Consider the following 56,207-nt stretch of genomic DNA (forward strand, 5'->3'; position numbering starts at 1 on the left):
CGCATTGCGGCGGGTAGGAGCATGGGCTATCGTAGCCGCGGCCTGGACGGGCCGCCCGTTTCCGCTCTGTAAGGAGGCGCCATGGGAGTAGGCACCATCGTGGTTCTGGCACTCGTCGCCGCGGCAGCCGTGTGGGCGATCCTGATGTACAACAATCTCGTCACGCTCAAGCACAACGTCTCGAAAGCGTGGTCGAACATCGACGTGCTGCTCAAACAGCGGCACGACGAGCTGCCGAAGCTCGTCGAGACCTGCAAGCAGTACCGGCAGTTCGAGCAGGAGACCCTGCAGCGCGTCACCGAGGCGCGGGCGCGGGTGCAGGAAGCGCGCATGAAGCACGACATCGCGGCCCTGGGACAGGCGGAGACCGCGCTGCGCGCCGGGCTGGGCAGCATCTTCGCCACGGTGGAAGCCTATCCCGAACTGAGGACGGCGGAGACCTTCCAGCACCTGCTCGCGCGCATCAGCGCGCTGGAGAACGCGATCGCCGACCGCCGCGAGTTCTACAACGAGAGCGTCAACATCAACAATGTGCGCATCGAGCAGTTCCCGGACTCCCTCGTCGCCGCGCTGTTCCGCTTCGGTCCTTTCGAGCTGCTGCAGTTCGCGAGCGCGGAGAAGAAGGACGTGGATGTGAAGAAACTGTTCGCGTCCTGAACGTCGAGGCGGGAGCACCGCGAGGGTGCGGCCTGCACCAAAGGATCCGACCATGAGTGACGGAAGGCAGTCCGCTGTCCGTCATCCCGGTCGGCTTCTCGTCAGCCCGTGCTTTGCAGTCCGTCTTGTTTCAGTCCGCACTGCCGACTGAAAACAGATGTCCGGCTTGCTTCGCCTGCGCCTCGTCGAACCGCTGCTGCTCGGCGGGTACTTCCTGCTGCTGGCCATTGGCGCCCGGCTCGAGTCGCGGGAAGGATGGATGGGAACCCTGGGCGTCATCGCGGTGCTGGCGTTCCTGGCCTGGACGCTGAGTTTCAAGCGCATGCTCGCCATCACCGACACGCCGACCTCCAGGATCGCCTCGGCGGCGCAGGGTTACGTGGAGCTGACGGGCCGCGGCTTCAACCACCCGAGCGCGCCGGTCCTGAGCAAGCTCACCGGGCTGCCCTGCCTGTGGTACCGCTACAAGGTCGAGCGACGCACGAGCAACAACAAGTGGGAGCACGTCGCAAGCGGCGTGAGCACCGAGAGCTTTCTGCTGGATGACGGCACGGCACGCTGCCTGGTCGACCCGGAGTTCGCGGAGGTCGTCCCCAGAAACAAGGACACCTGGATCAAGGACGGTTACCGCTACACCGAGTGGCTGATCCTGCCGCAGGAAAAGATCTACGCGATCGGGCAGTTCTCCACGGTCGGTGGAGCCAACAGCAGTCTGGACTTCAATCGGGATGTCTCGGAGCTGCTCGCGCACTGGAAGCAGGACAAGGCAGCCTTGGTCAGGCGCTTCGACCTGAACCGCGACGGCGTCATCGGCGAGGAGGAATGGATGCTGGCGCGGCAGCAGGCACGCAGAGAAGTGCGCAAACGGCACCGGCAGATCCTGAGCGAGTCGGGCACCCATGTACTGCACAAGCCGGCCGACGGCCGACCGTTCTTGATCTCGAATCTGGACCCCGCAAGGCTGGCGCGCCGCTATCGCGTGTGGACGGGCGTTCATCTGGCCGCCTTCGTGGGAGCGGCGGGCGCGGCGTCGTGGCTGATCCTGGGCTAGCTGGGCGCAGCCAACCCGGGTAACGGCTGCCGCGTTTCAAGGGCCGGGAACGGACGCATCGGCACTCGGTGTACTTTTCTCACTGGGAAGCTGCTCTTGCGCTCAGCATCGCCGCGATCTCAGCATGGCCCGCTTCCGCGGCGATCTGGGCGGCGGTCTTTCCGCGGTTGTCCTTCAGCGCGGGGTCCGCGCCGCGCGCGAGCAGCAGTCGCACCGCGTCCTTCTGGCCCTGCCCGGCCGCCCACATCAGCGCGGTGAGATCGTTGTGATAGCGCTTGTTGGCCTCGATACCCAGGTCGAGAAGCGCCTCCACGATGGCCGTGTGCCCGCCACCCGCAGCGTAGATCATGGCCGTCTTGAAGACCTGGTCCTCGACCGCCGGATCGGCACCCGCCGCGAGCAGCGCGCGCAGCATCGCCAGATTGCCGTTATAGGCGGCGGCCATGAGCGGAGTGACCTTGTCGAGGTTGGCCTGGTTCACATCGGCGCCCCTGGCGATCAGAAATTCGACCATCGCCAGGTTGTTGCGCTTCGCGAACATCATGAGAACCGTGTCGCCGGCACGATTGCGCGCGTTGATCGCCGCGCCATGATCCAGCGCCTGGCGCACGGCGCCTTCGTCTGCCTTGCGCGCCGCAGCAAGGAGCTGGGCGTTCAGGCCCAGATGAGCGGCGTCCTGGCTTCTGGCCGGAACCATGAGAACCAGGAGCGCCAGCGCGGCGACCGTCGGACGGACCTTCCTCATTTTCCTGCAACCCGCAAGCCGTTTTCACCTTGTGAACCGGGAAATTGTCATCTATAGTCCCGCCGTCCGCAAATCGCCGTGCCGCCCGAAGCACCGACGGTCACGGCAAGATCGGGGACGTCAAGAACAATCTTTCGGGGGATATCTCTATGAAGCTCCATACCAGACTGAAGCTGCTGTGTGCAGCCCTGCTGTTCGCGGGCGGCACCAGCCTCGGACTCGCGGCCGAAGTCACGGGCGGCGCGACGACGGTCGCCAAACCGATGTCGGCCAAGCTCGGCGCCGTGACGCAGGCGAGACTGAACAAGGCGCACGCCGACAGGCAGAATTGGCTGCACGTCAACGGCGGTTACGCCCAGACCCGCTACTACCCCGGTACGCAGATCAATACCGGCAACGTGGCCAAGCTGCGGCCCGCGTTCGTGTTCCAGACCGCGGTGCTGGAGTCGATGGAAACCGCGCCGCTGGTGGTCGACGGCGTGATGTTCCTCACCACCTCCTACAACCACGTATACGCGATCGACGCGGTGACCGGCGAGGAGTACTGGCACTACAAGCACGACATGGGTCCGATCACCGTCTACTGCTGCGGTCCGAACAACCGCGGCGTGGCGGCGCTCGACGGCATGGTTTACATGGGCACGCTGGACGCACGCCTGGTCGCGCTCGACGCCAAGACCGGCAAGAAGGTCTGGGACGTGCAGATCGCCGATCCCGAGAAGGGCTACTCGGAAACCATGGCTCCGATCGCGGTGGACGGCAAGGTGATCATCGGGACGAACGGCGGCGAGTACGGCATCCGCGGTTTCGTGAAGGCGTTCGACGCCAAGACCGGCAAGCTGCTGTGGACCTTCTACACGATTCCCGAAAAGGGCCATGAGGGCGTATGGGCCACGCACGACGCGACCGGTCGCAACATGCATCGCGACATCGCGGCCGAGAAGCGCATGCTGCAGGAGCGCGGCGGCGACTTCTACCAGACGCTCGGTGGCGGCGTGTGGATGACCCCGGCGATCGACCTCGAAACCCGCACGGTGTTCTTCGTGGTCGGCAATCCCTCGCCGGACCTCTACGGCGACATCCGGCCGGGAGACAACCTCTACACCAACTCCATGGTGGCGGTGGACCTGGACAAGGGCACTTACAAGTGGCACTTCCAGTACATCGCGCACGACGTGTGGGACCTGGACGCGGTGAGCCCGGTCATTCTGACCGAAGCCAAGGGCAAGGACGGCAAGATGCGCAAGGTCGCCATCCACGGCGGCAAGACCGGCTACATCTATGTCCATGACCGCGAGACCGGCGAGCTGATCCGCTTCTCCGAGCCGATGGTTCCCCAGGACGGCCGCTGGACGCTGCCGACGCCGGAAGGCGCACGCATGCTGCCCGGGGCCAACGGAGGCGTGGAATGGAACCCCAAGGCGATCAATCCGAAACTGCGCCTGGTCTATGCCGCGAACCTGCACCAGCCGATGACCTACCATGTCGAGCCGGCCGAGTATCCCGGTGGCGACAAGCTGTGGCTGGGCGGCGCATTCAAGGTCATCCCCGGCGAAAAGCAGTGGGGCCGTCTGGCGGCGGTCAACATCGATACCGGCAAGATGGTCTGGAAAGCCGACACCGAGCAGCCGCTCATGGGCGGCGTGCTGGCCACCGCAGGCGACCTCGTGTTCACCGGTGAAGGCAATGGCTGGTTCAACGCCTACGACGCCAAGAGCGGCAAGAAGCTCTGGTCGTTCAACTGCGGCGCCGGGGTAAACGCCCCGCCCGTGGCCTATGAAGTCAACGGCAAGCAGTACATTGCGGTCGCGGCGGGCGGCAACACCCAGCTCGACTTCAAGCGCGGCAACAGCGTGTTCGTGTTCTCGCTGCCGTAAACTTTTTCGGCGGACGGCCGTTCTATAGACAGTACCGGGGCCGCCTTCGGGCGGCCCTTGTTTTGTAAGCCTCCTTGAACGGCGCGGGGAAAACGATGTCCCGCGCCTTCCACGGAGAGGCGGATGGATTTCTTCCCTCGTCTGCGGCAGGGGCGAAGACGAGGGTGAATGACTCCCACTGGATGAGAAGAGACATGACCAAATTCATCGTATGCGCGGGGCTGCTCCTCGCCATGCCTTTCGGGGCTGCGGCTCAGGACGCCGTTGCCGGTCAACAGAAGGCTCAGGTCTGCGCCGCCTGCCACGGCGCGGACGGCAACTCCACGATCCCGCAGAACCCGATCCTCGCGGGACAGACCGCGCGCTATCTGTATCTGCAGATCCGTGATTTCAAGGAAGGGCGGCGCAAGGATCCCGCGATGTCTGCGGTGGTCGCGAACCTTTCACGCGAGGACATGCTGGACATCGCGGCCTACTACGCCGCGCAGAAGCCCAACGGACAGAACAGCAAAGGCCCCCAGGCACTGGCGGCCAAAGGCAAGCAGGTGGCCGATGCCGCGTTGTGCACGATGTGCCACCTCGGCGGTTTTTCGGGGCAGAACGAAGTGCCGCGCGCCGCCGGCCAGCACTACGAATACATCAGGAAGCAGCTGCTCGACTTCAAAAACCGGAACCGCACCAACGACGCCGGCAACATGACGGCGGTGATGCGCACCATCTCCGATGAGGAAATCGACGCCCTGGCGGCGTATATCGCATCCTTGCGCTGAGGCCGTGACTGCCGCGACCGCCGCACGGCAGTGCCCCGTCTGTGCGTCGTCGCGATAATCACGCCGTCACCTCATGCGCGAACACACCCTTGCCTGCCTCGGTCCCCACGGATTCCACCGTCTGCACTACTACGAATGGGGCGAACCGGCCAACGCGCGCGTGCTGATCTGCGTGCACGGGCTCACCCGCAACGGGCGCGATTTCGACGCGCTCGCCAAAGTCTTGTCGAAGGACTACCGAGTGCTGTGCCCCGATATGCCGGGTCGCGGCAAGAGCGAGTGGCTGACGCACAAGGAGGATTACGCCTATCCGGTGTACTGCGCGGACATGGCAGCGCTCATCGCGCGCAGCGGCGCCGCAACGGTGGACTGGGTGGGCACCTCGATGGGTGGCATCGTCGGCATGTTGCTCGCGGCGCAGGCCGGCAGCCCGATCCGCAAACTGGTAATGAACGACGTCGGCGCGCGCATTCCGGCCACCGCGCTCGGCCGGCTCAAGACCTACGTCGGGAAGGACCCGACATTCGGCAGCCTGGAGGAAGCCGAGGCCTACCTTCGTTTCGTCTCGGCCCCTTTCGGTTCGCTCACCGACGCGCAATGGCGGCATCTGTCCGAGATGTCGTTCCGTCTGCGCGATGACGGGACATGGGGTCTGGTCTACGATCCGGCCATCGCCAACGCCTTTGCCGGCCCGCCGGCCGACGTGGATCTGTGGACGTTCTGGGACCTGGTTCGCTGTCCCACGCTGGTTCTGCGCGGCGCGGAGTCGGACCTGCTGCCGCACGAGACCGCGCTGGAGATGATGCGCCGCGGGCCGAAGGCGAAGCTCGTCGAGTTTCCGGGCATCGGCCATGCTCCGATGCTCATGGCCGAAGATCAGATCGCCGTCGTGCGGGATTTTCTGCTCACTGATTGAGCCGTCGCATCGACCGACGCCGTGGTTGAAGTTTTCCTTTCGGAGGAATGAATGGAGCTGCGCAATTTCAAACGACCGGATGCGAAGCTGGTCGAGCAGTACCGGGAGGTCGCGAAGTGCTACAGCGCTTCGTGCGTGTTCGCCGACGTGCAGCGGCGCGGCGGCGTCATGCATTCCTCGATCAAGCCGATCTTCAAGGGCAAGTGCGTCGGACCGGCGCTGACCGTCAAGCTCTCCCCCGGCGATCTGCAGGACCCGCTGGCGGCGCTGCACGTGGCCCAGGCGGGAGACGTCGTCGTCGTGGATGCCGGCGCGGAAACGGAGACTTCGGTGTTCGGCGGCCTGATGGGCAGCCTGTTCAAGAACCGCGGCGTGCAGGGTGCGATCATCGACGGGGCGTGCCGCGACATCGATGAACTGACGGACCTGAAGTTCATCCTGTTTTCGCGCGCGGTGACCGCCCGCGGCACGCACACGATGTTCTCCGGACGCAAGGATGGCGTCGAGCTGAACGTGCCGATCGTGTGTGGCGGGGTGGTGGTGAATCCCGGCGACATGATCGTCGCCGACGAGATCGGCGTGACGGTGGTGCCGGCTGCGGGACTGACCGAGGTCCTGGAGGCTGCGCGCGAGCAGGCGCGGCGCGAAGAAGCCACGCGCAAGCGCATCGCGGAGGGAAGGACGTTCGAGGAACTGCTGGCGGAATTCGGAAGAATCTGACGTCTCGAATGCTGGCCGTTGACTGGGGCACTTCCTCCCTGCGTTGCTACCGGCTCGACGGTGCCGGCAGGATCCTGGAGCAGCGCTCTTCCGCGAAAGGGATCCTTGCCGTGGAAGGCGGGCGCTTCGCGCAGGCGCTGGAGTCGGAAGCCGGAGACTGGATCGCCGCCGGGGAAGCGCCCATCGTGATGAGCGGGATGATCGGCAGCCGGCAAGGATGGCTGGAAGCGCCTTACGCCGAGTGCCCTGCGGGCCTGGCCGAAATCGCCGGCGCGCTCGAGGAAGTGCGCTGGAAGACTCACCGCGCCTGGATCGCACCGGGACTGACCTGTCGCGACGAGTCCGGCGTGCGCGACGTCATGCGAGGCGAAGAAACGCAGATCCTCGGCGTAATCGACGAACTGGGCGCCGGCGAGCACCGCATCTGCCTGCCGGGCACGCACAGCAAGTGGGCGCTGGTGCGCGACGGGCGCATCGAGCGCTTCGCAACGCACATGACCGGCGAGGTGTTCGCGGTACTGAAAGCGCACAGCATTCTCGGGCGCATGATGAGCGGAGAGCGGTCCGACGAAGCGGCTTTTCTGGAGGGTGTGGCGCGGGCGGGCACACCGGGCGGCCTGCTGCATCACCTGTTCGGCGTCCGGGCACGCGGCCTGTTCGGCGAGATTGGCGACGAAAGCTCGGCATCGTATCTCTCCGGCATATTGATCGGCCATGAGCTGCGCAGCGCTGTCCGCGAGGCAAGCCGGTTCTACCTGCTGTGCGCGCCGCAGCTTGCCGCGCTCTACAGGACGGCCGCGCGCACGATCGGGGCCGAGGCGCTGGCGCTGGATCCGGATGCGGTGGTGAAGGGATTGTTCAAACTGGCGAGGATGAAGGGTGAACGATAAACGACGGCGGATTCAGCGCTCGGCAGGTAGCGGGTCCGCTCTGCCTCCGTGTATTCTGCTGCGTTGAGTGTTCGATGCCGTTCTTGACCGGCTTTCTGATCCCTCGGCCCTCACTTGGTCGCCAAACCCTTCTCCGCCTGGCTCGAGCGCTTCCCGCTGGTGGCGATCCTGCGCGGGATCCGGCCGGTGGAGGTGCTCGAGGTGGGCGAGGCGCTGGCCGACGCCGGCTTCTGCATCATCGAGGTCCCGCTCAACTCGCCGGAACCCTACGCCAGCATCGTCAAGCTCTCGAAGCGGTTCGGCGCACGCCTGCTGGTCGGCGCGGGCACCGTCACCGACTGGACACAGGTTTCGCGGGTGGCGGACGCCGGCGGCGCGATCGTGGTCATGCCACATGCCGACGAGCGCATCGTCGAGGCGGCCAAGCGGCGCGGCCTCTTCGCGCTGCCGGGCTTCGCCACCCCGACCGAGGCGTTTCGCATGATCGACGCGGGTGCCGATGCCCTGAAGCTGTTTCCCGCCGAGGCGAATCCGCCCAGGGTCCTGAAGGCGCTGCGCGCGGTCCTGCCGCGCGAGGTTCCGGTGCTGCCCGTGGGCGGGATCACGCCGGCCAGCCTGCGCGAATACCGGGACGCCGGCGCGGACGGATTCGGCCTGGGCTCGGCACTGTACAAGGCGGGCGCGAGCCTTGCCGAGGTTGCGCAGGCGGCGGAGGCGTTTCGGCGAGCATGGGAGGCATTGCCGAAGAAGTCGTGACGGACAAACCGCGACGATCGCGACTGCGTGGGAGCCGCGACGCGGCGAGCTCGGGCTTCCCGACGACAGTCAGGTCGTCACGGCCGCTCGTAGACGATCTTGATGTGCAGATGGTGACTCGGATCGAGATTGTCCTCGTCCAGCGGTCTCGCCACGGTGATGGGCTTGAGCGGCCTGGCGAGGATCTCGCGCACGAAGTTCGGCAGCGCGAACACGCCCCGATGGGTGGCGCCGTTGTAGAACTGCAGGTCGCGCAACCCCCGCTCGCGGATTCGCCGCTCGACCTCCTCCTCTGACAGCGCGAGCGGGTCGGTCTCGTCGGAAGCCGCCGCCATTCCCCACCATGTGCCGTAGAGCGGGACGTACACCAGGTAGGGCCGCACGATCCTGAACGCCTCACGCAGCGAGCTGATGACCCGGTGATAGACGTTGGGGCGCGTCACGGGCGAGCCCAGGTGCATCGAGAACACGCCCCGCGGGCCGAGGATGCGGCGGCACTCGCGCAGGAACTCCACGCGATACAGCGGTTCGGCCGGCCCGAACGGGTCGGTCAGGTCGAGCATCATCAGGTCGAACTGGTCGCGGCATTGCTCGACGTAGGCCTTGCCGTCGGTGATGAGCACCTTGAGGCGCGGATCGTCGAAGGCGCCCCGGTGCACCCTGGGCAGATGCTCCCTGCAGAACTTGACCACGACCTCGTCGATCTCGGCCATGACCACTTCGCGCATCGACTTGTACTTCAGATACTCCTCGGCCGCACCGCCGTCGCCTCCGCCGATGATGAGGGCGCGCTGCGGCCCCGGGTGCGCGATGCCTCCCGGGTGGATCATGTTCTCGTGGTAATAGAACTCGTCCGCATCGGAGGTCATGAAGTAGTCGTCGATGCGCAGCGCGCGCCCGAACTTCACCGTTTCCAGGACCTCGATGTCCTGGTACGGTGACTTGACGTGCGCAAGGCGGCGCGTGGCCCGGACCCAGAATCCGAAGCCTTCGTTCAGCTGCTCGATCGGAAAGAGGTCCGTGTCCTTGGGCGCCGCCATCCCTACAGCCTCTCGACCGAGTGCACGTTCTCGTGCGCCGGCTTGAAGGTGTCGAGCAGCGACTGGTAGAGCTTGCGCGCCTTGGGCCGGTTGTCCTGGGTGTAGGAGCACACGTAGACGTCGACCGTCACGTAGCGCTTCTCCGGCCAGGTGTGGATCGACATGTGCGACTCGGCGAGCACGATCATGCCCGTCACGCCCCCGCCACCGCCGAACTGGTGAAAGTAGTGACCGACCGCCGAGAGCCCGGCGTCGTGCACCAGCTTCAGGCAGTGATCCACGAGCAGTGGGGAGTCTACGAGAAAGCGATCTCCGCACGCGCAGTCGTAAAGATCGCCCATGATGTGGAGACCCGGGGTCTCCTTGACCTTCTGAAGCGTCTCCGCCTTTTGGACCGGAAGAACCTGCTTCAGCTTGAGATTACGCATCTCACATACCCTCCGTAATGTGGCGCCCACTTGCAGGGGACCACCTTGCGTCGAGAACGCGTACACCCAAACCAACCGATTCCCGCCGAACCACCCTTCGAAGGAAGTCCGACTTTCTCAAGGTCGGAGTTCGCTCGCTGCCGTGAGTCCAGCGACCCAGCGACCGGACGGAGACTTCGCTCGCTTACCGGCCATTTCTTTGAGCGCGCACTATACGGCCTCGCGCGAGATTTTCAAGTGTTTTTTCCGGTCTTGTGGAGGATTCGCCCGGCTTTCGGCCGTCGCGCGCGCTCACGCTTGCTCGCCGGCGGCGAGCAGACGCGCCAGAGTCTCGTCGGCCGGACGCGCCAGGAGATCCACGCCGAGCCGGGCGAAGGTCACTGCAGCGGCCAGCGCGCGCCGGTCTGCGCCGTGATCCAGGGACCACTGCGCCTGGCGCGCGAGCAGCAGCAACGCAGCCGCGCGCCCCAGCGTAAGGGCAAAGCGGCGCGCGCCCGCCTCCTGCGCCCAGCCGCTGGTGGAAGCCAGCCAGGTTCCGGCCGAGCCGAGCGCACCCTGCGCCACCCGGGCGCAATCGGCGAGCTGTGGCTCGCGCGCGGCGGAAGCCAGTGCCTGCGCCTCGACTTCCAGCGCGGCCAGTGCCTTTCCCCCGCTCACGGCGCGCAACGCATCGAGCGCCAGCACGTTCGTGGTGCCCTCCCAGATCGGGAACACCTGGGCGTCACGCAGCAGCACGGGTATGCCGGTGTCCTCGACGTAGCCGGCTCCGCCGAAGGATTCCACGACCTCCGAGAGCACGGCCACCGACTGCTTGGCGGTCAGCAGCTTGGCGAGCGGGGTGAGCAGCCGCAGCAGGTCGCGCTGGGCTTCGTCGGCCTCGCCGGCCTCTTCGCGCCCGAGCAACTCGACCACGGCAAACGCGAGATGAAAGCCGGCCTCGAACTCGGCCTGCAGAGCCGCAAGCGTATCCACATGTAACGCCTTCTCCGAGAGTGGCGCACCGAAAGCGACCCGCTTGCGGGCGTAGTCGCGCGCCAGCGCCAAGCCGCGGCGCATGTACGATACGGCGCTCACCGCGTTCCAGGTGCGGGTCACGTTGAGCATCGGCGCAATCGCCCGCACCCCTTCGGAGAGGCCGGCCACGGGCTGTGCCGCGGTTCCTTCCAGCGTGAGTTCGGCGGTGGGGACCTTGCGCGTACCCAGCTTGTCCTTCAGGCGATGCACGATCAGGTTGTTGGGTCGCCCGTCGGGATGCCGCGTCTCGAGATAGAACAGCGCCAGCCCCTTTCCGCCGGGCGGGTTGCCTTCCGGTCGCGCCAGCGTCAGCGCCATCTGCGCGCCGATCGCGGAGGTGAACCACTTCCGTCCGTACAGCGCCCAGTGCCCGTCGACCCGGCGTGCGACCGTCTCGGACAGACCGACGTCGGAACCGCCGGTCGACTCGGTCATCCACTGTCCGCTGGTCCAGAACAGATTCGGGTCGCGGCTGGTGAGCCTGGGCAGCGCCCTGGCGGCGAGCGCGGCGTTGCCCGAACCGCCGAGCACCTTGGCTGCGCCGTCCGTCATGGCGAGCGGACAGGAATACAGGTCCGTGGAAGGCGTGAACAGGTAAACCAGCGCGAACTGGTGGATGCGGGAGAAGCGGCCGTGCCGGCGCTCGTAGGCGCTGGCCACGAGCCCATGCTGGGCAGCCAGCCGCTCCGCGAGCCGCCAGAGCGGCGACAGCTCGATCCGATCGACGCGGTTGCCCCAGGCGTCCCAGGGCGTATGGCGCGGCTCATTCAACCTGTCGGCAAGCTGCATGCGGTACAGCTCGCGGCCTGCCAGCTCGCCCATCTCGCCGAGTTCAGGCTCGATCGCCCTCAGCACCTCCGCCGGCAGCGCGCGGGCGAGATAGCCGCGCAGCACCGGATCGGAGAGGTATTGGTTCGAGAGGTCGGGTGGAGATTGGGTGAACGGAAGCAACGGTCGCGCGCCCGGTCGATCTCAACCCGCTTCTCTCGGCTGGATGCCGCCCATGCAGAGATACTTGATCTCGAGAAACTCCTCGATGCCGTACCTGGAGCCTTCGCGGCCGATGCCGGACTGCTTCACGCCTCCGAAGGGCGCGACTTCATTGGAGATGAGTCCGGTGTTGATGCCGACCATGCCGGATTCGAGCCCCTCGCCGACGCGCCAGATGCGACCGATGTCGCGCGCGTAGAAGTAGGAGGCGAGCCCGAATTCGGTGTCGTTGGCCATGGCGATGCCCTCGGCTTCGGTCTTGAAGCGGAACAGCGGCGCCACCGGGCCGAAGGTCTCCTCCGTCATGACCTTCATTGCAGGGGTCACCTCGGTGAGCAGCGTAGGCTCGAAGAACAGCCCGCCGAGCTTGTGCTTCTTCCCGCCGACGATGACTTTGGCGCCCTTGGCGACGGCGTCGGAGATGTGCTCTTCGACCTTGGCCACCGCGTTCTCGTCGATCAGCGGACCGATGTTCACGCCGGCTTCGGTACCCGGGCCCACCTTCAGCGCCTTGATTCTCTCGGCCAGCTTGCCGGCGAAGGCGTCGTAGACGCCCTCCTGCACGAAGATGCGGTTGGCGCACACGCAGGTCTGGCCGGCGTTGCGGTACTTGGAGATCATCGCCCCCTCGACTGCCGCGTCGAGGTCCGCATCGTCGAATACCAGGAAGGGCGCGTTGCCGCCCAGCTCGAGCGAGATTTTCTTGATGGTGGCCGCGCTCTGCGCCATCAGGGTGCGGCCGACCTCGGTCGAACCGGTGAAGCTGATCTTGGCGACCTTGGGGTTGGCGGTCAGCTCGCCGCCGATGTCTCTCGCCCCGCCCGTGATCACGTTGAGCACGCCCCTCGGGATCCCGGCGCGCTCGGCCAGTTCGGCCAGCGCGAGCGCCGAGAACGGCGTCTGGGTGGCCGGCTTGATGACCACCGTGCAGCCGGCGGCGAGCGCCGGCGCGGCTTTGCGCGTGATCATGGCGGCGGGGAAGTTCCACGGCGTGATCAGGCCGCAGACGCCCACTGGCTGCTTGATCACGACCAGCCGCCGGTCCGCCCATGGGCTGGGAATCAGGTCGCCGTAGACACGCTTGGCTTCCTCGGAAAACCATTCGATGAACGAGGCAGCGTAGGCGATCTCGCCTTTGGCCTCGGGCAGGGGCTTGCCCTGCTCCGTGGTCATGATGAGGCCGAGGTCGTCCTGGTTGGCCATCATCAGCTCGAACCACTTGCGCAGAAGCGCCGCGCGTTCCTTGGCGAGCTTCGCGCGCCACGCGGGCAGCGCCGCGGCCGCGGCATCGACCGCGCGCCGGGTTTCCGCCGCGCCCATCTTCGGGATCGCGCCGATCACCGCCCCGGTGGCCGGATTGAGCACGTCCACGGTCGCCTTCGAATCGGCGTCGACCCAACGGCCGTCGACGTAGCACCGGGTACGGAACAGGTTCGGGTCCTTCAGTTGCGGTACGAAACTGGCGTCCAGAGGAGCGTTCATGGCGTTTCTCCGTCGATCTGCTGCTGGGACATCGCAACGATTATAGGCCGGGACGAAGGAGAGGCTGAGTCGGCGCGTACCGGGGCGCGGGAACCCCCGAAGGCGGATTCGCATCTTTCTTAATATTGCCGAGAGTTCCGGGCCGGCGGGTTAGGATATCCGCGCGCGGTCGATTACAACTGGAGGGTCCCCATGAAAGTCTCCAAACTCCGGTCTTGGTCGCTCGCCGCCGCGCTGTGCGCAGTGGTGGCGGCAGCGTGGGCGCACGAAGACGACGATGCACCGCAAGGCAGACCGCCCGAGAAGCTCGGCAAGGTCGAATTCCCTGTTTCCTGCAACGCCGCGGCGCAGAAGGAATTCAACCGGGCGATGGCGCTGTTCCACTCGTTCTGGTTCGATCCGGCCAAGAAGTCCTTCGGCAAGGTACTGGAGCACGATCCGAAGTGCGGCATGGCGCATTGGGGAATCGCCTTCATGTCGATGGGCAACCCGTTCGCCTGGCCGGCCAACCCGAACGCGATGAAGACCGCCGCAGCAGCCGCCGCCGAGGCGCGCCGCGTCGGTGCCGCGACGGCGCGAGAGCGCGATTACATCGAAGCGATGGCCGTCTTCTTCAAGGACTGGGACAGTGTCGAACACCGGACCCGCGTGGTGGCCTGGGAGAAGGCGATGGAGGCAGTGGCGCAACGCTATCCCGACGACATCGAGGCGAAGGTCCTTTATGCGCTGCTGCTCAACGCGACCGCCTTGCCCACGGACAAGACCTTCGCCAACCAGCTCAAGGCGGCGGAGATTCTCGAGCCGCTGTTCAGCCGGTATCCCGATCATCCGGGAATCCCGCACTACCTGATCCACACCTACGACTACGCCGAGCTGGCTCAGAGAGGCCTGCCGGCGGCTCGCGTCTACGCCGGGATCGCCCCGTCGGTGCCGCACGCGCTGCACATGCCGTCGCACATCTTCTCCCGGGTCGGACTGTGGCAAGAGATGGTGGAGGGCAACCGCGCCTCCTACCGTGCGGCGATGAACGAGCTGACCGAGAAGACGCTGGGCATCGGCGCCTACGATGCGCTGCATGCCATGGACTACATGGTCTTCGGCCATCTCCAACTGGCGCAGGACAAGGCGGCGCAGAAGCTGGCCGACGAAGTCGCCTCGATACGCAAAGTGAACGTCGAGAACTTCGTCGCGGCGTACGCCTTTGCCTCGATCCCCTCGCGCATCGCGCTGGAACACAACGACTGGGAAAGGGCGGCAGCGCTCGAACTGTCTCCGCCCGACCTCGCCTGGAACAAGTTCCCGCAGGCTGAGGCGATCCTGGTCTTCGCCCGAGGCCTGGGCGCGGCGCGAAGCGGCAAGCTCGAAGCGGCTCGCCGCGACGCGCAGCGGCTCGAAGCGCTGAAAGAAGCCATGACCGCGGCGAAGCTGGGCTACTGGGCCGGGCAGGCGGACTTCCAGATCAAGACGGTGAATGCATGGATCGCCTTCGCGGAGAAGCGCACCGATGAGGCCTTGCGGTTGATGCGGGCCGCCGCCCAGACCGAGGAAGCGAGCGACAAGCACCCGGTGACCCCGGGCAATATCGTGCCATCGCGCGAGCTGCTGGCGGAAATGCTGATGGCGCTGGACCAGCCGGCGCAGGCGCTCGCCGAGTACGAGCGCTCGCTCAAGCGCGATCCGAACCGCTTCCGGGCCATCTACGGCGCCGGCCGCGCGGCCGAGGCGGCGGGCAGGATCGATCTCGCGCGCAGCTACTACCGGCAGCTTCGCGAACTGACCGCCACGCGCGACAGCGAGCGACCCGAGATCACCTACGCCTCGGCATTTCTGGCGCAGAACTGAACCGGTCTTTCCGCCGTTTCACTCGCTGCGCAGGACGCGCATCACGCGATGCCCGCGCCGCAACGAGCTGCTGTGCAGCGTGTCAAGTGGTTCGCGCTTCGCTGTGAAGATCAGAAAGTTCCCGGATAGGCGCCGCCGTCGATCAGGAAGTTCATGCCGGTGACGTAGCCGGCCTGCACGGAGCACAGGAACGCACAGGCGGCGCCGAACTCCTCGATCGTACCGAAGCGTCCTGCGGGAATCGCCCTGCGGCGCGCCTCGTGGACTTCCTCGAAGGTCTTGCCCTGCATCCTCGCCGCGGCCTGGCTGCGTTTGGCGAGCGTTTCGGTGTCGAACTGCCCGGGCAGCAGATTGTTGATCGTGACGTTGCGCGCGACCGTCTTGCGCGCCACGCCGGCGACGAAGCCGGTGAGTCCGGAGCGCGCGCCGTTGGACAGCGCGAGAATGTCGATCGGCGCCTTCACCGCCACGGAGGTGATGTTGACGATCCGGCCGAACCCGCGGGCCATCATGCCATCCACCGTGGCCTTGATCAGCTCGATGGGCGCCAGCATGTTGGCGTCGAGCGCCCTGATCCAGTCCTCGCGCGAGAACTCGCGGAAGTCTCCGGCGGGCGGCCCCCCGGCATTGTTGACCAGAATGTCGGGGTCGGGACACGCAGCCAGCGCGGCCTTGCGGCCCTCTTCCGAGACGATGTCGGCTGCCACAGTCGTCACTTTCACCCCGCTCGCCCTGCGGATTTCCTCCGCAGTGGCTTCCAGCGTCTCGCGGTTGCGCGCCACGATCGTCAGGTTCACACCTTCGCGCGCAAGCGCCAGCGCGCAGCCCTTGCCGAGACCTTTGCTCGCTGCGCAGACCAGCGCGGTCTTGCCCTTGATTCCCAGGTCCATCGCTGTCCCCGTGTCGTGTCCGTTTCGTCAAAAGCCGCTATGTTGGCGAAGGCGATTGCGCTTTGCAAACGGCAAGAACGTTCAAAGCCGAGGCGATGGCGGACGCTATAATCCGCCGCTTTCGACCCGCTGCGAGCTCCCGACAATGCCTCGCTCCTCTTTCTGGATCCTTGTCTGCGCGGCGGTATTGATGTGCGGCTGCGCGAGCGCCCCAGGGCGGCAGGATCCGCTGGAGCCGATGAACCGCAGGATCTACGCGTTCAACCATGCGGTCGACCGAGCGGTGCTCAGACCCGTGGCCAGAGGCTATGCCAAGGTCGTACCCGGTGTCGCACGGCGCGGGGTCACCAACTTCTTCCGCAACATCGGCATGATCGTCACGATCTTCAACGACGCGCTGCAGCTCAAGGGTGAGAAGGTGCCGGTCGACATGGCGCGCTTCGCCACCAATGCGGTCTTCGGCCTGGGGGGACTGATCGACGTCGCCACGGAACTCGACATCGAGTACCGCGACGAGGATTTCGGCCAGACGCTCGGCTACTGGGGCGTCGACAGCGGGCCCTACCTGGTGCTGCCGTTCTTGGGTCCGAGCAGCCTGCGCGATGGGCCCGCGCTCGCCGTGGACTATGTGGTGAGCCCCTTTCACTGGGGCTTGGAAGATCACCACGACGCGGGCTGGGCGCTTTTCGGATTGAATGCCGTCAATACGCGCGCCAACCTGCTGACGCTGGACAATGTCCTCGCGCAGCAGATCGACCCCTATGCCTTCCTGCGCGACACCTATCTGCAGCGACGCGAGTATCTGATCCACGACGGCAACCCGCCGAAGCCGCGGGCCGCGCCGGACGCGGCACGGCCGAAATCGCTGCGGGAAATCGAAGAAGAGGAATTCGGCGACGAGCCGGTGAGCGCCCCGGCGCAACAGTCACCCTGAGGGCTGCGGCACTCCAACCCGGAGGCGCAAGGAGAAACTCGACGCAAAGGCCGCGGTGGAAGTGCTTTGCGCGCTTCTGTGCGCCGTGGCGAAGCTCAGGGGCGGCGATCCGCCGGGCGCTCCGTTTCCCGATGGAGCGGCTTTTCAAGCCTCGCTTCCTCCGCTCGTTCCTCCTCTCGCGGGAAAGCGCGCGGCAAAAAGAAGTCCAGCGGCCGGGTGGTCAGCCGGCGCAGCAACCTCGCGCCGAGGACGCCCAGCTCTCGCCTGTCGAGATCGTAGGCGCGCGCCGCGGTATAGAGCGACAGCCCGAAACTCACCGACAAATTCAGAACGAACATCGTCCCCACCCCGGCCAGCGCCCAGAAGAACCAGCCGGTGGTGAACCAGCCGTCCAGGCCGGCGCAGGCGAAGGCCAGCATCCCGGAGGAGAGCGTGACGTGACGCACGTCGAGCGGCAGTCCGAGAAACTGGCCGAATACCGGCGTGAGCCCGAGCAGAAAACCGAGCGAGATGTTGGTGCCCCAGCCCGCCGCATTGCGCGACACGACGCCGGCGAGGCGCACCATGCGGCTGCGGCCGAGGCGCCGACCGAGCGCATGGTCGGCGATGGCCTGCGGCAGCCGGTGCCAGGCCGCCCAGTTGTCCAGCCAGCCGCCGATCATGGCCGCGGCATAGAGCAGCGCCCCGGTGAACGCGGCGTAGAACACCGTACCGCTGTCCACTGGTGAGAGCGTCTGGAATACATGGCGGGCAGCCTCGCCGTCGAGATAGTTCCGGCCCAGCGCCAGCCGCCAGAAGAAGTTGAACAGAAAGGCTCCGCCGAACACGACAGCGACATTGGCCACTGCGGCGGCGAACTGCGAGCAACAGATGCGCACGGTGTACTCGACCACGCGATCGAGGCGCTCGGTGCGGTCGCGTACTCGCAGCAGCGTCGCCAGCGCCGCTGCCGTCATCGCCGGCTGTTTGGTGGCGAGGATGAGATGGAAGTGGTGCAAGAGCATGAAGCTCAGCGCGTAGTTCAACCCCGCCGCGAGCCCCTCCACGAACAGGGGCAATCCGGCGTGGGTGACTTCGAGCTTGACCGCCGCGGTCGCCACGGTGAGCAGCCCGCCGCCCGCCGCCGCCAGCCAGATGTGCCGGTACTCGCGCAGGCTGCGCGCCACGTAGTGTTCGCCGGTCTTCCCGGAGCGCTCCACGATTTTGCGCTGGAGCATCTGCAGCGACTCGCGCAGCAGATGCCGCGGGCTGCGGTCCTGGTGCGCCAGCACCGTGAGCCTGACGAGCAGCCGGTGGATCGCTTGCGCGCGCGATTGCGGGTTGGCGGCCGACATGATCTCGACCATGACTTCCATGCGCTCGAGGCAGCGCTCGATGACATCGATGCCGTAGACTACGTCGACGCTCACGCCCTCGCCTTCGAGTCGCCGGCGGATCTCCTGCAGCTCGCTGCGGCATGCCTGCGCGGTCTGCCGCCAGCGCCGAAGGATCGCCCCGAAATCCGCGGTGCCGGCCTGCCAGGCCTGGACCAGCGTATCGGACGCCAGCGCCAGACGGTAGAACGGCGCCTCGCCGATGGATTTCGCGCGGCCGCGCTCGCGCAGCTTGCGCGAGAGCCCCTGTCCCTGGACCCGCACGGCCAGCAAGCGAAATCCTTCGGCGAACGCGGTCCTCAGAGGCTTCCAGCGCGCGGACTGGTCGGCCGGCACGACCAACTCGACGAGTCGTTCGAAGATCTCCGGCGGCAGGTGCTGCAAGCGCTCGACCGCCTTGCGGGTGCTGTACAGACGGGTGATGAGCCGCGAGAGGTCGAAGGTATCGGAGGGCTCGGGCAGCAGGCGGCGCAATATGCGGTCGGTGAGCTCGGCGATGAACCCCCGATCGCCCGGAATGCCGGTGTCGCCGAACAGGCCGACCGCCTCGGTTTCCCAGACGATCTCGGCGCACAGCTCCTGGAACGCGCGTCGCGCAGCCGGGGAGGCATTCAGCGCGTGCAGGGCAGCCAACAGCCGCGCCCGCCCAGCCAGCGGGTCCTCGGGATCGATATCCATCTCGCCTCGCCGGGTCCACTCGACCAGCTCGACCAGGGCATCGAGCCGGCGCTCCAGGGACGCGGCCAGAGCGATCGCCGACAGGCGATCGGCAAGCTGCGCAGCCAGTCCGTCGCCTCGCTCGGCGGGGGGAAAGCACTCGAGGACCTGGCTGCGGATTGTTTCCGGCGAGTGGTCGGCAAGCCCCATGGCGTCGGCCGACAAGCTACCACAACACACCGCGAAACCGGCTCGGAAATCCGTGGTTGAAGGTCTACAATAAGTTTATGAACGCGTCCGTGTCATCGATTCTCGGCGCCGTGCTGGGAGGACTACTCGTCCACCAGGGACCGGCTTCCGGCCAAGGCGAGTGGTACGAAGGCAAAGCCAGCGGCTTCTGGGGCCTGTCGCCCGACTCGCAGGTTTTCGAGGGCGCCATCAGCAAGTTCGGTCTGTCGGCTTTCGGCGGGCGCGTCGAAGAGCCGGCGATCGAAAAGCACTACAGCGGCTACCGCTTCACCGATCTGTTCACAATCGAGGGATCGAAAACCAGTCTGTCCCTGCCGCCGGGCGCTTGCGGCTATGACTCTCTGAGCAGCGACCTGGACGCCCCCTGCCACGGGGCAGCTTGGAGCCTGACCGGCGTGGCCACGCTCCAGGAAGGCCTTTCGCTTTACGGCCGGCTCGGCCTGCAATACTGGGAGAAGCAGCGCGGGGCCGACCTGCCTCTGTTGCGCAATGGCCAGCAGGACCTCGGCACGATGTACGGGGTGGGCATGAGCTACCAATTCAGGAAGGACTGGTATCTGCATTACGATCTGGAGCGCTATTCCGATGTCGCGCCGGGTCTGGGTCTGCGCCCGGGACGCGAGCTCGGCCTCTCCACGCGCATCCACTCGATCGGACTGTCGATCCGCTTCTGAGCCCAAGCGCGCAGCCCGGTTCGAGGCCCTGACGCGCCGCTCCCGCACGCGAGCGCGAAGCGGTTCAGTTCAGGCGCGAGGCGCTGCGTTGAAGCTCGACCAGCCGCTGGCGGATATCCCCGGCGTCGCTGCAATCGGGGGAAAGTTCCAGGTAGCGCTCGAAGTCCGCGATCGCGGCACGGAAGCACTCCATCTCCTGATAGATCATCCCGCGGTCGCGGATCTCCGGGGCCTGGTCGGGCGCGGCGCACACGATCCATTGCATGATCGCCAGCGCGTGGTCCAGATCGTGGTTGCGCAGGTAGATTGCCTTCAGGTTGCGCAGCATGCGCAGCAGGATGTCCTTGTTCTTGGCTCCCACCAGCATCCCGGCGATGATCGCGCGCGAGACTTCTCCACCGCGCGTCTCCCGCAGCCGGCGCTGCAGGTCGGTGATGCCCAGCGAGGCCCCGCCCGAATAGGGGTCGAGAATCACCAGGCCCTCGCCCAGCTTGCACTTGACCAGGAAATGTCCAGGAAAGCAGATGCCCTGTAGCGGCAATCCGATCTTTCCGCCGGCGTCCATGTAAAGGATGGACAGCGTGATCGGAATGCCCAACCGCCGGTCGAGCACGTCGTTCAGAAAGCTGTTCCTAGGATCGTAGTAGTCGCGCGCATTGGGGGCGAAACCGAGCTCCTGGAACAGATAGTGATTGAGCGCCACGATGCGCCGTTGCGCGCTTGATTCCTGCGCGACCCTCGAGCGGAGCCCTTCGGCGATCGCGTCGATACGCCGCAGGTAGTGCTGCACGTCAAGGTCCGGATAATGATGACAGGCCACCAGCAATGCGGCCTCGGTGAGCGGAATGTCTTCGTCCGGACCCGTCAGCATCCGTTCGAACCGCTCGGCCAGCGGACTCTCGACGACCGCATGCTCGACGCGTACCAACGTCAGGCGTCCTGTTTGGCGACCGGCGCGCGCAGCAGTGCGGCAATCTGCTGGGAGGGCTTGCGCTGCGGCGACGAAGGCGGCGAACGCGTCGGCACCGGGCCGGCCACGGCGGATTCGTAGGGACGCATGAACAGCGGGTCCGCATGACGGGCGGGTTGCATGCGGGGCGCGCGCACAGGCGCCGGAGCTTTCTGTACCGCGAGCTTGCGCTTGATCAGTCGCTCGATGGCAGCGAGCTTGTCCCGCTCTTCCCCGGACATCAGCGAAATGGCTTCGCCGCTGCTGCCCGCGCGGCCGGTGCGTCCAATGCGATGCACGTAGTCCTCGGGGTTGGCCGGTACGTCGTAATTGATGACGAAGGGCAGACCCTCGATGTCCAGGCCGCGGGCCGCAATGTCCGTAGCGACCAGGACGCGGATTCTGCCTTCCTTGAACTCGGCGAGCGCCTGCATTCGCTCGGCCTGCGTGCGATCGCTGTGGATGGCCGCCGCCTCGACACCATCCTTCTGCAACCGGTAAGCCAGACGGCCCGCCCCGATCTTGGTATTGCAGAAGACGAGCACCTGGCGCATGTCGCGCGCGCGGACGAGCGACACCAGCACGTCGCGCTTGGCCGCCGAAGCTACCTCGTAGATCGTGTGGGTCACGGTCTCGGTGACCGAATTGCGCGGCGCCACTTCGACGTGGACCGGATCGTTGAGCAGCTGTTTCGCCAGCGCCCGGATCTCCTCGGAATAGGTCGCCGAGAACAACAAGTTCTGCCGGCGCGGCGGCAGCAGCGACAGGATGCGCTTGATGTCGGGAAGGAAGCCCATATCCAGCATGCGGTCGGCCTCGTCGAGCACCAGGAACTCGACCGCGTGGAACGTGACCGATCGGCTCTGGACGTGATCGAGCAGCCGGCCCGGGGTCGCGACCAGGATTTCCGCGCCCTGGCGCAGTTGCGCAATCTGCGGATCGATCGGCACGCCCCCGTAGATCGCTGCGGACCTGAGCGCGATGTACTTGCCGTAGACGCGCACGCTCTCCTCCACCTGCGCCGCCAGCTCGCGGGTCGGCGCGAGAATCAGCGCGCGCACCGGATGGCGCGCCGGCGAAACGCTGTTGTTCACGTATCCGACCAGGCGCTGCAGCATCGGCAGCACGAAACCCGCGGTCTTGCCGGTGCCGGTTTGTGCGGCGGCCATGACGTCACGGCCGAGAAGGATGGCTGGAATTGCTTCGCTTTGGACTGGCGTTGCTTCGGTGTATCCCTGGTCAGCGACCGCCTGAAGCAACTCGGGAATGAGGCCCAGTTGGGAAAACTGCATTGGATTGTTCGACTCCTGCGCCACCCGCGAGGGCGGCACGCTGCTTGAAATGACTACCGGAAACGGCGTTGCACGCAGCTCCGATCACTGTCCAATGTTACAGAAGAAGGCTCGCTCGATCAAAGACTTTGTTCTCATGACCAGCGTCCTCGTCTCGTTTCACGCAGCACGCGGGCGCGCGCCCGGCCGGGCGGGCACAAGCGCAGTCCCGGACGCAGGACCTGCAAGCTGCTGCGCGTTGCCGGAGGGCCGGACGTTCAGCTACGGTTCGACGGCTCGCGTTGCGAGCGTTCAGCCACGTTCGGCCAGGCCCAGAGGCGCAACAGCAAGGCCGCAGCTGCGGCCAATCCGCCGGCCAAGAAGAAGGCGAATGCCGCGCTTTGCCACGCCCAGAGCACACCGAACAGCAGCCCGGCAGGAATCGCGGTCAGTCCCAGCACGAGGTGGTACCAGCCGAACGCAGTGCCCTGCGCGGAGGCGTCGGCATACTCGCTGATCGCCGCGCGTTCGGCGCCTTCGCCCAGACCGAAGCACAGGCCGTAGAAGAGCGTGACGATCCATAGTCCCTGCATCGTCTCGACCAGAGCGAACATCGAGAAAGCCAGCGCAAACGCGCTCCAGCCGATGAGCAGCACCACCGCGCGGTGCAGGCGATCCGACCATCGGCCGCCGGTGGTGGACGTCGCCGCCTTGGCCAGATTCAGCGCGCTCCACAGCAGCAGCAGTTCCACTGTCCCGGCGCCCAGCTCGTGGCCGCGCAGCACGATGAACGTCTCCGAGACGCGCGCAAACGCAAACACGGCGAGCGCCGCCAGATAGCGCTTGAGGGCAGGCTGCAGCGCACCCCAGCGCAGCGGCGGCAGTGGCGGCGGCACAGTCGCCCGGGCCGGCTCGTGGATGCCGAATCCGATCAGAGCGACGGCCAGCAAACCGGGCACCGCGGAGAGCAGGATGACCTGGCTGAGCGGCAGCTGCGCCCAAGCCAGCACCGCCGCCGCGACCAGACCGCCGGCCACCGCGCCGCCATTGTCGAGGGCGCGATGAAATCCGTAGGCATAACCCTTCATGTGCGGCGCAGTTACGTCCGCCACCAGCGCATCGCGCGGCGCGCTGCGCAGGCCTTTTCCCACGCGGTCGATCGAGCGCAGGATGAGGACGACCAGCCAACTGGCGGCAAGCCCGATCAGCGGGCGCGCGAGGTTGGAAAGCAGATAACCGCCGAGCGCGAATCCCTTGCGCCGACCACCCAGCAGATCCGAACGCCGTCCGGACCAGAGCTTCAGAAAGCTGGCGATCGCCTCCGCGACGCCCTCGATCGCGCCCAGCGCGATCGGACCGGCGGCGAGTACGGTCGCCAGCAGGATGGGGATCAGGGGGACGATCATCTCCGAGGCGAGGTCGTTCAGCAGGCTGACGAGTCCGAGAACGACGACGGTGCGGGGGAGGCGCGGCGGCGACATGCTGAGCAAACGATGGCGAGCTGGCATTGAAACGGGACCGAGCGGGAGTGCGCTTTGTCGGACCGAAGCGAGCGCGGTCAGAACCTCGCACTTGGCGCATCCTCTCGCCTCGTGCCGATCCGTGGCGTTTCAATCCGCGTTGCGCACTGCCCGCACTTTTGGCCGGGCCGATTTCCGCCTCCGAGCCGTTCTGGGACAATACACGCCCACGCGCCCCGATAGCTCAGTGGATAGAGCAGCCCCCTCCTAAGGGGCAGGTCGCACGTTCGATTCGTGTTCGGGGCGCCAGTATGAACGCGCTTGCCGCAGGCGCTGGAGCACGCGCTCGAAACGGCCGGCTTCGCGCACGCACGCACGGATCGCGCGGCCCGACTCCGCAACCCGCAGGCGCAGCGGCTCAATTCGCCCTGTAGCTGCCTGCGACCCTCGCCACCGTCAAGGCCTTCACGCCATTCCCCCGTTCACTCCGATGATCTGTGCGGAAATGTAGCTGGCCTCTTCCGAGACGAGAAAAGCGACCAACGCGGCGACTTCCTCCGGCCGGGCCGCGCGCTTCATGGGAACCATTTGTGCGATCTGCTCCGTCGAAAAACCCGAGGCCGCCTCGCCCTCGACGATTCCGGGCGCCACGGTGTTGACCGTGATGCCGCGCGAAGCCAGCTCCAGCGCGAGCGCGCGCGTGGCACCATGCAGCCCGGCCTTGGCCGCCGCGTAATTGGTCTGGCCGCGGTTGCCGATCACCGCGGCCACGGAGGAAACGTTCACGATGCGTCCCCAGCGCGTGCCGATCATCGGCAACAGCAGCGGTTGCGTGACGTTGTAGAAGCCGTTCAGCGAGACGTCGATGACGCGATCCCACTGGGCTGCGCTCATTGCGGCGAGCGGAGCGTCCTCGTGAATGCCGGCGTTGTTCACGATCACCTGGATCGGCCGAGCCTGTCCCAGACGTTCCAGCGCCTCGGCGGCCGCCTGCCGGTCGGTCACGTCGAACGCGACCGTCTCGGCGCTGCCGCCGGCGGCGGCGATCTGGTCCGCAATCCGCGCCGCCCGGTCCAACCCGCGGTGGGCGTGCACGACGACGTGCAAGCCCCTGCCTGCCAGCGCGCGGCAGATCGCGGCGCCGATGGTTCCGCTTCCGCCCGTCACGAGCGCCTTCTTCAATAATTTCTCTCCGTCCAAATGCCGCGGTCCGGTGACCGCAGCGTGAATGATATGCTTGCGCCAGTGCGACCGCATCCCGATCCATTGGCATGAGTGCTCCGCGCAATGGGCGCCAGTGCACGATGCGCGAAATCGGCCGTGGCGCGGTGGTGCTCCGGGTGGCGATGCTCGCGGCGCTGGTCGCCTTGTCTGGCACGCTGCCGGGCAAGGCCGCGGAGCTGCCGCTGTGGGAAGTAGGCGCTGGCGTGGCGGCGATCGACTTCCCGCACTATCGCGGCTCGGATCAGCGCCAGACCTACGTGCTGCCGCTTCCCCATCTGGTCTACCGCGGCAAGCTGCTCGAGGCGGACCGCGATGGCGTGCGCGGCCTTTTCTTCCGCACCCGCCGCGCCGAACTGCACGTCAGCCTCAACGGCTCGATTCCGGTGGACAGCTCCGACAACCGGGCCCGGACCGCAATGCCGGACCTCGATCCGACCTTCGAGATCGGACCGAGCCTGGAGATTGCGCTGTGGCGGACACAGGGCGACACGGTCCGGCTCGAATTGCGCCTGCCCGCAAGAACCGTCATCGCGACCGATCTGTCGAGCTTTCACAACGTGGGCTGGGTATTCCAGCCGCTGCTCAACGCCGATCTGAGCGACACCGCGCTCGGCCCGGCGTGGAATCTCGGCCTGGGCGCCGGGCCGGTGTTCGGCGACAAGCGCTACCACAATCACTTCTACGGTGTGCCGGCCGATTTCGCCACGCCGGTTCGCCCGGCGTACCGCGCCGAGGGCGGCTACGGTGGATTTCAACTGCTCGCCACCGCCAGCCGGCGCTTCGGCGACTGGTGGATCGGCGGATTCGCGCGCGGCGACACTCTGTCGGGGGCGGTGTTCGAAGACAGTCCTCTCATCCGGCAGAATTACAGCGTGGCCGTAGGGCTCGCGCTCACCCGTGTGTTGAAGCGCTCCAGCCGGTTCGTGGCCGAGAAGTGATTCGCTGCCGATGAAATTGCCGTCCGCTTCGCATTTGGTCCTCATTCCCAGCTACAACAGCGGGCCGATGGCCGTAGCCACCGTGAGCGAGGCGCGGCGCCAGTGGAATCCGGTGTGGGTCGTCGTCGACGGCAGCACCGATGGCAGCGCGCAGGCGCTGCTCGCGCTGGCGCGAAAGGACGCCGGCGTGCGCGTGTTCGTGTTGCCGGTCAACCGCGGCAAGGGCGCCGCGCTGCTGCACGGCTTGCGCGAAGCCGTCGCCGCCGGGTTCACCCACATCCTGACCATGGATGCCGACGGCCAGCATCCGGCGGCGCGCATCCCCGAGTTGATGGCGGCCTCGCGCGCCGCGCCCGGCGCGGCGATTCTTGGAGAGCCGGTGTTCGATCACAGCGCGCCGCTCGAGCGCGTGATCGGCCGGCGCATCTGCGACTGGTGGACCAATGTGGAAACCCTGTGGGCGGGAATCCATGATTCGCTGTTCGGATTTCGCGTCTATCCGGCACTGGCTTTGCTGCGCGTCATGGAGAGCACCCGCTGGATGCGCCGTTTCGACTTCGACGCGGAAGCCGTCGTGCGACTGGCCTGGGCGGGCACGAAGTTCGTGAACATCCGCGTGCCGGTGCGTTACCTCAGCGCCGCGGAAGGCGGCGTGTCCCATTTCCGCTATCTGCGCGACAACGTCCTGCTGACCTGGATGCATCTGAGATTGCTGGCGGGCTTCGCCATGCGCCTGCCGCGGCTGCTCGCGAGCCGGATGCACGCCACCGAGCACCGGGCCGCCTACAAGAAGGCCGACTGAACTGCACTTGGGCTATCGCCCCGGGCGCGCCTAGCGGGTTGACGCCCCTTGCGTGCGCTCGGAACAGAGCATGAGCCCGAAGAGCAGACTCAGCGCTGCGCCGATTGCCACCGTCGTGCCGATTGCCGACAGCACGGGAGTGCGCGCAAAACCGATCGCCGCGAAACCGATCACGGTCGACAGATTGCACAGGGCCAGCGAAGCCGCGTCGCGTTCGGCGGCTGCGCCCTGTTGTGGCAGGCGATCGAAGAACAGCGTGTAGTTCGAGCCTACTCCCGCCACGAGCAGCAGCGCCACCACGTGGAACACCGTCAGCCCGCTGCCGGCCGCGCTCAGGACGGCGCTCACCGTCGCGATCGCCGCCGCGAGCGGCGCGAGCACGCGCCACACGCGCCGCGCGGAGCGCAGGACGACGAGCAGCAGCAGCGCGATGGCCGCCGCCCCGAGCAACGAGAATGCGATCACGCGCTCCCGATAGTCCCGGTAGAGGGCGTCGGTGTCAGCCTTGAGGTCGAGCAGCACTGCATCGGCTCCCGACGAAGCGAGCCCTGATGCGATGGCGCCCGGATTTGCTACCGCACGCAAGGGAAGAAACGCATGCCAGCCACCGTCGCGCTCGACCAGCAGGCTGTCGACGTGCATTGCGAGCCCGGTCGAGCGTAAGTCCTCGCGGGTGAGCGGCCGCCTGTGCTTCTGCGCCGCCAGCTCGTCCAGAAAGGGCTGGAACACGCCGCGGCGAAACGGCAATCCGGCCGCCGCCTGCCTCAGGTTCGCTCGCAGCACCTGCGGGTCGGGAATGGCCGCGAGTCGCGCGCGCTGCGTGCCAGCGCTCGGGAGGAACCTGGCGGGCGAATCGAAGCCGTCCAGAGCCCCCTCGGCGATGAGCGCATCCAGCGTCGCGCCCACCGCCTCGGCGCCCTCCAGCACCGCCTGTTCAGACGTCGCGCTCACCACGATCAGGTGGCGTACGTCCGCCAAACCGAGGTCGCTGCGCATTTCCTGGTCCAGTCGCTGATCTTGCGGCGCAACCGGACTGAGCGCCGCCAGTTCATCGTTCCACAATTCGCCGCCCCGCAATGCAAGCCATGCGATGGCAACAGCCGTGACCGCGTAGAGCGCCGGTCGCAGTCGGGCGAGCCCTTGCCCGGCGCGCGTCAGGACAGCACCCAGCCGGGGCAACAGCGTGGGCACGGCGCCGGGCCGCGAGAACTCGGGCAGCACCCAGCGCGTGACAAGCAGCGCCACGACCAGTCCTGTGGAGGAAAACAGGCCGAGCTGAGCCAGGCCGGGAAACCCGGACGCCATCAGGGCCGCGAAGCCGGCTACCGAAGTCGCAACCCCCAGGCGCAGGGTGGACCAGACCCTGGTCAGCGCTTCGCGCCGCGATGCGCTGGTGGCAGCGCCGCCAAAGAAATAGATCGCGTAGTCGACCGCCTCGCCCAGCAGGGTCGCACCGAAGCCGAGCGTGACACCGTGCACCGAGCCGAAGGCAATGCTCACGGCCGCCAATCCCGCCAGCACTCCACTGGCCACTGGGAGCAGAATCAGCCCGGCGACCCGCAGCGAACGAAACGCCATCAGGAGCAAGGCCACGATACAGGCGCCGGCCAGTGCCGAAACCGTCATCGCGTCCCGCTTGAGCGCGGCGCGGCTCTGCGCGGCGAACACACCGGGCCCTGCAATCAGCAGCGCGGCCGCATCCGCGCTCAAACCCGCCGCGTGTTTCGCCGCCCCGAACGCCATGCGGATCGCCGCGATTGCCCGCTCCTGCGCATCGAGATCGAATCCCGGCGCGTGCGTCCGCGCAACTAGCAAGGCCCGCCGTCCATCCCGGCTGAACCAGACACCGCCGCGCCGCTCCGGCGCGCCCACGGCCTGCAGCGCATCGAAGATCTCGAACAGCTCGCCGGTGGCATCGCGCGGCAGGATGGGCGTGACCGCCGCACCCAGCGGCGAGGCGAGCCGGTCGAGCTGTCGCTCGAGCGCCGCGCGCAGCCCCTCTACCGTAAAGCGCTCCGGCCTCACGGCCGGACTGAGCAGATACCGGTTGTCGATCAGGAACTGCGCCTCGGAAGCCAAGGTAGCACGCGAGCCGTTGTCCACTTCGACGAAGAACTCGGTCTCCTGCAGGCGTTGCGCCAGGCCGGCCGAGAGCGCGGCGAGCGCACCCTCGTCGGCGCCCTCGATGCCGATCAGAATCACGCGCGCCACCACGCCGTCGCGCAACTGATCGACCAGGAGTTGCTGCTCGGGCGTCGGGGACCGCGGCAGGAACGCGGCGAGGTCGGCGGTATACTGGGCGCGCGCGGCGAACCAGATGCAGACCAGCGAGAACGCAGTCCAGACGGCGACGGCGAGCCGCCCTGCGCGGCTCACGAATCCGCCTCCCGGATCTGCATGACGGCGCGATCGCCCCGCGCCTCCACCACTTCCACGGTGCGGATGCGTGCCTCGGAGCCGCGAATCCGGATCACGTCGACGAGCGCGCGCATGACCTGGACGCGCGGCGCCAGCACCAGTTCCCAGCGCGCGCGCGTGCCGTGCAGTTCGACCGCGTAGAAGCGCTCCAGCGCGGGCAGATCGCCGGCCAGCGTGGCGCGTACGCTCTGCACGAAGCCCCACAACGCCGGATGGTCCTGCAGTCGCAGCGTGCGCACCTTGACGCGGTCTGTGCCTTCGATCGTGACCCGGTCACCGACCACTCGCAGCGTTTCGCGCTTCGGCGTCAGCATGTGCTTCTCCAGGCGATCGGGGGCCGCGTAGACGAGGCGGCCGGTCACCTCCAGGGGCGCGTCGAGCACCTTGAGGTACCTGCGTTCGACGAAACGCGCTTGCGCGTGCGGCCGGGCGGCGAGCGCCTGCATCAAGGCAGCGAGGTTCCACTCGGCCTGCTGCGCGTGCGCAGCGCAAAGCGCGAGCAGCAGTGCCACCGCCAGAGCGCGCTCAACGCGCCTCATCGATCCAGAACTCGTAGAAGTTGAACCAGTTGTACGGGGCCTGACGGCAGTAGTGCTCCAGCCTTGCCGCGTAACGCGCCACCCATTCACGCAGCACCGTATCTCGCCCCGCGCGCGGCAGCACCGGGGCGTGCACCAGCTCTTCGAAGCACAGCTCGTAGCGGTTGCCGCCACGATACAGACCGACCATCAGCATGATCGGCTGGCCGGCAATCGCCGCGAGCCGGAACGGGGCGGTCGGAAAAGCCGCCTCGCCGCCCAGGAAAGGCACCTTCGCCACGGGATCCTGCGCCCTCAGCGCCCGGTCGGCCAGCATGCCCACCCACTCTCCGCGCGCCAGCCGTTCGACCACGCGCAACATCGCTTGCGGCTGTCCGGGTGAAATGACATCGGCGGCGAGATTCGGGTCCACCGCGCGCGTGACCTGCGCGGTCGCGGGCGCGTTGCGCTCGAACATCACCAGGCTCACCCGCAGCTTGCGGCTTCGAGCCGGGCCGCGCAACACCTCGAAGCTGCCCAGGTGCGCTCCGAGCAGCAGACAGCCCTGCCCGGCGGCGAGCCTTGCTTCGAGCAGCGACTCGCCGCGCACGGCGATATCGAACAAGTCCCAGCGGTCGGACAGAAAGAACACGCGGTCCAGCGCCACCGTGGCGAAAGTGTAGTAATGGCGGAACATCTCGATCCGGCGCGGCGCCCTGCCCAGTACGCGCTTCAGGTAGTCGCGCGAGGCAGCCCGGGCGCGCGGCGAAAACAACAGGAAATAGGCGCACACCGGCACCAGCGCCGCGCGGCCCGCGCGACGGCCGAGCATGCGCGCGATCCAGACCAACAGGCCGAGCGCAAACCGGTTCGATCGTTCCGGCTGCGCCAGCCACGGCGGCGTCTCGTTCACGGCCCCGGCTTGAGAACACCCGTGGCTGCGGGCCGCCCGCCCGCGCGATATTCGAAGCGAACGGTCCGGTCGGTCCCCGCCACCAGCCGCAGGTGCAACCGCTCGCCCGGCCGCACAGGCCGCAGGAACTTGGCCGACACGATCTCGAGCGCTGCCCTGGATTCGTGGAAACCGCGCACCAGCGCCTCCACCACCTCGTCAAGCAAGACCGCTCCGGGGACCACCGGATCGCCCGGAAAGTGCCCGGCCAGCGCCGGATGGTCGGCAGCAATCGTGACTTCCAGTTCGAGCACGCGCTCGGTGTCCTGCCGCGCGCAACGCCGCGCCAGCGCAGCCAGTGCCTGGCGCGGGAGCTTGCCGGTGGCGTTGCGCGGCAGCGCGTCCACCAGATACAGCGGCCGCGGCAGAAAGACCGGATCGATGCGGCTGCGCAGGCGCTCGAGCACCTGCTCGCGCGTCATCTGCGGCGCGACGACGAACGCCATCGGTCTGACCACTTCACCGGGACGCTCCTCCGGAAGGTGGAAGGTCGCGTCGCGCACGCCTTCGATCGCGGTAAGCTGGAGATTCAGATAGGCGAGCGAGGTGCGTTTGCCGGCGATATTGACCAGATCGGCGCCACGCCCATGAAGGAGGAAGGTGTGTTCGTCACAGAGTTCGACGATGTCGGGAAAGGTCACCACGCCGGGCACATGTCCGCCGCTCACCTGGACTTGTCCGTCACCCGATTGCAGCCGCACGTCGGGCAGCGTGTGCCATTGCGCGCCGCTCACCGTGCGCCGGGTCGCTACCATTCCGGCCTCGGTAAATCCGTAGACTTCGTGCAGCTCGACATCGTAGCGCCTCTCGAATCGCCGGGCCGCCTCCACCGGCAACGGCGCGGTGGCGCAGATGGCAAGGCGCAGCCGCGGCAGCTCGAGATCTGCTTCCAGCAGCGCGCGCAGATGCACCGGGGTGGTCACCAGCACCCGCTCGCCGGGCAGCTCTTCCAGGGCTGCCCGGATGTCGGCCGGATAGAAGGGACGCGCGGCGTGAAACGCGAGCCCGTTGCGCAACGCCAGCAGCACGGTGGACTCCAGACCGTACATGTGCTGCGGAGGCACCGTACCCACCAGCGCGGCCGGCGCAGCGCCGAGCAATCCGAAACGCCGTGCCTCGGCTTGCGCGCCGCGCGCCAGCGCGCCCCACGTCTTCCGGTTGGGCATGGGTTTTCCCGTGGACCCCGAGGTAAAGGCAATGACCGCGGTACGCTCGGCGGGAAACGCCGGCATGTCGGTGTGCTGCCGGCCCTGAAGCGCATCGGGCGCAAACCGCACGCATTCGATCCCGGACACTGCGAGCTCGCTGCGCTCGCAGAGGAGATACAGGCCGGCGTATTGCTCCGCGAGCGCACGCACGCTCGCCGGCGTCAGGTCGGAAGGCAGGAGACTCACCTGCCCGCGCACCATGGCCGCGCCCAACGCCACCGCAAAACAGTAGCGGTCGGCGCACGCGTTGATCACCTGCCCCGCCGGCGGCAGGCGGCGCGCGAGCCCGTCGACATCCGCCAGCATCCGGCGCGCAGTGATGGGGTCGCCAGCGCGGTACGCCACGACCTGATCCAGCGAGGCGTGCGCGAGCAGTGCGATTTGCGAACCGGCCGCCTCAGGCACGCGGCGCTCCATCGCGGCACAGCCGCGTGTTCATCGGCTCACGAAGGGCGAGCGAAGCCGCGCGCAGCGGTCATCCGGCGAAAGGCCTGTACCGATGGCGTGATCGGATCGCGACAGGCTCGTGTAAACCGGAATTGGAATGCCAAGCGCGCGGCGGCCGCGCCGCCCAGCGGCGGCAAAGCGGACTTCGAAGACAGAGGACTAACGGGTCCGGTGTCGCTGGACATGTTCGTTCAACGCGCGCAACGACCGGAAAATCCTCGCGTTGTCGCTGTCGTCGGACCGGATCTGGACGCCGTATTTTTTCGACACGGCCAGTGCGATCTCCAGGATGTCGATGGAATCGAGCCCGAGCCCGTCCCGGTACAAGGGCGCGTTCGGGTCGATTTGTTCCACGGCGCTCTCCAGGTTGAGCGTGGAGACGATGAGCTGCGCGAGCTCCCGTTCTTCGCTGGTCAGGGCAGTGGCGGTGTCCATGCTGGCGGCGCCGGTGGCGACTTCGACGACTGCGGAATTATAGCCGCTCGATCTCGCGTTCATCGTCCGGTGGCGCCCGGATAGAATGGCGCGTGGTGCGTGCCGGGTCGCGCTCCCACTGCGGCGCAGTGGCGCATCCGCTGCACGGCCTCCGGACCGCAAAGACGATTGCACCTTGCAGCCTGTAGCCCTCTCCCGATACAGCGTCGTCAACTGCCTCGGCGCAGGCAAGCAGCCTACGCTCGCCGCGCTGCGCTCGCGCCGCTCCGGCCTTCAGCCCTGCACGTTCGAAGCGGCACGCCTCGACACCTATGTCGGCCAGATTCCCGACGATTGGCTCGCGCCGCTCGACGCCGCGCTCGCGGAGTTCGATTGCCGCAACAATCGCCTCGCTCAGCTTGCCCTGCGCCAGGACGGATTCGAGGACGCGGTGCGCGAAGCCGCGCTGCGCTACGGTACCGAGCGCATCGCAGTCGTGGTCGGCACCAGCACGTCGGGCATCCTGCAGACCGAGATTGCCTATCGCCATCGCGACCCGCTCACCGGCGCGCTGCCGGCGCAGTTCCGATATGCCACGACCCACAGTCCCTACGCGCTGGCGGGTTTCGTGCAGCGCTATCTGGCCTTGCGTGGCCCTGCAGTGGTCGTCTCCACCGCCTGCTCTTCCAGCGCCAAAGTCTTCGCCAGCGCCGCACGTCTGCTGGTGGCCGGCGTCTGCGACGCGGCGGTGGTCGGCGGCGCCGACAGCCTGTGCCTCACCACGCTCTACGGCTTCAATTCGCTGCAACTGCTGTCGCCGGCGCGCTGCCGGCCGTTTGACGTTGCGCGCGATGGAATTTCCATCGGCGAGGGTGCAGGCTTCGCACTGCTGGAGCGAGCCGAAACCGCCGACGCGGCAACGCCGTTCCTGCTCGGCGTCGGCGAAAGCTCGGATGCCTACCACATGTCTTCTCCGCACCCGGAAGGTCTCGGCGCGAAACTCGCGATGCAACGGGCGCTCGCCAGCGCCGGCCTGCGACCGGCGGATATCGACTACGTCAATCTGCACGGCACCGGCACGCGCAGCAACGACCTTTCGGAAGGCAAGGCGCTGTGCGCGGTGTTCGGCAACCGCACACCGGCGAGCTCGACCAAGGGGTGGTTTGGTCATACCCTGGGCGCCTGCGGGATCCAGGAAGCGGTGGTAAGCCTGCTCGCCATCGAGCATGGATTCATCCCGGGCAGCGCCAACACGGAAACGGTCGATCCCGCCATCGACATCGACTACGTGGTGAACAATCGCCCGCAAGCCGTCGAGCGCGTGATGAGCAACTCGTTCGGGTTTGGCGGGACCAACTGCAGCCTGGTGTTCGGGCGTGTGGCGCGATGAGGGCCTACGTGGAAGCACTGGGCGTGCGAGCGCCAGGCCTGGTGGGCTGGGCGGCAACGCGCCCGGTGCTCGCCGGGGAACGAGGTTACGTGCCCGCCGCGCTCGAAGTGCCGCGCGCGGACCTGCTCCCGCCGGCGGAGCGGCGCAGAACGGGACTGCCGGTCAAACTCGCGCTCGCAGTCGGCCAGGAGGTCATCGAGTCGGCGCGCTGCGATCCGGCTGATTTGCCCACGGTGTTCTGTTCTTCGGGCGGCGACGGCGAGGTGATCAACGAGATCTGCCAGACGCTCGCGGGAGCGCAGCCCGAAGTCTCGCCCACGCGCTTTCACAATTCGGTGCACAACGCACCCGCCGGCTACTGGGGAATCGCCACCCGTTCGACCGCGGCTTCGGTCAGCCTGAGCTGCCTGGACTGCAGCTTCGCCGCCGGGCTGCTCGAAAGCGCGGCGCAACTGGCCACCGGAACCCGGCGCGTGCTGCTCGTTGCTTGCGACGTTCCCTACCCGCAACCCCTCGGGCAGGCGCGGCCGCTCGGCGCGCCGTTCGCCTGTGGCGTGCTGCTGGCCGGGGAGCGCGGCCCGGCTACCATCGCTTGTCTGGAAGTGGGCATCGCCGACGGTGAGCGCGAGTCGACCATGCCGCAACCCGCGCTAGAGGAACTGCGCCGCGGCAACCCCGCGGCCCGTGCTCTGCCGTTGCTCTCCGCGCTGGCCGGGCGGGAGCCGGCTCGGGTCGTGCTCGACTACGTTACGGGCCGCCAACTGTCCGTCGACCTCACCCCATGCTGATCGGTCCCGAGCGCATCCGCGATCTCCTGCCGCACGCCGGCGCGATGTGCCTGCTCGATGCCGTGGTCGAGTACGACGCCATGCGCATCCTGTGCGTGGCCACCAGCCACCGTGCCGCATCCAATCCGTTGGCGCGCGAAGGGCGGCTGGCCGCGGTCTGCGGCGTGGAGTACGCCGGCCAGACCATGGCCCTGCACGGTGCGCTCACCATGCCCGCTCGGAACAGGCGCGCCGGCTACCTGGCGGCGGTGCGCGACATGCGCTGCCCGCGCGCCTGGCTGCACGACTGCGGCCCCGAAATGTGGATCGAAGCGTGCCTCCTCGTCGCAGCGGGCAGCCGTGTCATGTACGAATTCAAGCTGACCTCCGGTGGTACGGTGCTGGGAACGGGCCGCGCGGCCGTAGCGCTGGAGGCATCGCCCGAGACTGCCCCCGCGCAGCGCTCCGGGTAGAAAAAGGCCTCTTCGCGCAGGCCTTTCTCGGGGTGTCCGCTGCGGCCTCAGCTCAGGCTACGCGCAGAGCCGTCGGGTCCGCCGCGCGCAGCGCTTCGATCCGCTCGTCGAGCGGCGGATGAGACATGAACAAGCGTTTCAGGCCCATGCCCTGACCGCCCGAGATGCCGAAGGCCCGGATCTGATCGGGAAGCTGAGACGGCTCGTACTGGGCCTTGAGCCGCTCCAGCGCCGCAATCATCTTGTGCCGCCCCGCCAGCGCGGCACCGCCCGCATCGGCCCGGAACTCGCGGCGCCGGCTGAACCACATCACGATGATGCTGGCAAGGATGCCGAGCACGAGTTCGGCCACGATCGCGGTGATCCAGAAAGCGGGGCCGTGCCCGCGCTCGGTCTTGAACACCAGCTTGTCGACGATGTTGCCGATGATCCGGGACAGGAAAATGACAAAGGTGTTCACTACGCCCTGGATGAGCGCCAGGGTCACCATGTCGCCATTGGCAACGTGGCTGACTTCGTGTCCGAGCACGGCCTCGGCTTCCTCGCGCGTCATGCGCTGCAGCAGCCCCGTGCTCACCGCTACCAGCGCAGCGTCGCGATTCATGCCCGTGGCGAACGCGTTGACCTCGGGCGATTCATAGACTGCGACCTCGGGCATGCCGATGCCGGCCGCCTGTGCCTGCCGGCGAACCGTTTCGACGAGCCAGCGCTCGACCTCGGTACGCGGTGTATCGATCACCTGCGCGCCGGTCATCATCTTGGCTGACCACTTGGACATGGCGAGCGAGATCAACGCGCCACCGAACCCGATGACGCCGGCAAATACCAGCAGGGCCGTCAGATTGAGACCGCCGCCGGCCTGCTCCAGCACCCGATCGACGCCCAGCAGCCGCATCGTGATGTTGAGCACGAAGATGACGGCCAGGTTGGTTATCAGAAACAGGAAGATGCGCTTGATCACTTGTCACTCCGCATGTGTGATGAGCCGCGAATTTAGAGACTCGTCTCAGAAACGAGTTCCGGAAACCCGAACGCAATCATTGGACGGACTCGAGTTGGAGATTCAGTTCCAGCCAGTGCTCCTCGACCTCCTGAAGCTGCCGGGACACCCGCGCCTGCTGCAACAGGCATTGCTTCAGTTCCTCTTTGCAGGCTTCGCCGTATAAGTCGGGCGTGGCCAGGCGTTTTTCAAGCCGTGCCTTGTCGGCCGCAAGGCGCACCATCTGCTCCTCCAGCGTGCGAATCCGTTCCTGTAGAGGCCGGCGCCGCGCGGAGCGACGCTCGCGCACCCACGCTTCCTCGCGGCGTCGTTCCCTGCGGCCGGGAGTAACGTGGCCGACACCGGCCGGCTGCTCCGGGACACTCTGCAACTGCTGGGCATAATCGTCCACGTCGCCCGGAAATTCCCGGACCGTACCGTCGGCGACCAAATACAGCTCGTCGCATGCCGCGCGCAACAAGTGCCTATCATGGGACACCAGCACCATCGCGCCGGCGAATTCCTGTAGCGCGCGCAAGAGCGCGTAGCGCATTTCGAGGTCGAGGTGGTTGGTCGGTTCGTCGAGCAGCAGCACGTTGGGACGCCGCCACGCGATCAGCGCGAGCGCCAGCCGCGACTTCTCGCCACCGGAGAAGCGCCCGACCGGGGTCAGGGCCATGTCCGCCCGGAAATCGAAGCCACCGAGAAAGTCGCGCAGTTCCTGCTCGCGCGCAGCCGGATCGGCGCGCATCAGATGCGCGAGCGCGCTTTCGTCGGGGCGCAACTGATCGAGTTGATGCTGCGCGAAATATCCGATCGCCACCCCTTTGCCCTCCACCCGCGCGCCTTTCAGGGGTACCAGTTCGGCGGCGAGCAGCTTGACCAGCGTGGACTTGCCGGCGCCGTTGCGCCCGAGCAGTCCGATGCGGGCACCGGCCCGCAAGGCGAAATCGACCTCGCGCAGCACCGGCTCGCCGCCGTAGCCCACGGTTGCGGCGTCGATGACGATCGCCGGATCGGGCTGCGCAGGCGCAGCACGGAACGAAAATTCGAAGGGTGCGTCGACGTGCGCCGGCGCGATGCGATCCAGACGTGCGAGCGCTTTCAGGCGGCTCTGCGCCTGGCGCGCCTTGGTCGCCTTGGCGCGAAAGCGCTCAATAAAGGCGCGGGTCCTGGCGATCTCGCGCTGCTGTTTGTCATACGCCGCCCGCCGGCCGGCCAGCCGCTCCGCCCGCTGGCGCTCGAAGGCCGAGTAGTTACCCTCGTACAGGCGCAACGCCCCGTCTTCGATGTGGCAGATGCTGCGCACCGTGGCGTCCAGAAAATCGCGGTCGTGCGAGATCAGCAAGAGGGTGCCGGGGAAACTGCGCAGCCAGCTTTCCAGCCAGACGATCGCGTCGAGGTCCAGGTGGTTGGTCGGTTCGTCGAGCAGCAGGAGGTCGGAGCGGCACATGAGCGCCCGGGCGAGATTCAGGCGCACGCGCCAGCCGCCGGAAAAGTCGTCGACGGGGCGTGCCAGGTCATGCTCCCGGAACCCCAGTCCATGCATGAGCTGAGCGGCCCGCGCCCGCGCGGCATAGCCGCCGATCTTCGCCAGCCCCTCGTGCAGCTCCGCCAGCCGCAAGCCGTCCCCGCTCGCCTCGGCCTGCGCGATGCCCGTTTGAAGCGAACGCAGTTCGGCATCGCCGTCGAGCACGAATTCAATGGCCGGACACCGGCTGGGGGGCAGCTCCTGCAGAAGGCGTGCGATGACGATGCCGGGCTGAAGCTCGAGCTGGCCGGAGTCCGGATGCAGCTCTCCGGCCAGCAGAGCGAACAGGCTCGACTTGCCGACACCATTTGCGCCAGTCACGCCGACTTTCTGGCCGCGAAAGAAAGTCACCGACGCATGCGCGAAGAGCAGCCTTGCGCCGCGCCGCAGCGCGACCTCGCGCAGGAAGATCATCGGGTGGCGAGCGCGCCGCCCACCGGAGCGGGCGGGACGATGGGGTGGCCGATGGGATTCGAACCCACAACAACTGGAATCACAATCCAGGACTCTACCGTTGAGCTACGGCCACCACTGAGACGGCCAGTCGGCTCGGCGCCGACGGGTTTGGCGTGCCCGACAGGAATCGAACCTGTAACCCCCAGCTTAGAAGGCTGGTGCTCTATCCGATTGAGCTACGGGCACGACTCCATTCCGGCCACCCGCTGTTGGTCGGGGTGGAGAGATTTGAACTCTCGACATCCTGCTCCCAAAGCAGGCACGCTACCAGGCTGCGCTACACCCCGGAGGCGGCGAACTATACCGTTCGGGAGTGCACAGGTCAACGAAACTCCTGCTCCAAAACAACGCTCTATTGCATTCGCGTGGCCCTGATCGGGCCGCGGTTGCACCCCCCCGTCTTTTCTGTTAAGAAGGCGCATTTTTTGGGAACGGTAAGGTCCCGGAAAGGTTCCAATGGCTTCCGAGTTTCGCACGCAGTTCAAGCCGTACGTGCCCAAGAAGGGCGAGCCGTACATGAGCCCGAAGCAGCTGGAGCACTTCAGAAGAATCCTCACCCAACTCAAGGACGAACTGAGCGAGGACATCGACCGCACCGTGCACACGATGCAGGACGAAGCGACGGTTTTCGCCGACCCGAACGATCGCGCCAGCCAGGAATCGGACATGGCGCTCGAGCTGCGCAACCGGGACCGCGAACGGAAGCTGATCAAGAAGATCGACGAGACGATCGCCAAGATCGACGCCGGCGAATACGGTTATTGCGAGAGCTGTGGCGTCGAGATCGGGTTGAAGCGCCTGGAAGCGCGGCCCACCGCAACGCTGTGTATCGACTGCAAAACCTTGGACGAAATGCGCGAGCGCCAAGTCGCCAAGTAGCTGCCGCGGCTGGCGTGCGGTCACTGACCGGCCGCGCGGAGAAAAAGGCTGCCTTGTGGCAGCCTTTCTTTTTTTCTGTTTCCACGCCTGCCGCCGAGCGGTGCCACGGGGCACGCTCGCCGGCTTCAAGCCGATGTCATGGCGGAGCGGAACTTAGAGCGAGCCTACGTGGACCAATAGCCGTAGGCGGTTCAGCGACCGCCGTGAACAGTGGAACACAAGCCATGAAGTCATCCGAGAGCATCCCGAACCCGCGAGATATCCGTCTGCGGCTCGGTCTCAACCAACAGGAATTCTGGGGCAGGATCGGCGTAACCCAGAGCGGCGGGTCCCGTTACGAAAGCGGCCGACGCATGCCGAAACCGGTGCGCGAGCTGCTGCGGCTGGTGCACGTCGAGCAGATCGACATCCGCAAGCTCACCAAGGGCGATATGGCCCTGATCACCTACCTCAAGAGCGCTCAGCCCGCGCTCTATCGGCGGCTGAAGGAGGCGGCGACGCGGCGGAGCACGCCGCACCGCCGCCGCACCGGGCGTTAGCCTAGGGCGTGACCTTGACCTCCAGGCCCAGCGCCCGGATGCGCCCAGCGTAGGCTTCCAGCCATTGCGCGGGAAGGCTGGAGAGTCGCTCGGCCTCCGGCTGTTGCGACTTGCGCGCCAATCCATAGAGCAGCACCCCGCGAATCGGCACGCGCGCCCTCAGGCGCTCCTCCAGCAGCTCCAGGTAGGCCTGCTGCTCTACTTCCGACGGAGCCGCGCCGTCGAGAGCGAACACACAGGTCTGCACCCATGTCGGGCAGGCATGGGCCGCGATCGCCAGATTCTCCCTGACGCGCGCGAGGCCACTGCGCGTGTCGTTGACAAGGCGCATCCCATGCGTGCTGCCACTGTCGATCTTGAACCACACTTCTCCCTGCTGGCCGCGCAACTTCTCGACGCCGGACTTGACTTCCCTGCGATGAAGCAGGCTGCCGTTGGTGATGAGGACGGTTTTTACCTCCCGTGGCACGTTGAGTTCCGCGCGCGTCTCGCCGATGATTTCGATGACGTCCTCGAATTCCCTCGCGCTGGTGGGCTCGCCATTGCCCGACAGCGCGATGTCGTTGAGCCGGCGCGAACCTTCCGGGACGCGGCTTTGCAGAAAATCGCCGTGCAGCACCTGCCCTAGGAACAGGCGCAACTCTTCGCGCAGCCGCGGCAAATCGACCTCGGGCGCCGCTCCGCGCCGCAGCCCGGGCACCTGGCAATAGATGCAGCGCCAGTTGCAGGCATTGTTGACATTGAGGTTGATCCCCACCGAAAGGCCTCCGGCACGCCGGGAGACCACCGGATACACATAGCGCAAACCGGCCGCGGCACGATCGTGATCGACGACGGTTAGCGTTTGGCTCCTGGCAGCGGGTACCATCGGACGGCGACTTCGGGAAGAACGAATCGACGGACAGCCAACATGAGTCAAAGCCATTCGAAGCCGACTGGCGAAGAAGTGAAGAAATTCGCTCGCTTCGCGAGCCCTCTGGCGGAGGCGGTGAGATTCGAACTCACGGAAGGGTTGCCCCTTCGCAGGTTTTCAAGACCTGTGCATTAAACCGCTCTGCCACGCCTCCTTACGATTCTGCGGTCCGGGCTCCGACTCACCTGATGAGACCAGTCCGCGCGACGTTCGCCTGCAATACGCTTGCGATCCTCGGACTCTACAACCCTGACCCACCTCGGTAATCAGCCGGTTGTGCGCGCCGCATGTAACCAATTGTACGCCTTGTACGCCGAGAAAGCAGTCCTGCCGCCACTTCAAGCAATTGAAACTTGAGGGCTCGTTAGGTAGTCTTACGCCTGCAACCGCTCTTAACCTTTCCGGAGGCAGACACAAAATGCAACCCGAAGTCCAGGTGATGACGCAGTCCGCGCAACTGGCGCTTGCGCAGAATCGGGTCCTGCGCAACACCTACATGCTGCTCGGGCTGTCGATGATCCCGACGGTCATCGGCGCGATCGTCGGATTGAATACCAATTTCGCGTTCCTCGCGCAGTACCCGATCATGGGGCCACTGCTGATGTTCGCGGTCATGATCGGCGCCATGTTCGGAATCGCGGCGCTGCGCAACAGCGTCTGGGGCGTGGTCGCGATGCTCGCGTTCACCTTCCTGATGGGCTGGTGGCTCGGGCCGATTCTGCAGTATGCGTTGAATCTGTCGAACGGGCCTCAGCTGGTGGGCATGGCGGCGGGCGCGACCGGCCTGATCTTCTTCGCGCTGGCCACTTACGTAACGACGACGCGCAAGGACTTCAGCTTTCTGGGCAAGTTCCTGTTCGTCGGCCTGATCCTGCTGATCATCGGCGCGATCGCCAATCTGTTCTTCCAGGTGCCTGCGGCCTCGCTGACGATTTCCGCCGTCGCCGTCATCCTGTTCGCGGGCTACATGCTCTACGACGTGAGCGCGATCGTCCATGGCGGCGAGACGAACTACATCATGGCCACCTTGCGCGTGTACATCGACATCTACAACATGTTCGTACACCTGCTGAATCTGCTGCTTGCATTCGCCGGCAATCGCGAATAGCGCCCTGACTCGCTGACGCAAAGGGCGGCCTGGTGCCGCCCTTTTGTTTCTCCGCTGTCAGCGCCATCCTCCCGTTCGAACAGCGCGATCGACTCCACGTGGGAGGTGTGCGGAAACATGTTGACCACCCCCGCGGCCACCAAGCGGTAGCCGTTGACGTGCACCATGACGCCCGCATCGCGGGCGAGCGTTGCCGGATTGCACGAGACATAAACGACGCGTCGCGGTCCCTGCGACCCCAGGAGCTTCACCAGCGCGATCGCTCCGTCACGCGGAGGATCGATCAACAGCTTGTCGAATCCTCCCAGCGCCTGCCACTCGGATTCGGCGATTTCGAACAGATCGAGCGCACGAAACGCGCATCGGGCCTGCAAGCCGTTATGCGCCGCGTTGCCGGACGCGCGCTCGACCAGCGCGCGATTGCCTTCGATGCCCAGAACGTGCGCCCCTCGGCGCGCGATAGCCAGGGAGAAATTTCCCAGTCCGCAGAACAGGTCGCCGATTCTTTCACCCGGACGCGGATCGAGCAGCGCGACCGCGCGGCGCACGAGAACGCGGTTGATCTCGTGGTTGACCTGGGTGAAGTCCGTCGGGCGGAAGGGAAACTCGAGGTCGAAGTCGGGGAGACGGTAGCGCAGCGGCGGTGCCGCATCCGGGTGAAACAGCCGAGCGCTGTCCGGTCCGCCGGGTTGCAGATAGACCGTCACCCGATGGCGGTCGGCAAAGGCGCGCAGCCGCGCCTCGTCGGCTTCGGAAAGCGGCTGAAGGATGCGGAACACCAGCACATCGGCGTCCTCGCCGATCGCCAGCTCGATCTGAGGCAGTCGCTCGCGGATCGACAGGCCGCTCACCAGCTCGCGCAACGGCAGCAGCAGCGCCGAGATCCGCGGCGGGACCACGTCGCAGGAGGGCATGTCGGCAACGTAAGTGTGGCGCCGCTCGCGAAAACCGACGAGGGCGACGGCGCGGTTGCGCACGTAGCGCGAGGAGAATCGCGCGCGGTAGCGGTAACCCCAGAACGGGCCGTAGATCGGTCCCAGCATCGTCTCCGGCACGACCTTGCCGATGCGCGCCAGGTTGTCTTCCAGCACGCGCTGCTTGACGGCCACCTGCGCGCGCGGCTCCAGATGCTGCATGCTGCAGCCGCCACACACGCCGAAGCTCGGGCAGCGCGGGGTTACGCGTGTGGGCGCTGCCCGCACGACGCGCTTCGCGACCGCCAGCGCGTAACTCGGTTTGTGCCGGTACGCCTCGAGCTCGACCACTTCGCCCGGCAGCGCGCCTTCGACGAAAAACACCTTGCCATCGACATGCGCAATGCCGCGGCCCTCCTGGTCCAGGGCTTCGATGCGGGCAAGAACCGCCGTCATGGACTGCGCGCTGTCCAGGCGGCCAGAAACTCCTTCCAATGCGCTTCGCGGGAGCGTTCCAGCGCACTTCTCACCATCTGCAGTTCGCGCGCATGGCGCGGTTCGTCCAGGGCTCCCCGTAGCAGCTGAAAGCGCAGATACACGAGGTAGGTGTTCACGACGTCGGTCTCGCAGTAGGCGCGGATCGCCTGGATGCGACCCGCCTGATGCGCCTCCCATACCCGCGAGCCCGCCATGCCCAGCTTCCCCGGAAAGCCGAGCAGCTGGGCGACTTCGTCCAGCGGCGCTGCCGCGCGACCCTGGTAGAGCGACAGCAGATCCATCAGGTCCAGATGCCGCGTGTGGTATCGGCTGATGTAGTTGTTCCACTTGAACTCGCGGTCCTCCTCGCCCATGTCCCAGTAGCGGGCCGCCTGGACGCTGTGCAGGAGAGCCCGGTAGTGCAGCACCGGGAGATCGAAACCGCTGCCATTCCAGGACACCAGTTGCGGCGTGTACTTGTCGATGCCCTCGAAGAAGCGCTGGATCAGCACTTTTTCCGGGTCCCCGGGATCGCCCAGCGACCAGATGCGGAAGGTGTCGCCATCGCGCAACGCGCAGGAGATCGCCACCACGCGATGCAGGTGCAGCGGCAGGAAGTCGCTGCCGGTCTTCTCGCGTCTTTGCTGGAAGGCAAGCTCGGCGACTTGCGCATCCGGAAGATCGCGCGGCAACGATTGCAGGCGGCGCAAGCTGTCGGTGTCAGGGACGGTCTCGATGTCGAACGCAAGAATCGGCGTCATGGCGAAATTGAGGATGTTGTCGGGCATGATCCGACATATACGCCGAAGCCGCTCACCGGGCTGGGCGGGTCGACGGCCGCGCAGGGCGCTACGGCAGGGAATTCAGCGCCGATCGAGCAACCACTCCACGTAGCGCGACACGCCCTGCTCCACCTTCAGAAACGTCGCCTCGTAACCGGCGGCGCGCAACTGCGTCAGATCCGCCTCGGTGAAGCTCTGGTATTTCTCCTTCAGGCCTTCCGGGAAGGGAACGTATTCGATGCAGCCGCTTGCCTTCATCGCGTCGAGCGTAAGCGGCGGCTGGCCGTTCGCTCGCCGCAAGGCGTTGACCGTGGCTGCCGCCACATCGTTGAACGTCTGCGAGGCGCCGGTGCCGCAATTGAAGATTCCCGAGCGCCCGGAGTGTTCCAGAAACCACAGATTCACCTTCACCACGTCCTCGACCGATACGAAGTCACGGCGCTGCTCGCCGGCGCCGTAGCCGCCGCTGCCCTCGAACAGGCGCACCTTGCCGGTGGCTCGGTACTCGTTGAAGAAGTGATACGCCACCGACGCCATGCGTCCCTTGTGCGCTTCCCGCGGGCCGTAGACATTGAAGTAGCGCAGGCCCACCACTTGCGCGCGGTTCTCCGACCAGCGCCGCCGAACCATCTGGTCGAACAGAAACTTCGAGTAGCCATAGACGTTCAGCGGCCGCTCGAACTGACGCTCCTCGCGAAACTCGGTCGACGCGCCGTAGACCGCCGCGGAGGACGCGTAGATGAAAGGCACCCCTTCCGCCTGGCAGTACGCCAGCAGGTCCATGGAGTAGCGGAAGTTGTTTTCCATCATGTAGCGGCCGTCGGTCTCCATGGTGTCTGAGCAGGCGCCCTGGTGGATGACCGCCGAGATCTCCCCGTCGAACGCTCCCGCCTGAAGGGCGTTGCGGAAATCGTCCTTGTGCAGATAGTCGGAAATCTCGCAGTCGACCAGGTTGCAGAACTTGTCGGCTCGGGTGAGGTTGTCCACCGCGATGATGTTGTCGATTCCGCGGTCGTTCAGCGCCTTGACCAGATTGGCACCGATGAAGCCGGCCGCGCCCGTGACGACGATGTGCATGTCCCGATCCCGCTCTACGCGAACAACTCCTCGGAACGGACCACCGCCGTACCGAGTTTGCCCACGACGATCCCGGCCGCCCTGTTGGCCCAGCGTACGGCTTCCGGCAGCGGCTGGCCCGCCGCCAGCATGACCGCCAGGATGGCGATCACCGTGTCGCCCGCGCCGCTCACGTCGTAGACTTCGCGCGCGACGGTCGGCACGTGCAGCCGCTCCCCTGCGCGGTAGAGCGTCATGCCTTCTTCGCTGCGGGTAATGAGCAAGGCGTCAACGTTCAGACTTTCGCGCAGCGCCTGAGCGCGAGCCGTGAGATCGTCCTCGGATTTCCAGCGTCCCGCCACTTCGCGGAATTCCGCGCGATTGGGCGTGAGCACCGTGGCGTTGCGGTAGCGTGAATAGTCGTCACCCTTGGGGTCGACCAGCACCGCCTTGCCCCGCGCCCGGGCGCGCTCGATCATCTGTTCGATGTGCTTGAGCCCGCCCTTGCCGTAATCGGAGAAGACCACGACGTCGCACTCGGGAAGACAGGACTCGAAATCCGCCAGTTTCGCCGCCAGCACTTCGTGGCTCGGTTCGGTTTCGAAGTCCACGCGCAGCAGCTGCTGCTGCCGGCCGATGATCCTGAGCTTGATCGTGGTGGCGAGCGAGGCGTCCCGGTGCAATTGCGCCGTAATTCCTTCCGCCCGGAGCAGAGCCGTCAATGCATCGGCGGCCTCGTCCTGGCCGACGACCGACAGCAACAATGCGCACGCCCCGACCGCCGAGATGTTGCGGGCGACGTTGGCCGCCCCGCCCAGCCGCTCTTCGGTGCGGTTGATCTTGACCACCGGGACTGGTGCCTCGGGCGATATCCGGCTTACCTCTCCGAACCAGTAACGGTCCAGCATCACGTCGCCCACGACCATGACCCGGGCGGCGCGCAAGGCCGAAGGATGAATGGCGGAGGACGGAGGACGAACCGTGAGCGCGGAGTCCTTCTCACCGCCTGCGCTTCGAGTCCGGGGCGCAGGCCCGCCGGAGCGCGCTTCCATCCTCCCGCCTCGATCGCCGCCTTTCATCCTTGCGCCGCCTTCATCCTTCGCCTTCCTCCCCGTCTTTCACGGCCTTCCAACCGAGAAGTACTCGATGCCCGCCTCCCTGGCGAGCAGCGGGTCGTAAAGATTGCGGCCATCGAACACCACCGGCTGGGACAGCCGGCGCTTGATGTCCTCGAAATCGACCCCCCGAAACTCCTTCCACTCGGTGACGATGATCAGCGCATCGGCCCCGTCCAGCGCCCCGAGCGGCGAATCGGCGAACGACACCGCGGCTTCGCGCTGGAATATCCTCCGCCCTTCCGTCATCGCCACCGGATCGTACGCGCGCACCGTCGCGCCGCGGGTCAGCAGGCCGTTGACGATCACCCGGCTCGGCGCCTCGCGCATGTCGTTGGTGTTCGGCTTGAACGACAGGCCCCAGAGCGCAAAGCGCCGCCCGTCGAGGTGCTCGCCGAAACGCATGCGCACCTTGTCGAGCAGCCTCTGCTTCTGCGTGCGGTTGACTTTCTCCACCGCGTCGATAATGGTCAGCTGCATGCCGTATTCGCCCGCGGTATGCTGCAGCGCCTGGATGTCCTTGGGAAAACAAGATCCGCCATAACCGCAGCCGGCGTACAGGAAGTGATAGCCGATTCTCGGGTCCGAACCGATCCCCAGGCGAACCGCTTCGATGTTCGCGCCGAGCTTCTCCGCCAGGTTCGCCAGCTCGTTCATGAACGATATCCGCGTCGCCAGCATGGCGTTGGCCGCATATTTGGTCAGCTCGGCCGAACGCGTATCCATCACCATCAAGCGGTCGTGATTGCGGTTGATCGGCGCGTAGAGTTGGCGCATGAGCCGGATGGCCTGCTCGTCGCTGGTGCCGATGATGATTCGATCCGGACGCATGAAGTCCTCGACCGCGGCGCCCTCTTTGAGGAACTCCGGATTGGAAACGACGCTGAAAGTCAACGCCTTGCCGCGCGCCTTGAGCTCGTCGTCGACCACCGCCCGCACCCGTTCCGCGGTGCCGACTGGCACCGTGGACTTGTCCACGATGATCCGGTACTCGGTCATGTGCCGGCCGATGTTGCGCGCCGCGCTGAGCACGTAACGAAGATCCGCCGACCCGTCTTCGTCGGGCGGCGTGCCCACCGCGATGAACTGCACCAGCCCATGGGCGACCGCCTCGTCCACCTCCGTGGTGAAGCGCAGCCGGCCGGCGGCCGCATTGTGGCGGATCAACCCCTCCAGTCCCGGCTCATAGATGGGCACGCCGCCATCCTTGAGCAGCTGAATCTTGGCGGCGTCCACGTCGAGGCACACCACCTCATGGCCGATCTCGGCCAGGCAGGCGCCGGACACCAGGCCCACATAGCCGGTGCCTACGATGGTCACTTTCATCCAAGGCTCTCCGCGCTCTCGATTTCACGCACGATGCGCTCGACCACGGCGCGCGGATCGGCCGCGCGCGTCACCGGCCGACCGATCACCAGATAGCTGGCGCCGGCCTCGATGGCGGCGCGCGGTGTCATCACGCGCTTTTGATCGTCCGCCGGACCTTCCGCCAAGCGGATCCCGGGAGTCACGCGCAGGAAGGACTCATCGCAAGCCGTTCGCACCAGACGGGCTTCGTGAGCCGAGCACACGACTCCATCCAGCCCCGCCTGCCTGGCCAGCCGGGCGAGCCGCAGCGCGGCCTCGGCCGGCTCGCCGCTGATGCCCACCTCCGCGAGACCCTCTCGAGCCAGACTGGTCAGAATCGTCACGGCGACGAGTCTCGGCCGTCGATCCGCGCCGTCCAGCGCGGCGCGCGCCGCCTCCATCATCTCGCGCCCGCCGAGCGCGTGGACGTTGAGCATCCACACGCCCAGCCCCGCCGCCGCCCGACAGGCTTGGGCGACGGTGTTGGGGATGTCGTGGAACTTCAGATCCAAAAAAACCGCGAAGCCGCGCCGCGCCAGCGTGGCCACCAGCGCGGGGCCGGCAGCCGTAAACAGCTCCTTGCCGACCTTGACGCGGCAAAGCTCCGGCGAGAGCCGTTCGCTCAAGGCAAGGGCGCGGGCCGCGTCGGGGAAATCCAGTGCGACGATGATTCGCGGTTCCATCAGGCGGCCAGTTCGCGCTCCTCGGAGCGGCGCGGCGGATACGTCTCCCAGCCGTTGCAGGCCGGGCAATGCCAGTAGAACTGACGCGCCTTGAACCCGCAGCTCTCGCAGCGATACATCGCCAGGCTCCTGGTGTGCTGATGCACGAGGTTCTTGATCATCTGCAGATCGTTTCGACGCTCTGCCGGAGCGTCGAGCAGTTGCGCCTCCAGCAGCTTGTCCAGCCCCAACAGCGTCGGATTGCGCGCCAGTTCCGCACGCACCAGACGGTAGGCCGGCTCGGCGCCTTCGTGCTCGAGCTCGCCCTGAAACGTGACGTTGAGCAGATCGAGCGATGGATAGCTGGCCAGATAAGCGCGCAGCAGCCGCAACCCTTCTTCCGTCTTTCCGAGCTGACGATGCGCGGCGAGCAGCTTGTCGGCAACCAGCGCGAGGTAGGCGGGATTCTGTTGCTCGATACGCTTCCAGCACTCGATCGCACGCTCGAGATTGCCAAGGGTCAGTTCGATGTCCCCTTGCAGAATCGTCGCCCGGGCGCACTTGCGGTTGACCGAAAGCGCCTCCGCCAGATAGGAGCGCGCCGCATCCCAGCGCGAGCGGTTCATTTCGATGGCCGCAAGCTCGCAGTAATAGTTTGCGATGTCCTTCGCGCTGGAGCGCCCAGTGACGGCGTCCATCTTGCGCGAGGTGGCGATGGCTTTTTTCCAGTCCTTTTCCTGCTCGTAGATCTCGAGCAAGAACTTCAGTCCCTGCTGTTCGTACTGGGTGCCCTCGAGCTTGGCGAACAGCTCCTCGGCCCGGTCGAGCAGCCCGGCCTTGAGGTAGTCCTGCGCCAGCTCGTAGAGCGCCTGCAGGCGCTGCTCGCGCGCGAGATCGGGCCGGTCCAGCAGGTTCTCGTGCATGCGTATCGCGCGCTCGACCTCTCCGCGTCGGCGAAACAGGCTGCCTAGCGCGAAATGCAGTTCCACGGTCTGCGGATCGACCTTGACGAGTTCGATGAATGTCTCGATCGCCTTGTCCTGCTGCTCGTTGAGCAGGAAGTTCAGCCCCTTGAAGTACGACATCGGCAGTGCGCGCGACTCTGAGAGCAGCTGCTTGATGTCCACGCGTGCGGCGAGCCAGCCGAGCGCAAAGAACAGCGGAAAGCCGAGAAGCCACCAGAACTCGAATTCCATGCGACACCGACGCCTAGCGCGCCTCCTCGGATGAGTGGGCGCGAAGCTGCTTACGCAGTCGCACGCTTTCCCTGCGCTGGCGCAGCATCTTGCCCAGACCCGCGACCAGCCCAGTGGCCACGCCAAGCACGTATGCGACCAGCAAGACGAACACCAGAGGCACCTCCCACTGGCTGCCGAGGTAGAAACGGACAAGCACGGGATCGGTGTTCTTCGCGGCGAACCCGAGAATCACCAGGAATACGGCAAACCGCACAACCCACGCCACTATGCGCATGACAGTCTACATCCGGTTCGTGTGCGCAATACCCCTGCGACCCAAAAAAAAGCGGCACCTCCGAGGACGGTGCCGCCGTGCTCCAATGCTGCTGGCCACCAGTACGCCGCGCTACTGCTTCTTGAGGTCCACGCGCTCGCGCAATTCCTTGCCGGCCTTGAAATGCGGCACATACTTCGCTGGCACGTGCACCTTGTCCCCGGACTTCGGATTGCGGCCGATGCGCGGAGGGCGGTAGTTCAGTCCGAAGCTCCCGAACCCGCGGATCTCGATGCGATGCCCCTGGGCCAGGCTCCTGGCCATCGCGTCCAGGATCATCTTCACCGCGAGTTCGGCGTCGCTCGCCACCAGCTGCGGGAAATGCGCAGCGAGCCTTGCGATCAGCTCCGACTTGGTCATGGGCGCATCCTATTGCGAATTCTTGTTGTCCAGCTTGGCCTTGAGCAGCGCGCCGAGGTTGGTCGTGCCCGCGCTCGACACCTCGGTGGCGTGCTTCTGCAGCGCCTCGGCTTCCTCGGCGGCTTCCTTGGCCTTGATCGAGAGGTTGATGTTGCGGTTCTTGCGGTCGATGTTGATGATCATCACCGACACGCGGTCACCCTCCTTGAGGTGGCTGCGGATGTCTTCCACGCGATCACGCGAGACTTCGGAAGCCCGCAGATAGCCGTCCACGTCGCCTTCGAGCTGGATGACCGCCCCCTTGGGATCGAGCGACTTCACGATGCCCTCCACGATGCTGCCCTTGTCGTGGCTGGCGACATAGTTCGAGAACGGATCGCCTTCGAGCTGCTTGATGCCGAGCGAGATACGCTCGCGCTCGACATCGATCGACAACACCATGGCCTCGACCTCGTCGCCCTTCTTGTACTTTCGCACCGCCTCCTCGCCTGGGGTCGACCAGGAAAGGTCCGACAGGTGCACCAGCCCGTCGATGCCCCCGGGCAGACCGATGAAGATGCCGAAATCGGTGATCGACTTGATCTGACCGCGGACCTTGTCGCCCTTCTTGAAGTTCTGCGCGAACTCCTCCCACGGATTGGGCCTGCACTGCTTCATGCCGAGCGAGATGCGGCGGCGTTCCTCGTCGATTTCCAGGATCATCACCTCCACTTCATCGCCCACCTGCACCACCTTGGCCGGATGAACGTTCTTGTTGGTCCAGTCCATCTCCGACACGTGCACCAGGCCCTCGATGCCGGACTCGATCTCCACGAAGGCGCCGTAATCGGTGAGGTTGGAGACTTTGCCGAACAGGCGGGTGCCCGCCGGGTAGCGCCGCGCGAGCCCGACCCAGGGGTCTTCGCCCAGTTGCTTCAGCCCCAGCGAAACGCGGTTCTTCTCCTGATCGAACTTCAGGACCTTGGCGGTGACCTCATCGCCTACGTTGACCACTTCGGTCGGATGCTTGACTCTGCGCCACGCCAGATCGGTGATGTGCAGCAGCCCGTCGATGCCGCCGAGGTCGACGAACGCGCCGTAGTCGGTGATGTTCTTGACCACACCCTTGACGATGGCGCCCTCCTGGAGCGTCTCGAGCAGTTTCTGGCGCTCCTCGCCCTGGCTGGCCTCGAGCACCGCCCGGCGCGAGACGACCACGTTGTTACGCTTGCGGTCGAGCTTGATGACCTTGAACTCGAGCTGCTTGCCCTCGTACGGATTGGTGTCCTTCACCGGACGGATGTCCACCAGCGATCCGGGAAGAAACGCCCGGATACCGTTGATCATCACGGTCAGTCCGCCCTTGACCTTGCCGTTGACGAGCCCCTGGACGAGCCGGCCTTCCTCCATCGCCTTTTCCAGTTCCTGCCAGGCCGCCAGGCGCTTGGCCTTTTCGCGCGAGAGCCTGGTCTCGCCGTAACCGTCTTCCAGCGCTTCGATCGCGACGCTGACGTAGTCGCCCGGCTTGACCTCGATCTCGCCACGATCGTTCTTGAATTCTTCCGTCGGTATATAGCTCTCGGACTTCAGTCCGGCGTTGACCACGACGAAGTTGGGATCCACGCGCACGACTTCCGCCGTGATGACTTCGCCCGCCCGCATCTCCTGTCTGGCGAGGCTTTCTTCGAACAGGGAGGCGAAGCTTTCGGGTCCGGCTGGAGTCGAGGTGTGGGATGCAGTTTTCATGGACAGAATCGACAAAAAATCCGCTCACGTACAAGCGGGTCAGTGGATCAACCCATCCGAAAGACCGAAAAACCGGCCTGCGGCCCGGTACGCCGGTCCGCCGAAGTCATGCTCTCCAATCAGTGGGATGGGGCCCTGCGCAAGGCCTCCGCGCTCCAATCGAGCACCCGATCGACTGCTTCCTCGATCGTTAAGCACGTTGTATCAAGCACTTGGGCGCCTGCGCTCTTCTGCAAAGGGGCAACGCTGCGCCTCGTGTCGCGGGCGTCGCGTTGCTCGATGTCTCGCAAAAGGGCCGCCAGAGTAGCATTTAACCCTTTGTCTATCAACTGTTTATGGCGGCGCTCTGCACGCGCCTCGACACTCGCGGTGAGGAAAACCTTGAGTACCGCATCCGGGAACACCACGCTGCCCATGTCGCGCCCCTCGGCGACCAATCCCGGCGGCCTGCGAAAGCTTCGCTGGAGTTGCATAAGCGCCTGACGCACGGCGGGAATTGCAGCCACCCGGGAGGCTGCCTCGGCAACGTCTTCGGTCCTGATGGCCTCCGTGACGTCCTCCCCGGCCAGCATGATGCGGGTGCCGGAGAAAGCCACGGGCAACGAGCGCGCCGCCTGTGCCAGGCGCTCGGAATCGTCCAGCGAGACGCGGCTTCGCAGAGCGTGCAGCGCGACCAGGCGGTACAGCGCGCCGCTGTCCAGGTAGTGGAAACCGAGGGCTTGCGCCACGCGTTGCGCAATCGTGCCCTTGCCCGACCCGGAGGGGCCGTCGATCGCAATGACCGGTGCCGCGGTGATGGCCGCAAAGCGTTCGAAGTAATCGGGAAAGGTCTTCGAAACGCAAGCCGGATCATTGATGCGCACCCGCACGCCGCCGAGCGAGACCAGGGAAAAACACATCGCGATGCGATGATCGTCGTACGTGTCGATCGCCACGTCCGGCCGCAGACCGGTCGCCGGCGGAGTCACGATCAGGTAATCGGGGCCTTCTTCAACGCTGGCGCCGACCTTGCGCAATTCGTTGGCCATGGCCACGATGCGGTCGGTCTCCTTGACGCGCCAGCTGCCCACGTTGCGCAGGCGGCTGGTACCGTCGCAGAACAAGGCGACGATGGCGAGCGTCATCCCCGCGTCCGGTATGTGATTTAAGTCCAGATCGACCGCTCTGAGCCGGCCGGACTCCGGAGCCCGCGCTTCGATCCAGCGATCTCCCATGTCCACACGCGCGCCGCATGCCTGCAGCACTTCGACGAACCGGACATCGCCTTGAATGCTGCTCCTGCCGACGCCTTCGACGCGCACCGGCCCGCCCCCGATGGCACCGGCGGCGAGGAAATAGGACGCGCCGGATGCATCGCCCTCGACGTGGATTTCTCCCGGTGCGATGTACGCTGCGTCGGCGGCGACGCGGAATCGCGCCCAGCCTTCGCGCGCGACGCTCACGCCGAAGCGCGCCATCAGGTCGAGCGTCATCTCGACATAGGGCTTCGATATCAGTTCGCCCACGACCTCGACGGTCGTTTCGCGCCCTAGCAGCGGCAGTGCCATCAGCAGGGCCGAAAGGAACTGGCTCGAGATCTCGCCACGCATGCGAACCGTGGCCACCGCATTCAATTGCGCCGGCAGAATCTCCAGGGGCGGATAGCCCTCGCGTTCCAGATAGCGGATCCGAGCGCCGATCGAGCGCAGCGCGTCCACCAGGTCGCCGATGGGCCGCTCGTGCATGCGCGGCACGCCGCTCACCCGGTAATGGCCACCGTTGAGCGCCAGCACGGCGGTCAGGGGCCGCAACGCCGTGCCGGCGTTGCCGAGGAAAAGCTGCGCCGACCTCGCCGGGAAGCGGCCGCCGCAACCGACGATCCGACAGCGGGTCGGATCCGCAGCGCGCTCGACGGTGACCCCGAGGCGTACCAGGGCATCGACCATGCGATCGGTATCGTCGGAGATCAGCAGATCGCGAATGCGGGTCTCGCCCCGTGCCAGCGCGGCGAGCAGCAGGACGCGATTGGAGATGCTCTTCGAGCCCGGCAGGCGCACCGTTCCCGCCGCGCCGTAAAAGGGTCCGAGCTCGATGTAGGGTGTACCCTTCACGGCGTCTTGCGCAACCAGGCTTCGCGGGCGTTGCGCGCCGCTTCGAAGACTCGAGCCAGCGCCTCGCCGTCCCCTGCGCGGATGAGCGCGGCGACCTCGCCGAGCGCGCCTTGAAACGCTTCCAGGTCGGCGGCGATCGCGTCGCGGTTGGCGATGCAGATGTCGCGCCACATCTCGGGGGAGCTGCTGGCGATGCGCGTGAAATCGCGGAAGCCGCTTGCGGCGAACGAAAACAGCTCCTCCGCGCCGTCGCGGGCGGCGATCATGTGAACCAGCGCGTAAGCCACTACGTGCGGAAGGTGACTGACGGCCGAAAATACTTCGTCGTGATGCTCCGGCGTCATGCGGGTGATACGGGCGCCGCAGGCGCGCCACATCGACTCCACGAGCTCCACGGCTTCTGCGCGATTCTCCGGCAAGGGCGTGATGACCACGCGCTTGCCTTCGAAAAGCTCCGCGCTTGCGGCCTGCACGCCGGTATGTTCCGCCCCAGCGACGGGGTGTGCAGGCACGATGTTCGGAGCGGGCGCACCGACGACCTCGCGCACCGCCGCCACGAAATCGCGCTTGGTGCTGCCGGCATCCGTGATCACGGTGCCGGCGCGCGCAGCGCCTTTCAGACGCTCCAGCACGCGGATGGTCTGCTGCACCGGGACGGCGATCAGCACCAGGTCGGCCTGCCGGGCGGCGAGGGCCGGATCCTCCGCCGCTTCATCGATCACACCGAGTTCGAGCGCACGCGCAATGTTGCCGCGGGAGCGGCCCACGCCGATCACGCGATCGACCCGGCCCGCGCGCTTCAGACGCGCGGCGACCGACCCCCCGATCAGGCCCACGCCGACGATAGCCAGCTTCTTGAAGTGGAGTCGATCCAATGCAGGGAGGGATCAGTGCGAGGACGCCGCGTCAGGCCCCGGCCCGAAGCACCTGCGCCAGCGCAGCCAGGAAGCGCTCGTTCTCAGACGCCAGCCCCACCGACACCCGCAGGTGCTCGGGCATCGCGTACGAAGCCACTGGGCGGACGATGACGCCTTTGCGCAGCAGCTTCTGATAGATCTCCTGCGCCTTGCCCACGCGCACGCTGATGAAGTTGGCCTTGGAAGGTATCCATTGCAAGCCGAGTCGCTTGAAACCGTCGGTGAGTTGCTGCATCCCTTGCTGGTTCAGCTCGAAACTGCGAGCGACGAACGCCTCGTCATCCAGGGCTGCCACGGCTGCGGACTGCGCGATGCTGCTCACATTGAAGGGCTGGCGCACACGATTCATCAGGTCCGCGACCCGGGGATGTGCGGCTGCAAAGCCCACCCTGAGCCCCGCCAGTCCGTACGCCTTCGAGAACGTCCTGGACACCAGGAGATTGGGGAACTGACCGATCCAGCGCAGGCTCTCCGCCTGATCCGATGCGGGGAGATATTCGTTGTAAGCCTCGTCCAGCACCACCAGCACCGTGCTCGGCAGCTTGCGCAAGAAGGCCAGCACCGCTTCCGGCGGCACCCAGGTGCCGGTCGGATTGTTGGGGTTGGCGACGAAGACGACCCGGGTGTCGTGCCGTACCGCCGCCGCCATGGCCTCAAGGTCATGGCCAAAATCGCGCGCCGGCACTTCGATTCCTGTCGCGCCCGCGGCCTGGACCGCGAGGGGATAGACGGCGAAGGCGTGCCGGGAATACACCGCGCTTGCGCCGGGTGCGAGAAAGGTGCGCGCGGCGAGTTCCAGAACGTCGTTGGAACCATTGCCCAGAACGATCTGCTGCGCGTTGATACGGTAGCGCCGACAAAGCGCCTGCTTGAGTTCGTACCCGTTGCCGTCGGGGTAGCGTCCCACGCCCTCCAGCGCGGCCGCGGCGGCCGCCAAGGCGCGCGGGCTTGCCCCCAGCGGATTCTCGTTGGACGCAAGCTTGATGATTGCGGCCTCTTCCAGACCCAGTTCCCGCGCCAGCTCGGAGACCGGCTTGCCGGGCTGGTACGGTGCAATGGCGCGCACATAGGGCGGCGCGCAATCGCACAGGTCGAGAGAATCGGCGAGGGCTTGCGGTTTGTTCATGAGATGGCCACGGGGTAGGAGCCCAGGATCTTGAGGAAAGCGGCACGGTTGCGCACTTCTTCGAGGGCGTGGGCCACATGGGGCTCTGTGCGATGCCCTTCGACATCGACGAAGAAGACGTATTCCCAAAGGCCGGTGCGCGAAGGCCGGGACTCCAGACGAGTCATACTCACCGCGTTCTGCGCAAGTGGAGTAAGCAACTCGTGGATCGCGCCGGGACGGTTCTTCGCCGACATGATGAACGAGGTCTTGTCCTTGCCCGAGGCCAGCGCATCGTCTGGGGCCAGCACGGCGAAGCGCGTCGTGTTGTTCGGATCGTCCTCGATGTTGGGCACGAGCACCGGCAGCTGATACTGCTCCGAGGCCATGCGCCCGGCCACGGCCGCCGACTCGGCGTCCTCGGCGGCCCGGCGTGCCGCCTCGGCATTGCTGCCGACGGGAATCCGTTCAGCGTGCGGGCAATGCGCGTTCAACCAGCCGTTGCACTGCGCCAGGCTTTGCGCGTGCGAGTAGATGCGCCGGATGGCGCCCGG

The 56,207-nt window shown here is 66.3% G+C and carries 52 protein-coding genes and 5 tRNA genes (1 of these 57 running past the window's edge); 20 read left to right on the forward strand and 37 right to left on the reverse strand.

All coding sequences use genetic code 11. The features are described 5' to 3' along the window. The first annotated feature begins 81 nt into the window (after positions 1-81). Together VNM24_16055 and VNM24_16060 are read left to right on the forward strand one after the other, a co-directional pair. On the forward strand, positions 82-657 hold the full coding sequence (locus tag VNM24_16055) for a LemA family protein (GenBank protein ID HWQ40097.1): 576 nt from the start codon (positions 82-84) through the stop codon (positions 655-657). A 157-nt stretch (positions 658-814) separates the two neighbouring features. Next, positions 815-1,708 carry a hypothetical protein gene (locus VNM24_16060; GenBank protein ID HWQ40098.1) on the forward strand — a complete coding sequence of 298 codons (894 nt, stop codon included), beginning with the start codon at positions 815-817 and terminating at the stop codon, positions 1,706-1,708. 79 nt (positions 1,709-1,787) lie between these two features. On the opposite strand, the gene VNM24_16065 is transcribed toward VNM24_16060, so the two are convergent. Continuing rightward, on the reverse strand, positions 1,788-2,453 hold the full coding sequence (locus VNM24_16065; GenBank protein HWQ40099.1) for an ankyrin repeat domain-containing protein: 666 nt from the start codon (positions 2,451-2,453) through the stop codon (positions 1,788-1,790). A gap of 149 nt (positions 2,454-2,602) precedes the next feature. Between VNM24_16065 and VNM24_16070 the strand changes: the two genes are divergently transcribed. The 6 genes from VNM24_16070 to VNM24_16095 all read left to right on the forward strand — a co-directional run bounded on the left by VNM24_16070 (position 2,603) and on the right by VNM24_16095 (position 8,382). Next, positions 2,603-4,330, forward strand: a complete 1,728-nt coding sequence (locus VNM24_16070; protein HWQ40100.1) for a PQQ-dependent dehydrogenase, methanol/ethanol family — start codon at positions 2,603-2,605, stop codon at positions 4,328-4,330. Positions 4,331-4,524: 194 nt separating this feature from the next. Then, positions 4,525-5,100 carry a c-type cytochrome gene (locus VNM24_16075; protein ID HWQ40101.1) on the forward strand — a complete coding sequence of 192 codons (576 nt, stop codon included), beginning with the start codon at positions 4,525-4,527 and terminating at the stop codon, positions 5,098-5,100. 73 nt (positions 5,101-5,173) lie between these two features. After that, the gene (locus tag VNM24_16080) at positions 5,174-6,016 is read left to right on the forward strand and encodes an alpha/beta hydrolase (GenBank protein ID HWQ40102.1); all 843 of its coding nucleotides are present in this window, start codon (positions 5,174-5,176) and stop codon (positions 6,014-6,016) included. 51 nt (positions 6,017-6,067) lie between these two features. After that, positions 6,068-6,736 (forward strand): 4-carboxy-4-hydroxy-2-oxoadipate aldolase/oxaloacetate decarboxylase, encoded by a 669-nt coding sequence (locus VNM24_16085; GenBank protein ID HWQ40103.1) that lies wholly within the window; start codon positions 6,068-6,070, stop codon positions 6,734-6,736. Positions 6,737-6,744: 8 nt separating this feature from the next. Beyond that, on the forward strand, positions 6,745-7,626 hold the full coding sequence (locus tag VNM24_16090) for a 2-dehydro-3-deoxygalactonokinase (protein ID HWQ40104.1): 882 nt from the start codon (positions 6,745-6,747) through the stop codon (positions 7,624-7,626). Between the two features lie 114 nt (positions 7,627-7,740). Continuing rightward, the gene (locus tag VNM24_16095; GenBank protein ID HWQ40105.1) at positions 7,741-8,382 is read left to right on the forward strand and encodes a 2-dehydro-3-deoxy-6-phosphogalactonate aldolase; all 642 of its coding nucleotides are present in this window, start codon (positions 7,741-7,743) and stop codon (positions 8,380-8,382) included. A gap of 77 nt (positions 8,383-8,459) precedes the next feature. On the opposite strand, the gene speE is transcribed toward VNM24_16095, so the two are convergent. From speE to gabD, 4 genes are all read right to left on the reverse strand, one after another. Next, positions 8,460-9,422, reverse strand: a complete 963-nt coding sequence (gene speE, locus VNM24_16100; protein ID HWQ40106.1) for a polyamine aminopropyltransferase — start codon at positions 9,420-9,422, stop codon at positions 8,460-8,462. 2 nt (positions 9,423-9,424) lie between these two features. Further along, positions 9,425-9,850, reverse strand: coding sequence for an adenosylmethionine decarboxylase (gene speD, locus VNM24_16105; protein ID HWQ40107.1), 426 nt, complete (start codon positions 9,848-9,850; stop codon positions 9,425-9,427). 291 nt (positions 9,851-10,141) lie between these two features. Next, positions 10,142-11,815, reverse strand: coding sequence for an acyl-CoA dehydrogenase family protein (locus tag VNM24_16110; GenBank protein HWQ40108.1), 1,674 nt, complete (start codon positions 11,813-11,815; stop codon positions 10,142-10,144). Between the two features lie 21 nt (positions 11,816-11,836). Continuing rightward, the gene (gene gabD / locus VNM24_16115; protein ID HWQ40109.1) at positions 11,837-13,336 is read right to left on the reverse strand and encodes an NADP-dependent succinate-semialdehyde dehydrogenase; all 1,500 of its coding nucleotides are present in this window, start codon (positions 13,334-13,336) and stop codon (positions 11,837-11,839) included. Between the two features lie 192 nt (positions 13,337-13,528). Between gabD and VNM24_16120 the strand changes: the two genes are divergently transcribed. Next, a complete protein-coding gene (locus VNM24_16120; GenBank protein HWQ40110.1) occupies positions 13,529-15,178 on the forward strand; it encodes a hypothetical protein in 1,650 nt (549 codons plus the stop codon). Positions 15,179-15,288: 110 nt separating this feature from the next. On the opposite strand, the gene VNM24_16125 is transcribed toward VNM24_16120, so the two are convergent. Further along, positions 15,289-16,068, reverse strand: a complete 780-nt coding sequence (locus VNM24_16125) for an SDR family oxidoreductase (GenBank protein ID HWQ40111.1) — start codon at positions 16,066-16,068, stop codon at positions 15,289-15,291. Between the two features lie 145 nt (positions 16,069-16,213). On the opposite strand from VNM24_16125, the gene VNM24_16130 reads away from it, so the two are divergent. Then, positions 16,214-17,002 carry a VacJ family lipoprotein gene (locus tag VNM24_16130; GenBank protein HWQ40112.1) on the forward strand — a complete coding sequence of 263 codons (789 nt, stop codon included), beginning with the start codon at positions 16,214-16,216 and terminating at the stop codon, positions 17,000-17,002. 95 nt (positions 17,003-17,097) lie between these two features. Here the strand turns inward: VNM24_16130 and VNM24_16135 are convergent, their stop codons facing one another. After that, entirely contained in the window at positions 17,098-19,242 is a 2,145-nt protein-coding gene (locus VNM24_16135; GenBank protein HWQ40113.1) for a hypothetical protein, read from the reverse strand. Positions 19,243-19,319: 77 nt separating this feature from the next. Here VNM24_16135 and VNM24_16140 point away from each other — a divergent pair, with 77 nt between their 5' ends. Further along, positions 19,320-19,955: a hypothetical protein gene (locus VNM24_16140; protein HWQ40114.1), complete on the forward strand. Its 636-nt coding sequence runs from the start codon at positions 19,320-19,322 to the stop codon at positions 19,953-19,955. Between the two features lie 64 nt (positions 19,956-20,019). On the opposite strand, the gene VNM24_16145 is transcribed toward VNM24_16140, so the two are convergent. From VNM24_16145 to VNM24_16155, 3 genes are all read right to left on the reverse strand, one after another. Then, the gene (locus tag VNM24_16145; GenBank protein ID HWQ40115.1) at positions 20,020-20,883 is read right to left on the reverse strand and encodes a tetratricopeptide repeat protein; all 864 of its coding nucleotides are present in this window, start codon (positions 20,881-20,883) and stop codon (positions 20,020-20,022) included. A 2-nt stretch (positions 20,884-20,885) separates the two neighbouring features. Beyond that, a complete protein-coding gene (locus VNM24_16150) occupies positions 20,886-22,196 on the reverse strand; it encodes a DEAD/DEAH box helicase (GenBank protein HWQ40116.1) in 1,311 nt (436 codons plus the stop codon). Positions 22,197-22,453: 257 nt separating this feature from the next. Then, positions 22,454-23,656, reverse strand: coding sequence for an MFS transporter (locus VNM24_16155; GenBank protein HWQ40117.1), 1,203 nt, complete (start codon positions 23,654-23,656; stop codon positions 22,454-22,456). Between the two features lie 212 nt (positions 23,657-23,868). Between VNM24_16155 and VNM24_16160 the strand changes: the two genes are divergently transcribed. Then, positions 23,869-23,944: transfer RNA gene (locus VNM24_16160), tRNA-Arg, on the forward strand. A gap of 156 nt (positions 23,945-24,100) precedes the next feature. Here the strand turns inward: VNM24_16160 and fabG are convergent. Continuing rightward, positions 24,101-24,817 carry a 3-oxoacyl-ACP reductase FabG gene (fabG, locus tag VNM24_16165; GenBank protein ID HWQ40118.1) on the reverse strand — a complete coding sequence of 239 codons (717 nt, stop codon included), beginning with the start codon at positions 24,815-24,817 and terminating at the stop codon, positions 24,101-24,103. A gap of 89 nt (positions 24,818-24,906) precedes the next feature. Between fabG and VNM24_16170 the strand changes: the two genes are divergently transcribed. Next, positions 24,907-25,797, forward strand: coding sequence for a MipA/OmpV family protein (locus VNM24_16170; GenBank protein HWQ40119.1), 891 nt, complete (start codon positions 24,907-24,909; stop codon positions 25,795-25,797). Between the two features lie 10 nt (positions 25,798-25,807). Next, the gene (locus VNM24_16175) at positions 25,808-26,599 is read left to right on the forward strand and encodes a glycosyltransferase family 2 protein (GenBank protein ID HWQ40120.1); all 792 of its coding nucleotides are present in this window, start codon (positions 25,808-25,810) and stop codon (positions 26,597-26,599) included. Between the two features lie 30 nt (positions 26,600-26,629). Here VNM24_16175 and VNM24_16180 read toward each other — a convergent pair whose 3' ends face one another. The 5 genes from VNM24_16180 to VNM24_16200 all read right to left on the reverse strand — a co-directional run bounded on the left by VNM24_16180 (position 26,630) and on the right by VNM24_16200 (position 32,577). After that, on the reverse strand, positions 26,630-28,975 hold the full coding sequence (locus VNM24_16180) for an MMPL family transporter (protein HWQ40121.1): 2,346 nt from the start codon (positions 28,973-28,975) through the stop codon (positions 26,630-26,632). Next, positions 28,972-29,556, reverse strand: coding sequence for a LolA-related protein (locus tag VNM24_16185; GenBank protein ID HWQ40122.1), 585 nt, complete (start codon positions 29,554-29,556; stop codon positions 28,972-28,974). The genes VNM24_16180 and VNM24_16185 overlap by 4 nt, the downstream gene beginning before the upstream one ends. Beyond that, complete coding sequence (locus tag VNM24_16190) at positions 29,543-30,448, reverse strand: acyl-CoA synthetase (protein ID HWQ40123.1); 906 nt, start codon at positions 30,446-30,448, stop codon at positions 29,543-29,545. The genes VNM24_16185 and VNM24_16190 overlap by 14 nt, the downstream gene beginning before the upstream one ends. Continuing rightward, positions 30,445-32,100 (reverse strand): AMP-binding protein, encoded by a 1,656-nt coding sequence (locus tag VNM24_16195; GenBank protein HWQ40124.1) that lies wholly within the window; start codon positions 32,098-32,100, stop codon positions 30,445-30,447. The genes VNM24_16190 and VNM24_16195 overlap by 4 nt, the downstream gene beginning before the upstream one ends. 201 nt (positions 32,101-32,301) lie before the next feature. Beyond that, positions 32,302-32,577 (reverse strand): phosphopantetheine-binding protein, encoded by a 276-nt coding sequence (locus tag VNM24_16200; GenBank protein HWQ40125.1) that lies wholly within the window; start codon positions 32,575-32,577, stop codon positions 32,302-32,304. Between the two features lie 175 nt (positions 32,578-32,752). On the opposite strand from VNM24_16200, the gene VNM24_16205 reads away from it, so the two are divergent. From VNM24_16205 to VNM24_16215, 3 genes are read left to right on the forward strand one after another with little or no spacing between them, the layout of a single operon-like run. Next, positions 32,753-33,946: a beta-ketoacyl-[acyl-carrier-protein] synthase family protein gene (locus tag VNM24_16205; GenBank protein ID HWQ40126.1), complete on the forward strand. Its 1,194-nt coding sequence runs from the start codon at positions 32,753-32,755 to the stop codon at positions 33,944-33,946. Further along, positions 33,943-34,734 (forward strand): beta-ketoacyl synthase chain length factor, encoded by a 792-nt coding sequence (locus VNM24_16210; protein ID HWQ40127.1) that lies wholly within the window; start codon positions 33,943-33,945, stop codon positions 34,732-34,734. Before VNM24_16205 ends, VNM24_16210 begins: the two co-directional genes overlap by 4 nt. After that, positions 34,728-35,186: a hydroxymyristoyl-ACP dehydratase gene (locus VNM24_16215; protein HWQ40128.1), complete on the forward strand. Its 459-nt coding sequence runs from the start codon at positions 34,728-34,730 to the stop codon at positions 35,184-35,186. The genes VNM24_16210 and VNM24_16215 overlap by 7 nt, the downstream gene beginning before the upstream one ends. A 52-nt stretch (positions 35,187-35,238) precedes the next feature. Here VNM24_16215 and htpX read toward each other — a convergent pair whose 3' ends face one another. From htpX to VNM24_16240, 5 genes are all read right to left on the reverse strand, one after another. Beyond that, positions 35,239-36,144, reverse strand: coding sequence for a protease HtpX (gene htpX / locus VNM24_16220; protein ID HWQ40129.1), 906 nt, complete (start codon positions 36,142-36,144; stop codon positions 35,239-35,241). 79 nt (positions 36,145-36,223) lie between these two features. Next, positions 36,224-38,110 carry an ATP-binding cassette domain-containing protein gene (locus VNM24_16225; GenBank protein ID HWQ40130.1) on the reverse strand — a complete coding sequence of 629 codons (1,887 nt, stop codon included), beginning with the start codon at positions 38,108-38,110 and terminating at the stop codon, positions 36,224-36,226. 40 nt (positions 38,111-38,150) lie between these two features. Beyond that, positions 38,151-38,225, reverse strand: a tRNA-His gene (locus tag VNM24_16230). A 36-nt stretch (positions 38,226-38,261) separates the two neighbouring features. Beyond that, positions 38,262-38,338: transfer RNA gene (locus VNM24_16235), tRNA-Arg, on the reverse strand. Positions 38,339-38,362: 24 nt separating this feature from the next. Next, a tRNA-Pro gene (locus VNM24_16240) sits at positions 38,363-38,439 on the reverse strand. A gap of 169 nt (positions 38,440-38,608) precedes the next feature. Here VNM24_16240 and dksA point away from each other — a divergent pair. Both dksA and VNM24_16250 read left to right on the forward strand, forming a co-directional pair. Continuing rightward, positions 38,609-39,031, forward strand: a complete 423-nt coding sequence (gene dksA / locus VNM24_16245) for an RNA polymerase-binding protein DksA (protein HWQ40131.1) — start codon at positions 38,609-38,611, stop codon at positions 39,029-39,031. A 224-nt stretch (positions 39,032-39,255) separates the two neighbouring features. After that, a complete protein-coding gene (locus VNM24_16250) occupies positions 39,256-39,570 on the forward strand; it encodes a hypothetical protein (GenBank protein HWQ40132.1) in 315 nt (104 codons plus the stop codon). Between the two features lies 1 nt (position 39,571). Here VNM24_16250 and VNM24_16255 read toward each other — a convergent pair whose 3' ends face one another. Next, the gene (locus tag VNM24_16255) at positions 39,572-40,438 is read right to left on the reverse strand and encodes a radical SAM protein (GenBank protein HWQ40133.1); all 867 of its coding nucleotides are present in this window, start codon (positions 40,436-40,438) and stop codon (positions 39,572-39,574) included. Positions 40,439-40,547: 109 nt separating this feature from the next. Beyond that, positions 40,548-40,637: transfer RNA gene (locus tag VNM24_16260), tRNA-Ser, on the reverse strand. A 264-nt stretch (positions 40,638-40,901) separates the two neighbouring features. On the opposite strand from VNM24_16260, the gene VNM24_16265 reads away from it, so the two are divergent. Beyond that, a complete protein-coding gene (locus VNM24_16265; protein ID HWQ40134.1) occupies positions 40,902-41,591 on the forward strand; it encodes a Bax inhibitor-1/YccA family protein in 690 nt (229 codons plus the stop codon). Here the strand turns inward: VNM24_16265 and rlmD are convergent. The 14 genes from rlmD to pheA all read right to left on the reverse strand — a co-directional run. Next, positions 41,531-42,961: a 23S rRNA (uracil(1939)-C(5))-methyltransferase RlmD gene (gene rlmD, locus VNM24_16270; protein ID HWQ40135.1), complete on the reverse strand. Its 1,431-nt coding sequence runs from the start codon at positions 42,959-42,961 to the stop codon at positions 41,531-41,533. The genes VNM24_16265 and rlmD overlap by 61 nt on opposite strands. Next, complete coding sequence (locus tag VNM24_16275) at positions 42,958-43,743, reverse strand: 3'-5' exonuclease (GenBank protein HWQ40136.1); 786 nt, start codon at positions 43,741-43,743, stop codon at positions 42,958-42,960. Before VNM24_16275 ends, rlmD begins: the two co-directional genes overlap by 4 nt. Positions 43,744-43,845: 102 nt before the next feature. Next, positions 43,846-44,841: an ADP-glyceromanno-heptose 6-epimerase gene (gene rfaD, locus VNM24_16280; GenBank protein HWQ40137.1), complete on the reverse strand. Its 996-nt coding sequence runs from the start codon at positions 44,839-44,841 to the stop codon at positions 43,846-43,848. A 14-nt stretch (positions 44,842-44,855) separates the two neighbouring features. Further along, the gene (rfaE1, locus tag VNM24_16285) at positions 44,856-45,764 is read right to left on the reverse strand and encodes a D-glycero-beta-D-manno-heptose-7-phosphate kinase (protein ID HWQ40138.1); all 909 of its coding nucleotides are present in this window, start codon (positions 45,762-45,764) and stop codon (positions 44,856-44,858) included. Between the two features lie 174 nt (positions 45,765-45,938). Continuing rightward, positions 45,939-47,261 carry a UDP-glucose/GDP-mannose dehydrogenase family protein gene (locus VNM24_16290; protein HWQ40139.1) on the reverse strand — a complete coding sequence of 441 codons (1,323 nt, stop codon included), beginning with the start codon at positions 47,259-47,261 and terminating at the stop codon, positions 45,939-45,941. Beyond that, positions 47,258-47,965: an orotidine-5'-phosphate decarboxylase gene (pyrF, locus tag VNM24_16295; protein ID HWQ40140.1), complete on the reverse strand. Its 708-nt coding sequence runs from the start codon at positions 47,963-47,965 to the stop codon at positions 47,258-47,260. Before pyrF ends, VNM24_16290 begins: the two co-directional genes overlap by 4 nt. Further along, positions 47,965-49,140 (reverse strand): lipopolysaccharide assembly protein LapB, encoded by a 1,176-nt coding sequence (gene lapB, locus VNM24_16300; protein HWQ40141.1) that lies wholly within the window; start codon positions 49,138-49,140, stop codon positions 47,965-47,967. The genes pyrF and lapB overlap by 1 nt, the downstream gene beginning before the upstream one ends. Positions 49,141-49,153: 13 nt before the next feature. Beyond that, positions 49,154-49,417, reverse strand: a complete 264-nt coding sequence (locus VNM24_16305; protein ID HWQ40142.1) for a LapA family protein — start codon at positions 49,415-49,417, stop codon at positions 49,154-49,156. 111 nt (positions 49,418-49,528) lie between these two features. After that, on the reverse strand, positions 49,529-49,816 hold the full coding sequence (locus tag VNM24_16310; GenBank protein HWQ40143.1) for an integration host factor subunit beta: 288 nt from the start codon (positions 49,814-49,816) through the stop codon (positions 49,529-49,531). Positions 49,817-49,825: 9 nt separating this feature from the next. Beyond that, the gene (gene rpsA / locus VNM24_16315) at positions 49,826-51,541 is read right to left on the reverse strand and encodes a 30S ribosomal protein S1 (GenBank protein ID HWQ40144.1); all 1,716 of its coding nucleotides are present in this window, start codon (positions 51,539-51,541) and stop codon (positions 49,826-49,828) included. Positions 51,542-51,660: 119 nt separating this feature from the next. Beyond that, positions 51,661-53,631: a bifunctional 3-phosphoshikimate 1-carboxyvinyltransferase/cytidylate kinase gene (locus VNM24_16320; protein HWQ40145.1), complete on the reverse strand. Its 1,971-nt coding sequence runs from the start codon at positions 53,629-53,631 to the stop codon at positions 51,661-51,663. Then, on the reverse strand, positions 53,628-54,506 hold the full coding sequence (locus VNM24_16325; GenBank protein HWQ40146.1) for a prephenate dehydrogenase/arogenate dehydrogenase family protein: 879 nt from the start codon (positions 54,504-54,506) through the stop codon (positions 53,628-53,630). The genes VNM24_16320 and VNM24_16325 overlap by 4 nt, the downstream gene beginning before the upstream one ends. A gap of 31 nt (positions 54,507-54,537) precedes the next feature. Further along, positions 54,538-55,674 carry a histidinol-phosphate transaminase gene (gene hisC / locus VNM24_16330; protein HWQ40147.1) on the reverse strand — a complete coding sequence of 379 codons (1,137 nt, stop codon included), beginning with the start codon at positions 55,672-55,674 and terminating at the stop codon, positions 54,538-54,540. Further along, on the reverse strand, positions 55,671-56,207 hold the 3' portion of the coding sequence (pheA, locus tag VNM24_16335) for a prephenate dehydratase (GenBank protein HWQ40148.1). Its footprint extends 531 nt past the window's final position; 537 of the gene's 1,068 nt are visible here — the last part of the coding sequence; its start codon lies beyond the right edge, outside the window; its stop codon occupies positions 55,671-55,673. The genes hisC and pheA overlap by 4 nt, the downstream gene beginning before the upstream one ends.

The sequence above is a fragment of the Burkholderiales bacterium genome (assembly GCA_035560005.1).
In the GTDB taxonomy this organism is placed as follows: Bacteria; Pseudomonadota; Gammaproteobacteria; order Burkholderiales; family Eutrophovitaceae; genus DASRFY01.

What these genes read in the sequence shown, in the direction of transcription:
- rlmD (HWQ40135.1), bottom strand. Translation starts at nt 42,961, where the DNA reads ATGACGGCGGTTCTTGCCCGCATCGAAGCCCTGGACCAGGAGGGCCGC.
- VNM24_16075 (HWQ40101.1), top strand. Translation starts at nt 4,525, where the DNA reads ATGACCAAATTCATCGTATGCGCGGGGCTGCTCCTCGCCATGCCTTTC.
- VNM24_16170 (HWQ40119.1), top strand. Translation starts at nt 24,907, where the DNA reads ATGAGTGCTCCGCGCAATGGGCGCCAGTGCACGATGCGCGAAATCGGC.
- lapB (HWQ40141.1), bottom strand. Translation starts at nt 49,140, where the DNA reads ATGGAATTCGAGTTCTGGTGGCTTCTCGGCTTTCCGCTGTTCTTTGCG.
- hisC (HWQ40147.1), bottom strand. Translation starts at nt 55,674, where the DNA reads ATGAACAAACCGCAAGCCCTCGCCGATTCTCTCGACCTGTGCGATTGC.
- VNM24_16120 (HWQ40110.1), top strand. Translation starts at nt 13,529, where the DNA reads ATGAAAGTCTCCAAACTCCGGTCTTGGTCGCTCGCCGCCGCGCTGTGC.
- VNM24_16055 (HWQ40097.1), top strand. Translation starts at nt 82, where the DNA reads ATGGGAGTAGGCACCATCGTGGTTCTGGCACTCGTCGCCGCGGCAGCC.
- VNM24_16175 (HWQ40120.1), top strand. Translation starts at nt 25,808, where the DNA reads ATGAAATTGCCGTCCGCTTCGCATTTGGTCCTCATTCCCAGCTACAAC.
- VNM24_16310 (HWQ40143.1), bottom strand. Translation starts at nt 49,816, where the DNA reads ATGACCAAGTCGGAGCTGATCGCAAGGCTCGCTGCGCATTTCCCGCAG.
- VNM24_16290 (HWQ40139.1), bottom strand. Translation starts at nt 47,261, where the DNA reads ATGAAAGTGACCATCGTAGGCACCGGCTATGTGGGCCTGGTGTCCGGC.
- VNM24_16255 (HWQ40133.1), bottom strand. Translation starts at nt 40,438, where the DNA reads ATGGTACCCGCTGCCAGGAGCCAAACGCTAACCGTCGTCGATCACGAT.
- VNM24_16265 (HWQ40134.1), top strand. Translation starts at nt 40,902, where the DNA reads ATGCAACCCGAAGTCCAGGTGATGACGCAGTCCGCGCAACTGGCGCTT.
- VNM24_16090 (HWQ40104.1), top strand. Translation starts at nt 6,745, where the DNA reads ATGCTGGCCGTTGACTGGGGCACTTCCTCCCTGCGTTGCTACCGGCTC.
- VNM24_16125 (HWQ40111.1), bottom strand. Translation starts at nt 16,068, where the DNA reads ATGGACCTGGGAATCAAGGGCAAGACCGCGCTGGTCTGCGCAGCGAGC.
- VNM24_16200 (HWQ40125.1), bottom strand. Translation starts at nt 32,577, where the DNA reads ATGGACACCGCCACTGCCCTGACCAGCGAAGAACGGGAGCTCGCGCAG.
- dksA (HWQ40131.1), top strand. Translation starts at nt 38,609, where the DNA reads ATGGCTTCCGAGTTTCGCACGCAGTTCAAGCCGTACGTGCCCAAGAAG.
- speD (HWQ40107.1), bottom strand. Translation starts at nt 9,850, where the DNA reads ATGCGTAATCTCAAGCTGAAGCAGGTTCTTCCGGTCCAAAAGGCGGAG.
- rpsA (HWQ40144.1), bottom strand. Translation starts at nt 51,541, where the DNA reads ATGAAAACTGCATCCCACACCTCGACTCCAGCCGGACCCGAAAGCTTC.
- VNM24_16225 (HWQ40130.1), bottom strand. Translation starts at nt 38,110, where the DNA reads ATGATCTTCCTGCGCGAGGTCGCGCTGCGGCGCGGCGCAAGGCTGCTC.
- VNM24_16275 (HWQ40136.1), bottom strand. Translation starts at nt 43,743, where the DNA reads ATGACGCCGATTCTTGCGTTCGACATCGAGACCGTCCCTGACACCGAC.
- VNM24_16305 (HWQ40142.1), bottom strand. Translation starts at nt 49,417, where the DNA reads ATGCGCATAGTGGCGTGGGTTGTGCGGTTTGCCGTATTCCTGGTGATT.
- VNM24_16085 (HWQ40103.1), top strand. Translation starts at nt 6,068, where the DNA reads ATGGAGCTGCGCAATTTCAAACGACCGGATGCGAAGCTGGTCGAGCAG.
- pyrF (HWQ40140.1), bottom strand. Translation starts at nt 47,965, where the DNA reads ATGGAACCGCGAATCATCGTCGCACTGGATTTCCCCGACGCGGCCCGC.
- VNM24_16250 (HWQ40132.1), top strand. Translation starts at nt 39,256, where the DNA reads ATGAAGTCATCCGAGAGCATCCCGAACCCGCGAGATATCCGTCTGCGG.
- VNM24_16070 (HWQ40100.1), top strand. Translation starts at nt 2,603, where the DNA reads ATGAAGCTCCATACCAGACTGAAGCTGCTGTGTGCAGCCCTGCTGTTC.
- rfaD (HWQ40137.1), bottom strand. Translation starts at nt 44,841, where the DNA reads ATGCACATCGTCGTCACGGGCGCGGCCGGCTTCATCGGTGCCAATCTG.
- VNM24_16130 (HWQ40112.1), top strand. Translation starts at nt 16,214, where the DNA reads ATGCCTCGCTCCTCTTTCTGGATCCTTGTCTGCGCGGCGGTATTGATG.
- VNM24_16135 (HWQ40113.1), bottom strand. Translation starts at nt 19,242, where the DNA reads ATGGGGCTTGCCGACCACTCGCCGGAAACAATCCGCAGCCAGGTCCTC.
- VNM24_16155 (HWQ40117.1), bottom strand. Translation starts at nt 23,656, where the DNA reads ATGTCGCCGCCGCGCCTCCCCCGCACCGTCGTCGTTCTCGGACTCGTC.
- VNM24_16060 (HWQ40098.1), top strand. Translation starts at nt 815, where the DNA reads ATGTCCGGCTTGCTTCGCCTGCGCCTCGTCGAACCGCTGCTGCTCGGC.
- VNM24_16150 (HWQ40116.1), bottom strand. Translation starts at nt 22,196, where the DNA reads ATGCAGTTTTCCCAACTGGGCCTCATTCCCGAGTTGCTTCAGGCGGTC.
- speE (HWQ40106.1), bottom strand. Translation starts at nt 9,422, where the DNA reads ATGGCGGCGCCCAAGGACACGGACCTCTTTCCGATCGAGCAGCTGAAC.
- gabD (HWQ40109.1), bottom strand. Translation starts at nt 13,336, where the DNA reads ATGAACGCTCCTCTGGACGCCAGTTTCGTACCGCAACTGAAGGACCCG.
- VNM24_16210 (HWQ40127.1), top strand. Translation starts at nt 33,943, where the DNA reads ATGAGGGCCTACGTGGAAGCACTGGGCGTGCGAGCGCCAGGCCTGGTG.
- VNM24_16185 (HWQ40122.1), bottom strand. Translation starts at nt 29,556, where the DNA reads ATGAGGCGCGTTGAGCGCGCTCTGGCGGTGGCACTGCTGCTCGCGCTT.
- VNM24_16140 (HWQ40114.1), top strand. Translation starts at nt 19,320, where the DNA reads ATGAACGCGTCCGTGTCATCGATTCTCGGCGCCGTGCTGGGAGGACTA.
- VNM24_16065 (HWQ40099.1), bottom strand. Translation starts at nt 2,453, where the DNA reads ATGAGGAAGGTCCGTCCGACGGTCGCCGCGCTGGCGCTCCTGGTTCTC.
- VNM24_16215 (HWQ40128.1), top strand. Translation starts at nt 34,728, where the DNA reads ATGCTGATCGGTCCCGAGCGCATCCGCGATCTCCTGCCGCACGCCGGC.
- VNM24_16080 (HWQ40102.1), top strand. Translation starts at nt 5,174, where the DNA reads ATGCGCGAACACACCCTTGCCTGCCTCGGTCCCCACGGATTCCACCGT.